Raw genomic sequence first — 53,539 nt, forward strand, 5'->3', positions numbered from 1 at the left:
CACATGCGCTCCTCTGCTGAGCGCATGTGCGGTCGCTTCGTCGTCGGAGCAGCCGGCGGCCTCCTAGCCGTTCAGGGCGCTGAGACTCCGACTCCATGCCTGTGTCGCGACCTGCACGGCGTCCCACGGGGAGCCGAGTGGCGGCGTGTACGAGAGGTCAAGGTCGCTCATCGCGTCAACCGTCATGCCGTGGTGCAGGGCGGTGGCGTAGGTGTCGACGCGTTTCGCGATCTCCGCGCCGCGGGTGCCGACGAGCTGCGCACCGAGCAACAGCCCGCTGTCGGTCGCTCCGGTGATGCGGATGCTGATCGGTGTCGCGCCCGGGTAGTAGGCCTTGTGGTCGTCCGCGATCGCCGTGGAGCTGTGCGGCGTCTATCCGGCCGCGACCGCTTCGTGGTCACGGAGCCCGGTGCGAGCGGCAACCAGGTCGAAGACCTTCACCACTTGGGTGCCGAGGCTGCCGGCGAAGCGGGTGTTGCCGCCGATCGCGTTCTCGCCAGCGACCCGGCCCTGCTTGTGCGACGTCGTGCCGAGCGGCAGATACGTGACGCCCAGCAGGCGGTGGTGGGTGACGATGCCGTCGCCCGCCGCCCAGACGTGCGGCAGGCCGGTGCGCATCTGCTCGTCGACGACCACCGCACCACCCGGCCCAGTTGCAGCGCCGGCCTCCGTGAGCAGGCTCGTGTTCGGCCGGACGCCGACGACGACGAGCACGAGCTCGGCGCTGCGCTCGAACGGCCGTCCGTCCTGCAGGCCGGTCACGGTGAGGCCAGCGCTCGTCCTGCTGAGGTGCTCGACGCGGGTGCCGGTGATGACGTTCACGCCGTGGCGGGTGAGTTCGTCGTGGACGAGGGAACCCAGTTCCGGGTCGAGGGTGGAGAGCACCTCGGGGCCGCGCTGCAGTTGGGTGACCTGGAGGCCGCGGACAGTGAGCGCTTCGGCCATCTCCAAGCCCACGTACCCGGCGCCGACGATGATCGCGGTGCCTGGCTGGTGGGTGTCGAGGTAGTGCTCGAGGGCGAAGGTGTCGCCCATCGAGTGCAGCAGGTGCACACCGTCTGCGGGGCCGAGCCGGTCGAGGCCGGTGATTCCGGCGGTGGAGGGTGAGGCTCCGGTGCCGACCATGAGTTCGTCGTAGGCGATCGTCGATTCCGTGCCGTGCTCGTCGCGGACGGTGAGGCACTGTCCGGCGACGTCGATCCCGGTTGCGAGGGTGTTCAGGCGCAGGGTCATGCCGGTGGCTTCGAGGTCGGCGTGGGTGCGGTGCGCGAGGGACTGCCAGGGCTGGACCTCGCGGGAGAAGTAGTAGGGGATGCCGCAGATGGAGAAGTTCGGGTAGGCGTCAGCGACGATCACCGTCACATCCACGGAGGGGTCGAGTTCGCGGGCGCGGAGAGCGGTGGAGATACCGGCGTCACTGCCGCCGATGACTGCGAGATGCATGAGGGTGCCTTTCAGAGCTGAGCTGCAGGTTGTGGAGCCACGGCCGCAGCGGTGCTGCGCGCGGGAGTCGGATAGAGCACGAGGACCAGGCCGAGCCCGAGGATCGCGCCGATGAGTTGCGCGGCGATGAACGGGCCGACCGAGGCCGGGGCGATCCCGGCGAAGGTGTCGGTGAACATGCGGGCGATCGTCACGGCCGGGTTCGCGAACGACGTCGAGCTCGTGAACCAGTACGCCGCCCCGATGTAACCACCGACCGCAGCCGCCGTCACCGCGCCCTTCCCGGAGCGTGCCAGGGCGAAGATCACCAGGATGAGTCCGGCGGTCGCTACGACTTCGGCGAGCAGGCTGCTGCCCGTCGCCCGATCGGTGGTGGAGAGGGCCGGCGCGGTGTCGAACATCGCGCCAGCGAGCACGGTGCCAGCGATTCCGCCGATGAGCTGCGCGGCCAGATACGGCGCGAGATCGCGCAGCGGCAGACCGTGTGGGGTGCTGCGGCTGACCCACCAGTCCACGAGCGAGACCACGGGATTGAAGTGTGCGCCGGAGACCGGGCCCAGGGTGAGGATCAGCACGGCGAGCCCGAGCGCGGTCGTCAGGCTGTTCTGCAGCAGCTGCAGCCCGACGTCATCCGGGGACAGTCGTTGCGCCATGATCCCGGAGCCGACGACGATCGCCACCAGGAGTCCGGTGCCGACGAACTCGGCAAGCATCCGACGCAGCAGATGCGGTCGGACCGGGATGGGAGCGGGATTCGATGGGTTCATGGCGGCATCATCTTGACTCACAAAGTTACTTCAGTCAATATTGAACCAATGAACGTCGAACGAACTGAAGTGGTCGAAGCGCGGGCGGCGAAGCACGCCGCGCTGAGCGATCCCACGCGCCTACAGATGATCGACCTGCTGACGTTGGGTGACCTGTCCCCGACGGAGATCCGGGTCGCACTCGGCACCCCGGGCAACCTGCTCACGCACCACCTGAACGTGCTCGAATCCGTCGGCATGATCACCCGCACGACGTCCGAAGGCGACAAGCGCCGCAGCTACGTCCACCTCACCCCTGGCGGGTTCGACGGCCTGATGCCCGGCGCTGCAGGCACGGCCAGCCGGGTCGTGTTCGTGTGCTCCGCGAACTCCGCCCGCTCACAACTCGCCGCCGCCCTCTGGGCGCGGCGGAGCACCATTCCCGTCGCCTCCGGCGGCACGCACCCCGCCGAGCGAATCGCGCCCGGCGCGATCGCCGCCGCCGAGCGCCACCAGCTCGCCCTCCCGTCGAGCGCGCCGAGCGCCCTGGACACGGTGCTGAGTGATGGGGACTTCGTCATCACGGTCTGCGACAACGCGCACGAGGAGATCGGCGTCACAGGCGATCTGCACTGGTCGATCCCCGACCCGGTGCGCGTCGGCACCGATGCCGCGTTCGACGCCGCCTACACCGAACTGGAGCGCCGCATCGCGGACCTCGCTCCCCGCCTGCTCGCCTCCTGACCAGAAAGCACCCAGCACCCTCATGACCACGACCAAGCCCGTCGTCCTGTTCATCTGCCAGCACAACGCCGGCCGCTCTCAACTCGGCGCAGCGCTCCTCGAACACCTCGCCGGAGACCGCTTCACCGCCACCTCAGCAGGCCTCGCTCCGTCGGATGCTGTGAACCCTGCGGTCGCCGCGACCGTCGCTGAGCTCGGCCTCGACATCACCGACCGATTGCCACGCGCGGTCACTGCCGCTGACCTGGATCAGGCCGACGTCGTGGTGCTCATGAAGCCCGGCCTGACCTTGCCTGCCACCCCGCGCGGCGAGGTGTTGGCCTGGTCGTTCCCGAACCCCGAGGCCTGGGATGTCGAAGCCGTGCGCCCGCTGCGGGAAGCCGTGGCCGAGCAGATCCGCACTGAGCTGCTCACCCGGTAGCTCCCGCAGCGAGCGGTCAGACGCTTGCTGGTGCGCGACCGATCTGCAGCACCTGCTCCGGCACCGCGCAGCACGAACCACCCAGCGACGCACCAGCGGCATCGAACAACCCCGCCCCGCCACACACGCCCGTGTCCGGGAGGACCAGCTCCACCCGCTCGGCCGCAGCCTGGTCGCCGGCGAGAGCGGCGACGACGGAGCGGACCTGCTCGTATCCGGTCATCGCGAGGAACGTCGGCGCCCGCCCGTAGGACTTCGCACCGACGATGTAGAAGTCCGGTTCCGGCTGCTCGAGATCCTTCGCACCGGTTGCGGCGACCGAGCCGCAGGAGTGCAGGTTCGGGTCGACCTCGGCCGCGATCCGCACTGGAGCCTGCAGCGTCGGATCCAGCTCGATCCGCAGCTCCGACAGGAACGACAGATCAGGCCGGAACCCGGTCAGCACGATCACCCGATCCGCGGCGGGCAGCTCACGGCCATCCTCCGACACCAACACGGTCTGGTCACCGTCACGCGCCACCCGCTCGACCCGGAAGCCCGTGACGAGGCTGATGAGGCCACCGTCGACGAGTTCCTTCGCCTTCAACCCGAGCGCGCCGCGGGCGGGCAGCTCGTCAGCGTCGCCGCCACCGAAGGTGTTCCCAACTGTGCCGCGGCGCAGCACCCAGGTGACCGTGGTGTCGGGATTGCGGCGCACGATCCGCGCGAGGGCGATGACCGCGGTGACCGCGGAGTGCCCGGTTCCCACGACGACGGTGTGCTTGCCCTCGAAGCCGGCCCGGTTCCGGAAGTCCGGGATCTGGTAGCCGAGCGTCTCGGACGCGGCCCGCTCCCCGAGCGCTGGCAGACCGTCCGCCCCGGCTGGGTTCGGCGTCGACCAGGTGCCCGAGGCATCGATGACCGCCCGCGCGTCGAGGCGGTATTCCGTCCCGTCCGCGGACTCCACGTGCACCGTGAACGGCTGCTCCGCACGCCCCGCGTCCACGAGCCGATCGCGACCACGACGAGACACTCCGACCACACGAGCATCGAACCGAACCCGCTCCCCCAGGACGTCCGCGAGCGGTGCGAGGTAGGAACTGATCCACTGCGCGCCGGTCGGGTATCCCGTCGTCGGCGCGGTCCAGCCGGTCGGCGCGAGCAACCGAGCGGACGCCGCGTCGACCAGCTCGGACCAATCGGAGAACAACCGCACATGACCCCACTCCGACACCGCCGCAGCAGCCGAAGACCCGGCCTCGAGCACCAGCACCGGAACGTCCCGCTCCACCAGGTGCGCTGCAGCAGCCAGACCTTGCGGGCCTGCACCGATCACGATCACGGGCAGCTCGTTCACCATCGTCAACTCCAATCGACAACCATCAATACGACGAGACTGATCGATACATCGACAGATGTCAATACGACGTGTCAGAATGTGTCCATGCCGATCGAACTGCCCCTCCTGGAAGCCGACGCCACAGCGTGCTGCACCCCCGTGACCGGCGGGGTGCTCGCGCTCGACGAAGCCGAACGGATCGCGCACACCTTCAAAGCGCTCGGTGACCCGACCCGTGTCCGGCTGCTGTCGCTGATCGCAGCGAGCGAGGGCGGTGAGGCGTGCATCTGCGACCTCACCGAGCCCGTCGGGCTCTCGCAGCCCACCGTGTCGCACCACATGAAGATCCTCGTCGACGCCGGGCTCGCAACCCGCGAACAGCGCGGCCGCTGGGCGTACTTCCGCGTCATTGCTGACGGGCTCGAACGCGCTTCCCAGGCGATCCGCCCGTGACCGACGCAGTAACGGTCCGTGAGCTCGACGCCGCCGACTGGGCTGCGGTCGAGACCATCTACCGCGAGGGCATCGCCACCGGCAACGCCACCTTCGAGGCCGACCCACCGAGCTGGGAACAGTTCGACGCAGGCAAGCTGACCATCGGCAGACTCGTCGCCGTTGATGATTTGGGTTCGGTCGTCGGGTGGGTCGCCGCATCGCCGGTCTCTGCGCGCGAGGCGTACCGCGGCGTGGTCGAGCACTCTGTGTACGTCGCCGCGGCAGCGGCAGGACGCGGCGTCGGAACACGGCTGCTCTCGGCATTCATCGCGGCCGCTGATGACGCCGGGATCTGGACAATCCAATCGAGCATCTTCCCCGAGAACATCCCGAGCCTGGTCCTGCACGAACGAGTCGGGTTCCGCACGATCGGGCATCGCGAGCGGATCGCCCGCATGAGTTATGGACCCTACGCCGGACGCTGGCGTGACACGGTACTCCTCGAGCGGCGGGCCCCTTCACCTCCGCTTGACGTGTGAGAACTCTCGTAACCTGGTGCCCCTCGGCCGAATAGTCGCCCGCTGCCGGGGAGGCCTCGACCTCACGGTTCCCCGCTTCTAAGCTGAGCGCATGTGCGGTCGCTTCGTCGTCACCGATTCCACGTCCACTCTCCTCGCGGACCTCGTGGCCGAGTTCGAGGCGCCTGCGCCCGACTACAACGTCGCGCCCACCACCGAGGTGACGGTGGTCCGCACCCGGCACGAGGAACGGACCGCGACCAGCGCCCGTTGGGGCTTCGTCCCCGGCTGGGCCAAGGACTTCGCGAAGCAGCGCCCGCAACCCATCAACGCGCGCATGGAGACGGTCGCGACCGCCTCCATGTTCCGCAAGGCCTTCGCCTCGGCACGGTGCATCGTCCCGGCCAGCGGGTACTACGAGTGGGTCGTCACCGAGACCGGCAAGCAGCCCCACTTCATCCACGACCCCGAGGCCGCGCTCGCGATGGCGGGCATCATCAGTGCCTGGCCCGACCCCAGCAAACCTGAGGGCGACCCGGACAAGTGGCGTCTGTCGATGGCGATCATCACGCGGGACGCGCACGTCTCACCGGGCGAGGTCCACGACCGCATGCCCGCCTGCCTCACCCCCGACGGCTACGACGACTGGCTCGGCGACCACCTCGACACCGACCAGCTGTTGCAGCTGCTCGACCGGGAGTCCTTCGCGGTCTCCCACGACCTGACCCACTACGAGGTGACGCGCGACGTGAACAACGTCCGTAACACGGGCCCGAACCTCATCGAGCCGCTCCCGGCCTGAGTGTCAGCTCAGGGCGGGTGTCGCGTCCGTTCGGGATCCGGCCTGCCGCTCGTCTGTCCCCTTGATCACCCAGTACACGACCGCGACGGCGAGGATACCGATGACCGGCGTCAGATAGGCCGCCCAGGGCGTGCCGAGCGGGGCGAAGCCCACCGAGAACGCGGCGACGTCCCAGATGCCGTGCAACGCCATCGCCCAGATGAGGGAGCCGGTCACCCGCCGCACGATGTAAAAGCAGGTGCCCGACATCGCGGCGAGGACCACTTGTCCGAGCGTGTTGAGGAATGGAGCGCCGAGTGCTGCATTGACCAGATGCATGGCTCCGAAGAGCAGGGAGGTCAGCAGCCACACCCACACTTCGGAAAGACGTGAGCGGAACGCCGTCAGCAGCAGACCGCGCGACATCAGCTCCTCACAGAACCCGACCGCCAGGCCCAGCGCGAGCAGGGAGAGGAGGAACGACGGGTCGAACCTCGACCAGTCGGTGTTGACCAAGTTCGCCACGGCGACGACCAGCATGAGCGCGGGGACGAAGATCGGCCACTTGTGGTGGGAGCGTCTCCGCTCGAACAGGGCAGGCCTCCACCACCCCAACAGCCAGGTGGTGATGGTCAGTAGCACCGCACCGACCGCCAGGTCGAGCACCGCCCCTCGCCACGTGAACTCTGCGGACGTCCCGATCTCGGTGTACGCCACCCCACTGAGCTTCGATACGACGAAGATGACGGCGACGTAACCGACGTAGATCGCCAGGCCAATCCAGACACGAGGGGTGACGCGCATAGGCTGTTGCCTTCCAATCGGCGGGGAATCGACGCTCCAATGTATCGGGCGCAAGTGCTCGAATCGATGATCGTCTCAGCGCTTCCGATAGCGGGCCGATCAGCGTGCGACGAGCTGAGACACGCGGCCTCGCGAGACGCCGAGGATCGCGGCGGAGTCCGTCACGGAGAATCCCGCTTCGCGAAGATGCCGAGCCGCTGCACGTGCGCGGGCTGCCGCCGCGGCGGACGCTGCCGTCGCTTCCTCGGTAGCGGAACGCGCGGCGACGACCTCGTCATAGAGGGCACCGATTTCAGGAATCACGGTCACCACCCACCCGCTGTGATCAACGCCGGGGTCGTCGGTGTCGAGATAGTCGCGGATCTGCTGCTCGGCCTTGTCGAGCGTTGCGACCTGGCTGACCGGCTCACCATCGAGGTGAAGTTCCCAACCGTGTTCCCACTTGTGCGCCATCGCTGTGATGTTCATCGCTTCGACTCGTCCTTCCTCGATGCCTCGATCGTCTGCAACACCTTCCGAACCAGACCCGGCGACACGTCCCTCGCCTGAGTGATGGTGACACGGAACGGGCCGTTCGACCAGTTCTCATGGTCGCCCTTCCCCTGTCGTGGCGCGAACCCCGCGTCCCGCAGCAGAGCGACTATCGCCTTGTACCTCATCGGCTTGACCATCACGGTAGTTTAGGGGGGCTATATCGTCAATGTCTATGCCCCCTAGACAACACGTGTCGGAGAGGTCGAATCAGGGCCATTGCCCAGGTCCCAGCTTCCTCACAGACGCTCGTCTAAGCTAGACGAGCGTCTGACTCAGACGATCGTCTAGCGGCCCGATCGACGGGCCCTCCACCTCGAAGGAGCGCTCGTGAGCGGTCTGCGCCAGTACGCGATGAACCAGGTCCGCGACGAGATCATCGACGCCGCCGGGCTCGAGTTCGGCCGGAACGGCTACGCCGGGACGTCGTTCTCCGGCATCGCGTCCGTCATGGGCAAGCCGAAATCGGTCATCGGGTACCACCTGTTCCCGTCGAAGCGGAGTCTTGCGCATGCGGTGATCGCCGAGCAGGACGAGCGGTGGCAGGCGGCGGACGCGCGGATCGGGGTGCCCTACGGCGCGCTCCGCTGGGTGACGATGATCCTCGCCTCCGCGCAGGAAGCGCAGCGATCCCCCATCGCGATGGGCGCCATCCGGCTCCTGCACGAACTGCCACGGATGGACGACCCGGTCTACACGGTGTTCGACTGGCGGGCGTACACCCGCACGAACCTCCGCATGGAGGCCGCAGCGCACGATCTCGACCTCCCCGACCTCGACGGCGTTGCAGACGTTCTGCTCGACGCCTGCTTCGGACTCGTCACCACGACGGTGGGCGACGACGATGCGGCCGAGCTCAGCGAGCGACTGATCACCCTGATCCGGCCGATCCTCGCGACCGTCGATCCCGCCGGCGCTGCAGCCACGACGGCCGCCGCGGCGGCCGCTCATGAGCTCGTCGCCGGGCCGGCCGAGCACTGAGCCTTCCCCCGAGCACCGCCCCCTCCCCCGAACCCGTCTCCGCAATCGGAAGGACGCCCATGTCCCAGATCGACGCCGTGCCGAACGGCACCACCCGCAGCACCACGGTCGCGGACCGGGTACACCTCGTGCAGGGTCCGTCCGTCAACTGGATCATCGTCGAGGGCGACCTCGGCCCGGTCCTCATCGACACCGGCTACCCCGGCGACGGCGCAGCCGTCACCGCGACCCTCGGCGCGCTCGGCTACGCGGTCGAGGACGTCCGGGCGATCCTCCTCACCCACGGTCACAGCGACCACATCGGCAACGCGACGTTCATCGCCGGGTTGGCGGAGTGTGACATCCTCGCGTCCCGCGACGAGATCCCCAACGTCCGCCGGGAGGTGCTCGAGCAGGTCGGACTCGCCGACGTCCAACCCCACCTCGAGCGTCCCGGGGTCGCCGACTGGGTCAGTCACGCGGTCGAGGCCGGCGGACTCGAGGTCGTCCCGCCGACGTCGGTCACCGCGATCGAGGACGTGCCCGAGCTCCGGGCGACCCTCGGGCTCGCGGTCCGCCCGCTCCCCCTCCCCGGCCACACGCGCGGGCACCTCGGATTCCTCCTCGTCGAGCACGGTGTCCTCGTCGCGGGCGACGCGCTCGTCACCGCTCACCCCACCAGCCCCCACGACGGCCCGCAGTTGCTCCCCGAGATGTTCCACGGCGACCTGCAGCGCGCCCGCCAGTCGTTGACCACGCTGGCCGGGCTCCCGGCCTCCGTCGTGCTGCCCGGACACGGCCCGGCGTTCTTCGGCTCGCCCGCGCAGGCGGCGGCGGAAGCCCTCGCCTTCGGGAGTGCGTTCTGAGCATCCGACCGCCCGTCGGACCCCTGCGATAGCGTTGGTCACGTCTCCGAACCCGGATCCCGAGCCACGAGGAAGTGACCATGAAGAACCCGTTCCGCCGCGACGGCAGCCCGAACGACGACAGCCCGAACCCCGAGCGGACCGACGTCCCAGAGCAGCCGAACCAGGGCCGCACCCTCGAACCGGCTCCCGAGGTACTGGCCGAGCTCGACGCGTTGAACGAGGCCTGCCGGGCGGCGCCGGACGACATCGACGCGCAGATCCGGCTCTGGCGGGCGGTCGCCGCACTCGACCGGTGGGTCTTCATCAACCGTGGTCCGGAGGACAACCCTCGGCCGTACGCGCTCGCAGCGCAACCGGGGAACCTGGTCGGCATCTACAGCAGCGGGACGCGAGCGCAGGAGGCCGCGTACGCGAACGGCCTGGTCCCGCCGGACGCCACGGTGTCGCTGCTCGCGGTCCCGATGCCTGCGGCGATCGACTGGGTCCGGTCCTTCGGCGAGCGCGGCGTCGTCGGCGTGACCATCGACTACCCGCGCCTCGGCGCCTGGTGCCCCCTGCAGAACCTGGCGGGGCTCAGGCCCACGGACACCCAGGGCTGACGCCGACGCCGAGGAGGACCACGATGCACGGCTCGGAGCTGCAGGACCGGGCGGCACGCCGCGCCGACGAACTCCCCGGTGCGGAGCTGACGCACCCGTTCGGCGAGGAGTGGGACGTCTACAAGGTCCGCGGCAAGGTCTTCATGCTGCAGACGGGGGCGACGGGCGAACCCATCGTCACCCTGAAAGCGCGCCCCGAGGACAGCCGCAGTCTGCGCGAGGCCTTCCCCGACATCATCCCCGGCTATCACATGAACAAACGGCACTGGATCTCGCTCAAGCCGGACGGCGAGCTCGAGCCGGCGTTCGTCGACGACCTCGTCACGGAGTCGTACCTGCTCGTCGTCGAGGGGCTGCCGAAACGGCTGCGCCCGGTCGATCCAGCGACGTTCGGACAGCGCCGCGACGGCTGAACACCGGGCCGGCAGCACTCAGACCGGGATGCGCCTGGCGCCGGTGCCGGTGTCGCCGAGTTCGTCGTCGGGGTTGAGGAGCGTGCACGCCTTCATCGAGAGGCAGCCGCAGCCGATGCAGCCGGTGAGCTCGCGTTCGAGTTGCTCGATCCCACGCCGACGCTGTTCGAGGACCTTCTGCCAGCGGCGGGAGGCCCGCTGCCAGTCCTCGTGACTCGGGGTGCTGGAGAGCGGCACGTCGGCGAACGCCTCCGCCACGTCTTCGAGCGGGATACCGAGGCGCTTCGCGACCGAGATGAGCGCGACGCGGCGCAGCATGTGCCGGGGGTATCGCCGCTGGTTGCCGGCGGTCCGCTCGGAACCGATGAGGCCGAGCCGCTCGTAGTAGTGCAGCGCCGACACCGCGACGCCGGTGCGACGACTCATCTCGCCGACACTGAGCAACTCGTCCGGACTGTGCACAGTGTCCCACCCTCGTTCCTCGCATCGACCTCAAGCCGCCTTCAGGTCCGACGCTCGTTTCGACGGTACACGAGCGGGTCAGGGCGGATGGGGAGCGCTCCCCATCCGCACGCTCGACCAATGCCGGCGGACACCTGTCGCCGATCAGTGTGCCGCTGGCAGGATGGTCGGAATCGCACATCGACCGGGGGGACGACATGACGCAGGACGAGGACTTCCTCGAGGTGATCGCGGCGGAGGTCGCGCAGGATCCGCAGAACGCCGCGCTCCGCGAGGACTTCGTGACCCTGCTGTTGCAGCACGACGTCGACCGCGCGGCGCAGGAGGTGACGACCTTCGAGCGACTCGGCGGCGACCCGGCGCGGGTCCGGCTGTTGCGCGCCCGCGTGATGGCGGCGCGACTCCGGGGGTCGGCGGCCGACACCACGACCGAGCCCGACCGCTCGGCGGTCCCCGCCCCGTCGGCAGCCGAAACCGCCACCATGCCGATCGACCAGCCCAGCCTCTGGGACGCGGAACGACCGGCCGTCACGCTCGCGGACGTGGCGGGACTCGCCGATGTGAAGCAACACCTCGACTCGACGTTCCTCGCGCCACTCCGGAACCCGGAGCTCGCCGCAGCGTTCGGGCAGAAGCCCGGCGGTTCACTGCTCATGTACGGCCCTCCCGGCTGCGGCAAGACATTCATCGCCAAGGCGATCGCCGGTGACCTCGGGGCGTCCTTCATCCACGTCACCCTCGCTGACCTGCTGAGCAAGTGGCTGGGCGACAGCGAGAAGGCGATCCAGAGTGTCTTCCACGATGCTCGCGCCGCCGCTCCGTGCGTCATCTTCTTCGACGAGTTCGACGCACTCGGTGGCCGCCGCACGTCCGGGGGCGGATCGCAGTCGATGCGCACGATCGTGACGCAGCTCCTCGAGGAGCTCGACGGGGTGGCGGACGAGAACGACGGCGTCTACTTCCTCGCCGCGACCAACCGCCCATGGGACATCGATCCGGCGCTGCGGCGCCCCGGCCGCATCGACAAGACGGTCCTCGTCCTGCCGCCGGACGCAGTCGCGCGCGCTGCGATCCTGCAGGGCGACCTCGAAGGCAAGCCGGCCGACGGTGTCGACGTCATCGCCGTGGCCGCAGCGACCGAGGGCTTCTCCGGGGCCGACATCGCGCAGGTGTCGCGGGTCGCACTGCAGCAGTCGCTCACGGCGTCGATGCAGGCGGGGGCGATCGTGCCGGTCACGACGCGGGCCTTGCTCGATGCCGCCGCCGGGCTCATCCCCTCGACGGCATCATGGTTCGACCAGGTCGCACCGGTGCTCGAATACGGCGTCGACGACGGCACCTTCGCCCAGCTCCGGGCGTACCGCGTGCAGCACGGGCTCCGATGAGCGACCCCGTCGGCGCCGAGCGCGAGGCCATCGAACACGACCGCGACCTCGCTTGGGAGCTCTACGACTTCCAGCCCGAACACCCGCGGATCCCCGAGCTGGCGATGAGCGTCCTCGCCCGGGCGCCGCAGTTCACCGGGATGATCATCCTGCTCTCCATGCACCGGCAGGCGTGCGGCGACGTCGATGAGGCCAGACGCCTCCTTCGGGAGTTGCTCGGCCGCCGCGACCGGCAGTTCCTCGGGGCGCTGCGTCGCCTGCGCGATCTCGAAGGGTCCGAGGGCGACTTCGCCGAGGCCATGCGACTCGGTGAACTCGTCCTCCGCGAGGACCCGGAGGCGGACTGGTTCGACCACATGGACCACGCGGCAGCCGTCGCGATGGCCGCCGATCCCCAGCGAGGGTGGGCGCTGATCGACGACGCGGTCGAGCTGGCCGGACGGACCGCCCCGGAGGCGTACGCCGGCGCGCTCGGACTCCGAGCCCTGCACTTCCTGTCGACGGGCACCCCACCTGGCCGGTTCCTCGTCGCCGCGCAGCAGGCGATCGAGGCGGACCCGAGCGAGACGACGCTCTCGACGGCACTGGCCTTCGCCTACCTGTACGACTACCGTCCGCAGGAGGCGCTGGAACTCCTGGCCAGGGTCCTTCGCGAGGACCCGATGGACGAGGTCGCCCAGGGCGGGATGGTCGTCGCGCGAGCGTTCCTCGATCCCATCGAGCGTGGCGTCGGGACGATGGACGACCTGCGCCGGGCTGGCATGGGCGAGGTCGCCTGGCGGATCCTCCGCGACAAGCTCTTCGAGGCCGGGCTCGCCGACGCATTGGCCGCTCTGGACCCGCTGCTCCCGGAGGAACTGGCGGCCTCGCTGCGCCCACCGCTCGACCTCGATGCCGCGAGCGCGAGCGGCGGTGACGACAAGGTGCTCGCCTGGCACGACGGGCAGCTCCCCGGCACCGGCGGGCGCTGGGGCGACGGCAGCCCGTTCCGTCTCATGAGCGGCGCCGAGATCGGCGAGATGGACGAGGCGATCGAACGGGACCCGGAAGCGTGGCCGCAGTGGGATGCCGAGCGCGACTACTACACGCAGCTCTTCACCGACGACGCGGGCGCCTACCTCATCGAGGGTTCCGGTGGACGGCTCGTCCGTCGATCCGCCGGACGTGACGACGAAGAGGTGGCCGCGAGCCTCACCGACTGGTTATGGGACCGAGTCGTCGCCTACGGAGGCGACGACCCGCGCCCGGGACGCTCTGCGACTGGATCGACACCGCCGGAATCGCCTGGCGGGCCCTCCGTTCAGCGACCCTGAGCCAGGTCGGCCGCCGGCCAGGACCAGACGACGTCGACGGCCGCCTGTTCCCTCACCGCGGACCGACGACGGGACGCTTCGCGCTTCGTCGTGGGCGTCGGAGGCCAGTTCCAGATCCAGTCCTTGGGCACCAGGTGGAAGGCCAGCGTCGCCTGCCCGCGCTCCTCGTCGACGACGAGGACGAGTGCCGCACCGCGATCGCGGACACGCCACACCACCACCCCGCGTGGTGTCGTCGCGTGCGCTCCGACTTCGGCGAGACGCCGCCCGTACGGGTCCTCATCCGGGTCGAGCACGGTCTCCCGGTGGATGTGGTCTCCACCGAAGAGGTGGATGCAGTCCTGCTGCAGTGCCGCGCAGACTTCGCGCAGCCGCTCGAGTCCTGATCGATCCGTCGCGCTGCAGGCGGCTACGGCCAGGGGGAAGATCACGAGCGCGCCACGGTCGATGGCCGGGACGCCAAGCAGCGGCCACAGTGAGGGGTGGGTCGCGGCTTCACGGGGTGCGAGGCCGACGATCGCGTCGAGGATCCGCAGACCGTCCGCGACGTGTTCGAGTTCCGGCGATGCGTCGGCTGGTCCGGTCATCCGCCCAGGCTACCGAGCCGTCGGGGTTCAGGAGTGTGCACGCTTTCATCGAGATGCAGCCGCAGGACCGTCCGACCCCGAGCACCCCGGTGACTACTCGGGCCCGACCGTGAACGGGGCATAGCCGGGAGCCAGCTCCGTGACGCGAAGGTCGGAGAACACCAGGCTGATGTCGTGTGCGTTCGACATCATGCGAAGCTCATGGAAGGGATTCCCACCGATGTCGACCAGGATCGTGCGACTCCGAGTCGGGCATCAGTTCGAACCCCGGGTAGAGGCCCTGCTCTCTGACACCCCAGACGTACCCGTCAAGGTCCGAGCCGAACTCGAGCAGTCGGTCGTCCAACGAACGCGCCCAGAGGTCCGGCGGAAGCACCGTCGACACGTCGGCCTGCACGCAGTTGACGAAGAGGTAGCGCAGGGACCTCATCGGAATGCCCGTACTCGGAGCGGCGACGATCTGGACGATCATCTCGTAGTCGCGCATGTACTCCGTGAAGCCGTGGAACACCCCCGCCTGGTCGAACGCGTCGTCGAAGGCCGCTTGCATCGCACTGATCTCCACGGCAGGCAGCGTATCGGAGTGCACCCTCGGGCCGTGTACGAGGCAGCGTGACCTGAGTGCCCTTCGACAAGCTCAGGGACCGGATCGTTCCGGGCACACCTCCCCCGGTCACTGAGCCTGTCGAAGTGCCCACGAAGGTGCCTCAACGTTGCGGGTGCACATCTTCCGGTCACTGAGCCTGTCGAAGTGCCCACGAGGAACCCTTCGACAGGCTCAGGGTCCGGTGCTGGTCAGAACGGTGCGGGATCCGGTTCGGTCCGGTGGCGTTTCCCGTCGGGTGTTGTCCACTCGAGCACCCCGCCCGGCCCGTGGTCGAGGTTCCATCCGGGGAGGTGCTTCATCCGGTGGTGATGTCGGCAGAGGCAGGCGAGGTTCCCGACATCCGTCGTCCCGCCGTCCTCCCAAGCAACCGAATGATCGAGGTCGCAAGCCCGGGCTCGTCTCCCGCAGCCCGGTGCGCGACAGCTGCCGTCCCGCAGGCGCACCGCCCGTTGCAGATCGGCCGGAACGCGGTATTGATTTCGCCCGACGGAGAGGACCGCGCCGGTTTCCGGCTGGACGAGGATCCGGGTGAAGCCGGGCGCGTTCACCGCGATGCGGGCTGCGGTCTCCGGGTCGATCGGGCCGTACCCGTCGAGCATGCCGGGTGCGTCGGAAACGCCGGCCATGGTGAGCGCGGGGACGGTGATCTGCACGGTCGGCCTGATGTGCTCCTGCACTTCGACCGGGTGCGGGAGCACCGGGCTCGACATGACGTCGTCAGGGGTCACACCGGTGAGGGCCAGGGCTGCGAGGGCGTCCGCCTGCAACTGAGCGCACGTCCGGGTGTCGCCAGCTGCGCGAGATTCCGAGGCCGCTGCTTCGACCCGCTCGATGATGCCCTGCGCGATGGGCGCCGTGGTGAACAGGTGCACCCACGCCATGCCGTCGGCTGCGGGCTCGAACTCGACCCGGCGGTCCGCCTCGGAGCGCCGGGCGCGCGCAGTGATGGACTCGGGGTGGAGCCGTTCGCGCAGGACGCGGGCGCGGTGCCGGAGGTACGAGGCGGTCGCGCTCTCGGCTACCGGCAGTACCTGTTCGAGGAACACCGCCCGACCCGCGGCCGGGACGTCGCACAGCTGGTCGGTGATCACCTGGGCGTGCCGGGCCGAGATGCGGCCGACCTCGAGCGACTCGAGCACGGCTGGTGCGTCGTTCACGAGGCGTTCGGCGTCGTTGGTCGCACGCTGGACCGTCCGTTCCGGTGTCCGGGTCGCCATCGCCAAAGCGGCGCAGGTCGACCGGCGGGAGAGGGCCTGTCGTTCGGCCGGCGGGAAGATCGCCGGGACCGTGGCGTCCGCGAAGGTGTCCGCATAGGCGGCGGAGCGGGCCAGGAGGCGCGCTTTCCGGGCGTCCAGGACGGCCTGCTGGCGGTGGAGCTCAGCCCACTGGTCCGAGAACTCCGCGAGCTGCGCGGCGTACTCGTCGCCGACGCGGATCGCGGCGGAGATGGTCTCGGTCATGGGACCAGTCCACCATGAACCACTGACATTCCAGATGATGAGTCGAAGCGGTTGTGGAAGTTGCTCGTGGGCCCTTCGACAAGCTCAGGGACCGGGAGAAGATCACCGGAGCGAGAGGTTTCTCGTGTGCCCTTCGACAAGCTCAGGGACCGGGAGAAGATCACCGGAACAGGAGGTCCCTCGTGGGCCCTTCGACAAGCTCAGGGACCGGAGGAGCGTACTCAGGGACCGGCGGAGGACCACCTGGAGTGGGAGGGGCCCTCGTGTGCCCTTCGACAAGCTCAGGGACCGGGAAAGGATCACCGGATTCGGGAGGTCCCTCGGCAGGGACCGGAAGAGGTTCGTCCCGGAGCGCGACGTTCCGTAGGCTTGACGGGTGAAGCTCATCGCCACCGTCCGCGACCGCGCGACCATCACCACCGAAGCCTCCGCACCCGACGTCGCCGCATTGCGCGCCGCCGTCCTCGCCTCCACCCCGCCCGGGCACGCCCTCGCCGGGCTGCACGGCGGCGGTCGGGTGAACGGCGACCTCGTGGGCACCGCGGTGTTCCGGCCGACAGCCACCCGCACCATCGAGGCCGAGGGTCGCGACTACCCGAGTGCCCGCAAGGCTTTGGAGGCGCTCGTGCCGGAGGAGCAGGTCGTCCTCTCAGTCCACGCCGTGGACCAGTAGGACTCGACGGCACGAGCGCCCCGCGCGCTCAGCAGCAGCGCGAGCCGGGCGTCCGGTCCTGCTCCGCGAAGCGCTCCCGCCAGAACGTGCGCTCGTCGGGGACCGCTGCGTCGGGATGGACGCGACGCTGGTGATCCACATAGGTGGCGTAGGCGGTGTCACCCATCAGCGAGGTGACGAACCACCGCAGCGCGGCCCAGCCCCGTCGTATGCCGGACATCAGTGCCCCGACCGCGCGGGTCGCTTGTCAGCATCCACGGTCGACCACTCCCGCTCGAGTGCCTTCTCCGCCTTCGTGGCGATGAGCCCCGACGGCGCATACCGGCGTGACGGCAGCGCCGGATCCTCCGAGCTCGGCCCACCACCCGAGCGGAACGACCGCACCGTGTGCAGGATCGCGAAGAAGATGACGATGATCGCGAGGGTCACGAACAGGATCGAGAGCACTCCCTGCACGGTGGTGTTCCGCACGACCGCCTCCATCGCCGCCCGCGTCGGTGCATTGCCGAAGCTGTCCTCGCCCGCGGCAAGCGCCTCACGGAACGCCGCGTTCTGCGCCCAGTAGCCGACGGCAGGCACCGGCGAGAAGATCTTAAACATCGACGCGGTGATCGTCACCACGGCGGTGAACGCCAGCGGGACGGCGACGATCCACAGCCAGCGGAAGTTCCCGCGTTTCGCCACGATCGCCATGCAGACGGCGAGCGCGATGGCGGCGAGCAACTGGTTCGCGATGCCGAACAGTGGGAAGAGGGTGTTGATGCCGCCGAGCGGATCGGTGACGCCCATGATGAGGATCGCTCCCCACGCCGCCACCATCACCGCGGTGCAGATCCACGCTCCGACCCGCCAGTCCGGATCGCGGAACTTGGGGATGATGTTGCCGAAGGTGTCCTGCAGCATGAAGCGCGCCACGCGCGTCCCGGCGTCGACGGCGGTGAGGATGAACAGCGCCTCGAACATGATCGCGAAGTGGTACCAGAACGACATGAGCGATGTGCCACCGATGAGTTGCTGCATGATGTGCGCGAGGCCGAGGGCGAGCGTCGGCGCCCCGCCGGTCCGGGAGACGATCGACTCCTCCCCCACGTTCGCCGCCGTCTGCGTGAGCACGTCGGGTGTGAGGTTCACCCCGGCGAGGCCGAGCGAGTTCACGAAGGCGACCGCCCCCTCGACGGTGCCGCCCGTGGCCGCTGCGGAGGAGTTCATCGCGAAGTAGATGCCGCGGTCGATCGACAGTGCCGCGACGAGGGCCATGATCGCGACGAACGACTCCATGAGCATGCCGCCGTATCCGATGAAGCGGGTCTGGCGCTCCTTCTCGATCAGCTTCGGCGTGGTGCCCGAGGCGATGAGCGCGTGGAAGCCGGAGAGGGCGCCGCACGCGATCGTGACGAAGAGGAACGGGAAGAGCGAGCCGCTCACGACCGGCCCGGCGTCACCACCGGCGAACTCGCTGAACGCCGGCACCGTGATCTCCGGGCGGACGAGGACGATCGCTCCCGCGAGCATGACGATCGTGCCGATCTTCATGAACGTGGAGAGGTAGTCACGTGGCGCGAGGAGCAGCCACACCGGCAGGATCGCGGCGACGAAGCCGTAGACGATGATCCCGACGGCGATGACCGTGCGGTCGAGGGTGAACGCCGCGGCGCCCCACTCGGTCTCGGCGACCCAGCCGCCGGCGACGATCGCGAACATGAGGAGGACGAAGCCGATGATCGAGATCTCGGTGATCTTGCCCGGCCGGATGAAGCGCAGGTACACGCCCATGAAGAGTGCGATCGGGATCGTCATGGAGACGCTGAAGACACCCCACGGGCTCTCGCCGAGCGCGTTGACGACCACGAGGGCGAGGATCGCGACGATGATGACCATGATCGCGAGCGTCGCGATGATCGCCGCAGTGCCGCCGATCACGCCGAGTTCGTCGCGCGCCATCTGGCCGAGGGAGCGGCCGCCGCGGCGCATCGAGAAGAAGAGGACGAGGTAGTCCTGCACGGCACCCGCCAGGATCACGCCGATGATGATCCAGATGGTGCCGGGCAGGTAGCCCATCTGGGCCGCGAGCACCGGGCCGACGAGGGGACCGGCACCGGCGATCGCCGCGAAGTGGTGGCCGTACAGCACCCGGCGGTCGGTGGGGACGAAGTCCTTGCCGTTGGCGAGGTACTCGGCCGGGGCCGCCCGCCGGTCGTCGGGGCGCAGCAGCTTGCGTTCGATGAGCTTCGAGTAGAAACGGTAGGCGATGAGGTAGGTGCAGACCGCCGCGAAGACGAACCAGATCGCATTGACCGTCTCGCCCCGGACGAGGGCGAGCATCGTCCAGGCGAGACCGCCGAGGAGGGCGATGGCGACCCACAGGATCACCTTCGCCGGGGTCCATCTCGGAGCGAGGTCGGCCTCGTCGACCGCCGTGGGCGGCAGCTCCGGATCCTGGACCAGGACGGGTTCGACCTCCCCGCCGCCCGCGGGCTGCAGCGCTCCGTCCCGCTTCGATCCTGCGCGTGCTCGGTCCTGTCGTCCGGCGTCGTTGCCCATGACGATTCCTCCCTCAACGGTGGTGTTCGTGCGTCGAGGCTAACAGCGTCGCGGCGGCGGGCGCTCGCGAGGTCGGGTCAGACGCGGAAGGTGGTGCCTCGGACGACCAGGTCGGGTGCGAGCTGGACCGATGAGACGCGGGCGTGCTCACCCGAGAGCCGACCGAGCAGGAGATCGAGCGCCGCGTACCCGGACTCCTCGAACGGCTGGCGGACCGTCGTGAGGTCGAGCGCGGAAGCCAGCGGTCCGTCGTCGTAGCCGACGAGCGAGCGTCCCACGGGCAGGTGCGCGCCGGTGACGCGGAACGCCCGGTGCGCGGCGGCGGCCAGCTCGTCGTGGTTGGCGACCACGGCGGTCGCTTCCGGGTCGGCCAGGAACGCCCGCTCGAGCGCGGCACCGACGGCTTCGACGAGGTCTGTCGCGGCGACGTCGGCCACGGCCTCGGAGACGGAGAGCAGGTGACCGAGGCCGCGCGCCCGCAGCATGCCGGCCGACACGTACTCCTCGGAGCGTTGCGGCTCGTGGAGGAACACCACGCGTTCGTGACCGAGCTCCGCGAGATGTCGCGCGATGAGTTCACCACCCCGTTCGTCGTCGATGAGGACGGAGGGCAGCCCGAGCCGCCGCTGCGCGCCGTCCGGGACGTCGACGAGGACGACGGGCGGGCCGGGGAGCGCCTTCGACTCCAACGCGGCCGGTGACAGCGGCACGCCCATCACCACGATGCCGTCGATCCCCGCTCGCATGGGCAGCGCGTCGAGGACGGGACTGTCGCTCCCCGCCGCCGAGGGGAGGTCGTGCACGACGATCTCGACCGAGTCCATCGCGGCGCGCTCCATGATCCCCGAGAGTCGCCGGTAATAGGAGGCGTAACTCGAGAACGGCGCAGCGACGGCGATCCGCTGAGCACCGCTCGCGGCGGCACCACCGCGGTAACCGAGCTCCGTCGCTGCGGCGATGACCGATCGTCGCGTCGCCTCGTTCACCCGCTGCGGGTGGTTGATGGCCAGGGAGACGGTCGAGATGCTCACGCCGGCACGCTTGGCCACCGCGTAGATCGTCGCCTTCTGCGTTCGCTCGTCCATGGCGCACCTCCTCCGACGATCCTAGCTCGTAAAAAGTTCTTTGATCGAAGTTCTTCGATAGCGGATACTCGAACCGGACACGGCATCGATGCCGGGATCGGAGGAACACCATGGCTCGGAGCAAGCCCACCGTCGACGCGTTCGTCACGGCCGTCACGGGGCGTCTGGCAGCGCTGCAGACGCCCGAGCCGAAGGATCCCGCCGGGCGGCGTGCACACGCAGCCGCCTTCGACCGGGTGTCCTCCGAGGCGCTCGGCACCGAGACCCTCGTGGCAGCGACCGAGGACCACACCGTCCGAGTGCCCGGCCACCCGGACGCACGGCTCCGCGTCTACTGGCCCGACCAGCAGCGACTCCCCGCCCTGGCCGACGGTGCGTCCGGTGGCCGGCCCGTCCTCGTGTACTTCTTCGGCGGTGGCTTCACGATCGCCGGGATCGACTGGATCGGTTGGGACGCCGGGTTCCGTCGCCGCGCCAGGGAGGCCGGTGTCATCATCGTCGCCGGCGAGTACTCCTTGGCCCCGGAGGTCCGGTACCCCGCACAGCCGGAGCAGTGCTGGTCCGTGTTCGAGTGGGCGGCCGAACACGCGCGTTCACTCGGCGGTGACCCCGACCGACTCGCGATCGGCGGTGCATCATCGGGCGGGAACCTCGCCGCCGCCGTGACCCTCATGAACCGGGACCGCGCCAAGCGGCCGATCCGGCTGCAGCTGCTCGAGGCTCCGGCGCTCGACCTGACGCGCGGACACCTCGACGCCCGGGGGATCACGCAGGTCCCGGGTGCCATCCTGCGTCGCCTCGCGCGCCAGCTCGTGCTCCAGTACCTGGGGCCGGACCGGGCGACGCAGCACGAACCGTACGCGTCGCCACTCCTCGCGACCGACCACCGGGATCTGCCACCGGCCGTCATCTACACGGCGGAGATGGACCCACTCCGCGGAGACGGCGAGGCCTACGCCCGCGTGCTGAGCGAGGCCGGCGTGCCGGTGAGCTGCGTCCGGTACATCGGGCAGACGCACACCTCCGGCGGGCTGACCGGTCATGTCCCGGCGGCAGACCACCTGCATCGCGACGTCATCACGACCCTGCGGACGCTGCACGAGGACCCGGTGAGCTACGGCGCGCCGCTCCGCGAGCCGGCGGAGGCCTCGCGGTGACGTCCGTGGAGGAGCTGCGGCTGGACCCGGGCATCCTCGCCTGGGCTGCGCGGATCGAGGAGCACGCGGAGCAGCTGCCGGCACTCCGCTCCTCGGACCTCGCCCTCCGTCGGCAGGCGGCGCGGCGGCTCTCCGACCTCCTGGCGGAGGAGTTCACCGAACCCGCACCACCGTCGGTCGAGATCACCACGAGCTGGATCGACGGACCGGCCGGCCGGCTCGAGCTCCGCCGGTACCGCCCGGACGGACTCCCGTCTCCGGCGCCGACCCAACTCGCGCTGCACGGCGGCGGCTTCACGTCCGGCACCGTCCACGAGCTCCTGAACGACCGACTGCTCGCAGCCAGGGCCTTCACCGCCGGGATCCAGGTCGTCGCGCTCGGATACCGGCTCGCACCCGAGCACCCCTATCCGGCCGCCGTCGACGACACCATCCACGCCCTGCGGGTCCTGACCTCCGAAGCAGGCCCGAGCCGTTTCGACGTCGACCCGGGCCGCCTGGGCATCGCCGGCAACTCGGCGGGTGGCGGGATCGCGGCGAGCGCCGTCCTCCACCTGCGTGACTCGGGTGACCTCCCCCTCGTCCATCAGGCGCTCGAGGTCCCCGCGGTGTCGCTGACCCCGTCGGGCGACTCCGCCACCCGGTACGCGCGCGGGTTCGGGCTGGACGACGCGGAGGCACTCGTGCCGCTCTACCTCGGCGGTCCGCGTGCGGCGGACGCCTACGCCTCCCCGCTCGAGGCCGACGACCTCTCGGACCTGCCGCCCACGCTGATCCAGGTCGCCGAGCACGACCCGCTCCGCGACGCGGGTCTGGCGTACGGACGGCGACTCGTGGAGGCGGGGGTCCCGTCGGTGACGTGGATCGGGCGCGGCCACGTCCATGCGTCAGGTGGTCTCACGGCCGTCATGGCGGGCGCGAGGGAGTGGCAGGCGGTCCAGGCCACTGCGCTCCGTGAGGCCTACGGGACGAACCCGCTCGTACCCGAACCGATCCAGCCGAGGAGACGATGATGTCAGCTCACACCCCACCCACCGGTCCGTCCACGGGGCCAGTCGAGCCGGAGCCGCGCATCGGTGACGCCGTCCCCGTCGCGGCGGTCGATCCGGACGCCGTCCCCGGGTCCCCGCAGGCGCGCGGCTTCCTGCCGCTGTTCGTCCTGGCCTGGTTCGGGGTCACGCTGGCGCTCGGCACCATCAGCGGGGCGTCGATCCCGAAGGCCCTCGCGTTCCTCGACGACGCGACGAAGGGGACGAACCTCTCGATCGTCGCGGCGGTCGGCGGCGTCGTCATCATGATCATCACGCCGCTGTTCGGCCGGCTGTCCGACCGTTCGCTCTCGCGATTCGGGATGCGGCGGCCGTGGATGCTCGGCGGAGCGGTCGTGGCGCTCGGCGGGGTCGCGATCCTGGCGACGGGCGACAGCCTCACGGTGACGATCCTGGGGTGGAGCATCGTGCAGCTCGGCTTCGGTGCGACGAACATGGCGGTGCACGCGCTGCTCGCCGATCAGATCCCGGCGCGGATCCGGGCGCGCGTCGCAGCCGCCGCCAGCGTCTCGGGCGGGCTCGCCCTGATCGTCGGCGCGCAGATCGTCGCCGCTCTCCCCAACGACGCGCGGTGGACCTGGTTCGTCGTGCCGGGCCTGATCGGCGGCGTCCTGAGCACCGCGCTCGTGTTCGGGCTCCGGGACATCGTGCGGACGGTCCCTGCTCCGCCGTTGCGCGTGGCCGACATCCTGTCCACGTACTGGCTGAACCCCGTGCGCTATCGCGACTTCTTCTGGGCGTGGGCCTGCCGCCTGCTCGTGACGATGTCGATCGTCTCGGTGTCGATCTACCTGTTGTTCTTCATCATCGACCAGTTGGGCATCCCGAAGGAGCAGGCGTCGGGTGTCCAGGCGAATGCGCTCATCATCTTCACGGTCGGGAACATCGTCATGACGGTCCTGTTCGGTTGGATCTCCGACCGGACCGGGCGACGCAAGCCGATCGTGCTCGTCTCCAGCCTCCTGAGCGCGGTCGGACTCGGGGTCGCGATCATCTCCCCCGACGTCACCGTGTTCCTCGTCGGCATCTTCATCGTCGGAGCGGCTCAAGGGGCCTACGTGTCCGTCGACATCGCCCTCATGACGGAGGTCTTGCCGTCGTTCGACGAGGCCGGCAAGGACCTCGGCATTGTCTCACTGTCGTACCAGCTCCCACAGCTGCTCGTACCGATCGTCGCCGTCCCCCTGCTCGCGCTCGGTGGCGGGGAGAACTATCACGCGCTGTATGTCGCGGCGATCGTGTTCGCCGTCCTGGGCGGACTCGCCGTGCTGCCGATCAGGTCCGTGCGATGAGACCGGCACTTGCACGGTCAACGGATTGCAGGGGTTGGTTCCGGGGTGGTTTCCAGGTGGAGTCCACCCGGGGCGCAGGACCCGGAGTGACACTGGACCATACCCGACCTCTGACCACCGGATCCCCATGACCCTGCCGTTCCCAGCTTCGCCCGACGACACCCTGCAGCGGCGACCGCTCCGCGAGGCGCTCGCCGACGCCGTGCTGCAGGACTTCATCGACGACCTCCCGGTCCCCCTGCGACCGACCGACCTCGCGACCCGGCTCCTCTACCCGCGCTGGCAGGTGTACTCCGACATCCACGAGGGCAGACTCGTCGCCGAACGGGTCCGGAACAACCAACGGTTGTTGAAGATCGATGTCGAGCGGAACCGGGCGTGGATCGCTCGCGGGCTCACCACCCGTCGGGCTCGCGCTGGGTCCGCCGTAGGCGAGGCGGGGCCCGAGTCGCCCGTCTCGGTCGTCATCGTGGATCCCGAGGCCCTCGCGCAGCTGAACACCCTCACGGCGACCGGCTTGAGCGTGCGGGAGGCGGTCGAGCTTGCACTCACCGCCCTCGGCTCGCGCGAAGCGGCCACCACCGCCACGGTGCCCGACATCGACTCGCGTGGCCGACAGGTGCGGGCGGGCTGACCGGTCCTAGCGGGCCGACCCGGCGGAGGCGCGTCAGATCGACGTGCGCATCGCGCGCTCGAACTGCGCCACGAACTGCGTGCCCGGGTCGGACCAGTCCGCGGCGGTGATGGACGCCGAGATCCGCTTCGCGTGCTCGACCGCGTCGGGCCGTTCGACGATGTCGACGAGGCGACGGGCGATGGCCGCTGGCGACAACGGGACGTACTCGATGTGCTCGCTGTCGAGCACCCCGGTCGTGTTCGGGCTGTCGTTGACGACGGGCACGACGCCGGAGGACATGATCTCGAGCGGCAACAACGACATGTCGGTCAGCGAGAGGACGAGACCCGCGGCACACCGGTTGTAGACCGCGTTGAGCTCCGAGATGTCCATCGCCGACCGGTTGACGAACGGGAACCCGGTCTCGTATCCCGACATGTCCCAGCCGACGAGGTTGATCGTGATGTCGGGCCGCAGTCGGTGGAACTCGGTCAGGGCGAGCTCGCCGATCTCCCAGCCGCGTCGAGGAGTCGGCGGGCGGGCGTAGAACAGGATCTCGGTGCGAGGCGCGTCGTTCACGTGCGAGTAGTGCTGCTTGTCGACCGAGTAGTCGAAGTGGTCGCAGCTCATCCCGTACTCGTCCGCGACCTTCTGCGCGAGCCACGGCCCGGCGGAGAAGCCGTGGAACCCGAACCGGTAGGTGTTCTCCGCGAGCACGTACTCGCTGCTGGCCGGGTAGAACCAGGGTTCGAAGTCCTGCACGAAGGAGAACCGCTTGGCCGGCCCCTCGTAGCGGAACGCGGGGTAGGCCGTCTGCCAATCGGAGGACACGACGACGTCCGCGCCCGGCGCGATGCCGGTCGTCGGGTCGTACCGGACGATGTCGGCCTGCAGCTCCGGGTACGCGCTACTCGCCGCCATCATCGCCCGGATCCCGGCGATGTCGACCGCGGGCTGGGCCGACGCCTGGTACAGGTAGATCGTGAGCCGGTGCCCGGCCCGCTCGAGGAACTCCATGAACCGGAAGGCGTTCTGGTGCCCGCCCGAGGTCCGGCTCGGCGGCGAGATCAACCACGCCACGTCGTACGGGCGCTCCGGGAACTCGGCGGCGTTGAAGTTCCGCGGCACCGTCCAGTCCGCGGCGATGGCGTCGCTCGGGTACAGGTCCGTCGGCTTGCGCCGCATCGGGTTGAACCGTCCGTCGGCGAAGTGCACGGCGCGCCAGAGCGTCGACCTGACGCCCTCGCCGCGGATGGCACGGAGCCCCTGCCCGATCATGCCCATATGGAGTCCCGTCCCGTCGATGCCGTCACCGCAGGTGCGGCGGGTGCTGCTGGTGTCACTGGTCCGAACGCTCGGACCGCCGTGATGACCCGGTCCACCTCGTCGTCCGTCATGGCGGGCCACAACGGGAGCCGGACGAGACGCTCGGCGAACCGGACCGCGTGCTGCGGCTCGGTGACCACTCTGCCGTAGCGCCGACCCGCAGCGCTCGAGTGCAGCGGCACGTAGTGGAAGGCGGCACCGACACCGTGCGCCTGGAGGTGACGCAAGAGCTCCTGCTGCACCTGCGCATCCGGAAGCAGGAGGAAGAACAGGTGCGCGGCGTGCACGCCACCGGGTGGGTCCATGAGTGTCGCGCCGCGATCGTGCGCCCACTCGGCGAGTTCGGCCGCGTAGCGGTCCCAGATGCGATGCCGATGCCCCTGGATCACGTCGAAATCGCGGAGCTGGGCGTCGAGGACGGCGGCGTTGAGCTCGCTCGGCAGGTAGCTCGACCCGAGGTCCGCCCAGCTGTACTTGTCGACCTGCCCGCGGAGGAACTGTGCGCGATCGGTCCCTTTTTCGCGCATGATCTCCGCGTGCAGCAGGACGGTCTCGTCGGAGATGAGCAGGGCACCGCCCTCGCCGCAGTGCACGTTCTTCGTGTCGTGGAAGCTCTGGGCCGCCATCGCTCCGACCGTGCCGAGGCGGACATCGTCGCCCGCGACCCCGAGGCCGTGCGCGTTGTCCTCGAGCAGGTGCAGCCCGTGCTCGGCCGTGAGCTGCTGGAACGCCGGCACGTCCACCGGGACACCGCCGTAGTGCATGATCGAGATCGCCCGCGTGCGGGGTCCGATGGCGTCGGCGACGTGCTGCGGGTCCAGGTTGCCCGTCGACGGGTCACTGTCGACGAAGACGGGCGTCGCTCCGGCGAGGACCACCGCGTTCGCCGCCGACGGGAAGGTGAAGGTCGGCAGGATGACCTCGTCGCCGGGACCGACGCCGATCAGTCGGGTCATCATCTCGAGCGCGTGGGTCCCCGAGGTGGTCAGCAGCACGTGCGGCGCGCCCGTGAGGTGCCTGAGGTGCTCGGAGGCCGAGGCGGTGAAGACACCGTCGCCGTGGACGTGGTCTCCGGCGAGGACGCGTTCGAGCTGCTCGAGCTCGCCGGCCGCGCGATAGGGCTTCGACAGCGGGATCCGCTGCTCCACACGCACTCGTATCATGACAGTTCTCGCATCGTGCTTCCCCCGGACGTTCGATCGACACCCTCGATGTCGATGCTCCGAGGAACGCTCACGTCACCGGGGCGCTTCAGTATCCGCCCGAGTCGGCACGACCCACATCCTGCTGCGGGCTATTCCACCCCCGCCACCTGGCGGGTTCAGCCTCCAGTCCGTCGCCGACCGCTTCCCAGGACTCGTAGGGTGAGACTCGAACTGAGGAGGACACCGTGATCGGAGTGGCCATCGTCGACGACGAGGCGTTGGTACGGTCCGGATTCGAACTCATCCTGGGTGCCGTCGAGGACATCGAGGTCGTCGCCTCGGTCGACGGGATCGACGCCGTGGAGGCGATCCGCTCGAGCCGTCCCGACGTCGTCCTCCTGGACGTCCGCATGCCCGGGCGCAACGGGCTCGACATCCTCGACGAGCTGCAGACCTGGGACGACCCGCCCGTCGTCGCGATCCTGACCACCTTCGACTCCGACGATTACATCGCACGCGCCCTCCGCAGTGGCGCTGCGGGGTTCCTCGTGAAGGACACGGACCCGGAGCAGCTCCCCATGCTGCTCCGATCCCTCTCCGCGGGCGGCATCGTGCTCTCCCCGCAGGTGTCCCGGACGCTCGTCGGCGGGTTCGCCCGAACGGCCGACCGCGAGGCGGCGAAGCGACTGTCCGGGCTGACCGGCCGCGAACAGGACGTGCTCGCGGCGCTCCGAACCGGCGCGTCCAACACCGAGATCGGCGAGGCGCTGCACCTCAGCCGCGCGACCGTGAAGGACCACGTGAGTGCGATCCTCGGCAAACTCGAGGTGACGACCCGACTCGAAGCCGCCATCGTCGCCGAGCGTGCCGGGGTCCGCGGTGATGAGGCGGCCTCCCGGTGAAGGGACACTCCCGGCTCTGGCTGGTCCTGCTCGAACTCGCCCTCATCGCAGCGGCGACGGTGGAGAGCCTGGCGACGCTCGAGTGGGCCGCGCCGTGGGAGTCCGGTCTGGCGATCGCCGCTGCGGTCGGCCTGGTCTTCCGGCGGCGCTGGCCGTGGCTGTCGCTCCTCCTCGCCGTGCCGGCCTTCACCCTCAACCTCGCCACCCTGGCCGGCCTGGCATCGCTCTTCTCCGTCGCGGTGCGGGAACGGCGACGCTGGCGGCTCGTCACGACGGGCGCCGTCGTGTTCGTCCTCGCCGCGGTGCCGTGGTGGGGGTGGACGTCGCCCAATTACACAATCCTGTCCATCGTGTACGCCGCGCTCTACGCGGCGGCACCGATCGCCTTCGGCCTGCTCGTGCGCACCCGCCGCGAGCTGTTCGACCGCATCCGCGACCTCGAACAGATCCGACGCAGCGAGCGGGCGCGCATCGCCTCCGACGTCCTGGTCGAGGAGCGCACGCGCATCGCCCGGGAGATGCACGACGTCGTCTCCCACCAGGTCAGTCTGATCGCCGTCCAGGCCGGTGCGATCCAGGTGCAGACCGAGGAACCCGGGACGAAGCGGATGGCGGTGACGATCCGGTCACTCGCGTCGCGCACGCTCGACGAGCTGCGCGACATGGTGACGCTGCTGCGTGCGGAGACCGGACATGCGCCGCTGGCCCCGCAACCGACGGTCGACGACCTCGACCGGTTGATCGCGGACAGCGGCATCGCCGTCACCTCCGCCATCGAGCTACCGGACGGACTCCCCGCACCCGTGCAGCGTGCGATCTACCGGACGGTGCAGGAGGGGCTGACGAACGCGCGCAAGCATGCACCAGGGGCCGCGGTCGACGTCCGCGCCGAAGCCTCCGCCGACGAGGTCACCGTGGTCATCCGGAACGCCCGCCCCGCACGCGCGTCGGACAGCTCGTGGTCGTCCGCGGGCCACGGCCTCGTCGGCTTGAGCGAACGCGCCGAACTCCTGAACGGGTCCCTCCTCACCGAGGACGCCCCGACCCGGTTCACCCTGACGTTCCGCGCGCCCTACTGACGCTCAGCCGTCCGTGCCGGACCGGCGGTGGTCAGTCGAGAGCACCGACATCAGGATCGAGTCGACCCATGCGCCGTCCCAGTGGAGCGTGTGACGCTGACGCCCTTCGACGACGAACCCGGCTTTGACGTAGGACCGTTCCGCCCTCGGATTGAACGAGTAGACGTCCAGGACGACTCGGTGCAGGCCGAGCACGGAGAACGCGTGGTCGAGGACCGCTGTCGTGGCCTCCGTCCCGAACCCCTGTCCGGTCCGCCCGGGAGTCAGCGCGATCCTGAAGTTCATCGACGCGTTGTCCTCGTCGAGCTCGTTGAGCACCACCTCGCCGAGGTACTCCCCCGAATCGATCGCGGTGACGGCCCAGTCGGCCCGGTCGTCCTGTCCGCCGATGGTCGCGAGGTGCCGCTCGATCAGATCGCGCGGGATCGGGCCGCGCGTGCCCGTGAGACGCAGCGTCTCCGGGTCGGCCAGGCCGCGCAGCGTCGGTTCGAGGTGCGCGGAGCCGAGCGGGACCAGCCGGAGCCTCGGCGTCACGAGGGTGTCGAGCTCCGCGAGCTTCGAGGTGTCGACGGTCGGGACGGTCATGCGCGTTCCTCCGCGACCGCCTGATCGCCGAAGAGCGGTGTCTGGAAACGACGCTCGAAGCGCACGATGCAGCCGGTGCCCCGCACGAGCTCGTAGGCCTCGATGCACTCCGGATCCGTCGCCGCGGCGATGCGGTACTGCTCGTAGGCGGCGAGCGACGGGAAGCTGAACAGCGCGAACGCCTCGTCGTTGTCGCCCTCCGCTGGGAGGAAGTAGCCGTGGTGGTCGCCACCGAGCCGGTTCACGAGGCGGATCCAGCGCCGCCCGTACTCGGTGAAGGTGTCGAGCTGCTCGGGGTCGATCTGGTAGCGGAGGTGGATGGTGATCATGGGTCCAGTCTGGCCGGTCACCCGGTGGCGACGAACACCTTCCCGTCCGTGGACACGGTCACCGGTTCCGGACCCGGCGAGACGAACACCGCGGCACCGCGCTCCAGCACCACCGTGTCCGGGCCCTGTTCCACGCGCGCGGTACCGGCGGTCACGATGATGACGGCCGCGCCGCCGCGAGCGAGGTCGCTCGCCGTCCCCCGGTCGACCTGGACGAGTTGGAAGTCGTCGACCGGCACCGGGTAGACGACCCCGCCACCGACACGCGCCACCGGCTCCACGAACGGGACCGGCATCGGAGCGATCTCGAGGACGGCGAGCAGTTCCGGCACGTCGACGTGTTTCGGCGTCAGCCCGCCACGCAGCACGTTGTCGCTCGACGCCATGACCTCGACCCCGAATCCGGAGAGGTAGGCGTGGATGTTCCCCGCGGGCAGGAACAACGCCTCGCCTTCCCGCAGCGTCACGAGGTTGAGGAGCGCCGCGACGACGATGCCGGGGTCCCCCGGATACTCCTCGGCGAGCTGCAGGATGAGTTCCCGCTCGGCCGTCCAGCGCGATCGACCGTCGGTGTCCGGGGCCGCTCCACCGTCGGTGCCGACACCGGCGGCTGCGACGAGGGCGGCGACCACGCCAGGTGTGCGTCGTTCGAGCACGGCTTGCACCGTCGGCTCCAGCCCGGCGTCGAGCAGCCGCGCCGCCAGCTCGTCCAGCGCCCGCCGGTCCGGGCCGACGATGCGTCCGGCGAGATGCCCCAGCAGCGCGTGCGACTCCTCGACCGCACGGAAGCCGCAGAGGGCACGGAACCCGTCCCGCAGGGCGACGATGATCTCCGGCTTGTGCCACGCGTCCTTGTAGTTCCGATGCGGTGCGTCGAGCGGTACGCCGCGTCGGTTTTCATCCGCGAACCCCGCTCTGGCCCGGTCGGGCGTGGGGTGGACCTGGAGGGAGAGCGGCCTCGCGGCGGCCAACAGCTTCACCAGGAACGGCATCCTGGAACGCCCGCCGAGAGCCGCGTCGGGGTCCGACACGATCCACTCGTTGAGACTCTCCGGAAGACCGCCATCCCGATCGACGAACTCGGTCAGGCTGCCGGAGTGTGCACCGAGCCAGAGCTCAGCCTGAGGCGAACCGTCGGCGGGTATCCCCAGCAGCTCCGGGATGGCCGTCGTCGACCCCCAGGCGTACCGCTTGGGGTCGCTGGTGATGCGGTGCAGCGCCATCAGAGGGCACGCCGTCGACCGCGGACCAGCAGCAGGCCACCCATCGCGAGCAGCGTGAGCGCGCCGACGATCCAGGGTGTGGCCTCCCAGCCGGTGCGGGCGAGGTCGTCCGTCTGCGCCCCAGGGTCGGTGCCGCCCGACCCTCCAGGCTGTCCCGTGCCTGGCTGTCCCGTGCCCGGCTGTCCCGTGCCCGGCTGTCCCGTGCCCGGTTCCGGCTCCAGCGCCGCAACCGTCGTGACGACGTCGTCGACCAGCAGGGTGCCGGCTCCTTCACCACCGAGGTAGAACCCGATCTGGGTGACGGAGGTCGGGTCGAACGTCGCCTCGCCAGCCCAGGCCGGCGGGGCGAAGGCGGAGAACGGGATCTCGATCAGCTGCCAGCCCTCGCCCTCGATGGGCGCGACCGTCTCCCAGTACGTCCCACGCGTGACGAACTGGACGGTGACGTCGTCGCCCGGTGTCCCCTGCACCCAGAGCTGGAGCCCGGTGTAGCCCCACCAGTCCTGCGGCGTCTGGAAGGTGCGGACGACGCCGGCATAGCCGGGACCGGCGAGGTCGTACGCGGCCGACATCGCGTTCGTGGCGGTGTCGGGGTTCGGCGTGAGCGTCGGTGTCACGGCACCGCCCCCGGTGTTCCGCACGTAGGCGGCCTGCAACGCGGCGTCATCGGCGTACGACTCGAAGTCCTCGACGACGAGCGGTTCGCTCGGCAGCGCCTTCATGAGGAAGTCCGCCGCTCCCGTACTCGAGGCGGTCGTCCCGGCTCCGTTGACCGCGGTGACCGACCACCAGTACATCTGTCCCGGTGTGAGGGAGACCGTCGGGGTGACCGAGGGGGTTCCGACGCCGTCGACGACCACGACCGGGTTTCCGAGGTCGGCCTGCGCGGCGAGCGTGAAGCGGTAGTAGGCCGCGCCGGCCGCCGACTCCCAGGTGAAGGTCGGCGTCGCGGTCACATCGACGGTGCCGGGCGCCGGTGAGACGGATGCGAACGCCGCCGGCGGCCCGCTCGGAGCGTCCACCGCCGACCAGATGGTGGCCCGCGACACGGTCGCGCCGGCGGCGAGGGTCACCCGGAGGTATGGCCCCGTCAGATCGCGTGCGTTCACCGTGGCGCCGGGTCCGACCTCGGACGCGGCGGTCACCCAGGCTGAACCGTCAGCGCTGGACTCGACCACGAACGATCCGGAGACGATGAACGACGCCGCCGAGAGTCGGTCCTGCTTCCAGGTGACGCTGGCTCCATCGGAGGCGGCGACCACGCTCGTCCCGTCCGCGCGTGGCGCGATCGTCGCACCGTCGTGTGCCTCGGTGAGCAGCCAGGACTCGAGCGGGTCGACGAGCACGCGGGTGTCGATCTCGGTCATGACCGGGTCCGACGACGCTGCGTCGGCCCCGGCCCCGTCGATCGCGACGACGCGGTAGACCGCTCCCGTCGGCGAGGCGAAGTCCGTCGCGGACCCGGCGTCGGCCCGGAGCGCGCCGGTATCGACCGCGGTCCACGAGGTCCCGTCGAGCGAGCGTTCGAGCCGATACGAGACCGCACCGCCGGCCCCGCGCCACCGGACGGTGTTGATGCCGTCCGCGCGGTCGACCGCCGTGATGAGCGGTGTCCCGACGGCGGGAGCAGCCGGCACGGCACCGATCGCGGCGGCATAGGCGGCGATCGCGGAGACCCGGGCGCGCTCGGCGTCGGTCGCACCGGGTGCATGGATCGTGAACCCGTCGTCGTGCGGGACGAGCCCACCACGGTCGTCGTTGCCGAACAGCGACCAGAACAGCATGCCGGTCACGTTCGGGTCGGCGACGAGCGGTTCGAGCAGCGCCGGGCTCGCAGCCGTGGAGGCGTACTCGCCGGCCAGGTAGACCTTGCCCGCGGCGGTGACGGTGGCCGCGTCCGCGGACACGCGTGCGGCGGTGGGCGGGTAGTAGTGCACGTCGACGATGTCGAGCCCCGGCGCCGAGAGCGTGTCCGGGTCGATGTCGAATCGGCGACCGGCCGCGACGAGCTGCTGCGGGGCGCGTTCCTTGATGAACGCGACCTGCCGGTCGATCCACGGGGCGGTCATCCCCTCCAACTCGTTCCCGAGCTCCCACGCCATGATCGTCGGGTCCTCGGTGTACCGGACGCCGGTGAGCGCGTTCGTCCGCTGGAGGATCGCGTCGACGTAGGCCTGGTAGGCGGCGATCGGCCGCTCGTCGGCGTAGAAGTCGGCCGACGTCAGCCCGTACGGGGTCGTGAAGTCGCGATGCCCGCCGTGGTAGTACTCCCACTCGTCGGTGAGCGGGAGCACCAGCCGGATGCCGAGCTTGCCGGCGTACGCGATGGCGAAGTCGATCGTCGCGAACGCCTCCTCGTTCAGCTGCCCGAGGGCCGGCATGATGGCCAGGGGGTTCGCGCCGTCTTGGCCCGTCGAGGTCATCATGTGCGTCCGGACGACGGTCGAACCCATCCGGGCCGCCGCGTCGAGGGTGTCGGCGATGCGGAAGGCCGTCGGGTAGTCGACCCCGCCCACGTTCTCGTCGAGACCGAGCCAGTAGACGTTCGGGCCGCTGAAGCGGAAGGTCTCGCCGTCGAGCACGAGGCGGGAGCCGTCTCGCTCGACGAACGAGGTGTTGAGCGAGGTCCAGTCGGCCGGGGCGGCGGCTGCCGGCGACGCGAGCGCCGGGAGCAGTGCGGCGGTGACGGCCGCCGCGAGCATGCCGGCGGCGAGACGGCCGCTCGAGTTGCGGTGCGGTGGGCGGGGGTCGGGGGTGCGATTCATCGTGCCAGGCTCCTTCGTCTGGGATGGTGCATCGGGTCGAGCGGTGGGAGGCCGAGTGCCTCCGGTCGGTGGATGAGTGCTGCGGCGCCGAGGATCGGACCTGCGCCGTCGAGCGCGGAACCGGTGACGACCACGCCGGCCGCGTAGTCGAGGACGATGGCGTCCTGCACGGCGGCACGGACGAGGTCGAGGTAGTCGGTGCTGACGGCGGTGAACCCACCGCCGACGGCGACCGCTTCGAGGTCGAGGAGGGTCGCGGCGCTCGCGATCGCCTGGCCGACCGCGGAGGCCGAACGGACGACGGCGGACCGTGCGATGGGATCCCCTGCCGCGGCATCGACGGCGAGCGCCTCGCCGGTGTGCCCGTCCCAGCCGCGGGCCCGCGCCCAGGCGACGCTCCGTGGTCCGGACGCGATGCGCTCGAGCGTCGCGTCGTCGGCGGACTCTCCAGGTACGCGCGAGGCGATCTGCACCTGACCGATGTGGCCGGCGTTGCCGCTCCGGCCGGCGATCAACCGCCCGTGCAGGATGATCCCGCCGCCGACACCGGTCGAGACGATCATCGCCATCGAGTTCTCGGTGCCGCGGGTCGCTCCGAGCCAGTGCTCCGCGAGCGCGATGCAGGTCCCGTCGAGACGGACCACCACCGGGGCGTCCGGTAACAGCCGCGCGACGTGTGTCCGGAGGTCGAAGCCGTGCAGTCGCGGGAGGTTCTTCGGGCTCACAGTGCCGCGGCCGAGGTCGACGGGACCCGCGGAACCGATGCCGACGCCGACGAGCGCGGAACCGTCCGGCAGGTGTGCGACCGAAGCGAGGACGACCCGGTCGACGGCGTCCTCCAGTGCACGGCGCCCGGCCTCGGGCCCGGTCGCCGCGCGATGCGCGCTGCCCTCGACCACGACGCCTTCGGCCGTGACGAGCGCCGCCTCCACCTTGGTGCCACCGAGGTCGACCGCGAGCGCGATCGACCTCGACGGGTCCTGCCTCCCGGTCAGGTCCGCCAGGGTCACCGCGCCCAGTCCTCGACCAGTTGGTTCGCGGTGCGCACGACCCGGGTCGACAGGAGCTCGTCCTCGTCGAGTTCCACCTCGGTCCGCACGTGGAACGTCACGCGCTCTCCCGGCAGGAGGGTCACGAGCTGGTCGTCGACGACGGCGACCGGGTCCAGCTTGTCGACGAGCAGCGTGAGGTCGCGGAGGAACGACTCGGCCGTGATGGTCACGGCGTAGCCGTCCTCCTCGCGGGCGACCTCGGCACTGAACCGCGGGGCGGGGATCGTCGAATCACGTGCCTCGGTGAAGGACCAGAAGCCGCGTTCCGCCCCGAGCGTGGCGACGAGCACCTCGTCGGGCGCCGAGCCCGCGACCGCGACCGCTTCCGGGATGTCGACGAGCGTCGAGGAGCGTCGGTCCAGGTCGACCGGGACGCGCACTGCGGCGAGTTCGGTCCCGTCGAAGCGCACCCGTCGGATGACGAGGTCGTCGGCCCAGGCGTCGGGCCCGTCGTTGAGGACGGCGACCACGAGGGACTCCCCACGCGGCTGGACGGTCACGAGCCGGTCGGCGTAGACGTGCCGCAGGGCGTAGAGCAGCGGCTTCGCGCGCTCGTCGCCGTCGACGGCCGCCCAGGAGGTGACGGGCCAGCAGTCGTTCAGCTGCCAGACGATCGATCCCATGCAGCGTGGGCTCCACGCCCGGAAGTGCTCGATCGCGACGGTCACCGCGTTCGCCTGGTTGAGCGACATCGCCCAGTGCCAGTCCTCGGTGTCGTCCGGCAGCGGCAGGTGCGCGACGAGTCCGTCGGTCAGCTTGTCGTTCCCGTCCGTCGCCTTCTGGTGGTGGATCATGCCGGGCGACTCGGGCGTGAGCGGGGAGTCCGAGATCGCCCGGTCGATCGTCGACCACGTCGCCGGGCCCTGCCAACCGAACTCGGCCACGAAGCGCGGCGAGACGTCGCGGTAGGCGGGGTAGTCGACGCGGTTCCACAGCTCCCAGAGGTGCACGGATCCGTGGTCCGGATCGTTGGCCGGGATGTCCGGCGTGCCCGACCAGGGGCTGCCCGCGGTGTAGTTGCCGGCCGGGTCGAGCTCGGCGACGAGCCGCGGCAGCAGATCGAGGTAGTAGCCCATGCCCCAGGTACGGCCCTGGACGCGCTTCTCCCAGCCCCACTCCTCGAAGCCCCAGATGTTCTCGTTGTTGCCGTTCCAGAGCACGAGACTCGCGTGCGGCATGATGCGCGTGATGTTGTCGCGCGCCTCCGCCTCGACCTCGCTCCACAGCGGCTCCTCCTCGGCATAGGCCGCGCAGGCGAAGAGGAAGTCCTGCCAGACCATGATCCCGCGCTCGTCGCAGAGCTCGTAGAAGTCGTCGGACTCGTAGTAGCCGCCGCCCCAGATACGGAGCAGGTTGAGGTTGGCGAACTCGGCCTGGTCCATCCGGCGGGCGAGCCGCGCGCGGTCGACGCGGGTCACGAAGGCGTCGTCGGGGATCCAGTTGGCGCCGCGCACCCAGACGGCCTCACCGTTCACGACGAAACGGAACGAGGTGCCCTCCGCGTCTGGTTCGAGTTCGACGGCGACGGTCCGGAACCCGATCCGCTTCGACCACTCGCCGAGGCGTGCCTCGTCCTGCCCGAGCACGACGTCGAGGTCGTACAGCGGCTGCTCGCCGTACCCGCGGGGCCACCACAGTTCGGCATCCGCGACGGTGAGCTCGACCACGGCGGTATCGGCACCGGCCGCAAGGACGACATCAGTGCTCGCATCGGCGACCGTCGCTGTGAGCGCGAGGGGCGCGTCACCGTCGCCGGCTCGTTCCACGTCGACGTGCACGGCCACCCGGCCCTCGCCGCCGTCGACGGTCACGACCGGACGCACCGAGGCGAGCCGGGCCGTCGACCAGGACTGCAGACTCACGGGCTTCCAGAGTCCCGACGAGGCGGCGTCGAGTCCCCAGTCCCAGCCGAAGTTGCAGGCGGCCTTGCGGATGGCGTTGAACGGGTGGGAGTAGGTGTGGGGGCGGTAGCCGATCTCGAGGCTGGCCAGGTCCGCCGCGGCGACGGGAGAGGCGAAGTGGACGACGAGTTCGTTCTCGCCCTCGCGCAGGACGGCACCGACGTCGATGCGGTACGTGCGGTGCTGGTTCCGCGTGGTCGCGACGACCGAGCCGTTCACGGTCACCGTCGCCACGGTGTCGAGTCCCTCGAACACGAGGTCGTGCCGCTCGTGGCCGTCCGGCTCCCACGTGAAGGTGGTGCGGTACTCCCAGTCCGTCGATCCGATCCACGTCACGAGGTGCTCGTTGCGGTCGAGGAAGGGGTCGGGGATGAGCCCGGCGTCGAGGAGGTCCGTGTGCACGAGGCCGGGCACCGTCGCGGGGACGCTCGTCCCGACGAAGGCCTCGGGGATCGCGCCGCCGACCGCACGCAGACTCCACCCCTCGTGCAGGAGGCGGGTGGTCAGGGGACGGACGGTGGCGGTGTCGATGATGCTCACTTGGTTGCTCCAGAGGTCAGGCCGTTGTAGATGTATCGCTGTAGGAAGAGGAAGGCGACGAGCGTCGGGATGATCACGAGGATCGTCCCGGCCGCGATGATCTGCCACTGGGCGCCGAACGGTCCCATGAACCGGAACAGCGAGGTGGAGATCACCCCCAGGTCCTGCGACGGCATGTACAGGAAGGGGATGTAGAACTCGTTGTAGATGGCGATGCCCTTGATGATGACCACCGTCGCAACGGCGGGCTTCAGCAGCGGGAGGATGATGCGCCAGTAGATCGTGAAGCGGTTCGCGCCGTCCAGCATCGCCGCCTCGTCGAGGGAGACGGGGATCGACTGCATGAACTGCAGGAAGATGTAGATCGCGACGATGTCGGTCCCCATGAAGAGGAGGATCGCGGCGCCACGGGTGTTGAACAGCTCGAGCGCGGACACCACCTGGAACGTGGCCACCTGGGTCGTGACCGACGGCACGAGCGTCGCGAGCAGGAACAGGCCCATGACGAGCTTCCGGCCGCGGAACCGGAACCGGTCGAGTGCGTAGGCCGACATGGTGCCGATCAGGATCGTCCCGGCGACGGACACGAGCAGGATGATCGCGGTGTTCAGGAAGCCCGTGACCATGCCGCCCTGATCGAACGCGACGACGAAGTTGTCGAAATTGAACCAGTTCGACGGCGGGGTGAGCGGGCCGGTCGTCCGCTGCTCGCGGTCGGTCTTGAACGCGAGCATGAAGATCGTGGCGAGGGGGACGACGGCGAAGAGGCTCGCGATGATGAGCGAGGCGTACTTGATCGTCGTCGCGGTGAGGGCGGCGGCGCCCTGCGGACGCTTCGGCCCGCGCCGCGTCCGTCGCAGTGCGCGTCGGGGCTCGGGTGTGGCAGCGGAGACCGGTCGGTCGGCGGTGGCGGTCACGATTCGCCTCCCTGCTCGTCGGGGAAGACCCGGCGTTGGACGAAGGTGATGATCAGGACGATCAGCAGCAGGACGACGGCCATCGCGGACGCCAAGCCCACCTTCGAGAACTTGAACGCCGTGTTCACGGTCTGGATCACGAAGGTCTCGGAGCCGTTGGCACCGCCGGTCATGACGTACGGCATCTCGAAGGCGGACAGTGCTCCGGCGATGGCCAAGATGAACGAGAGGCCGAGGATGCGCCGGATGCTCGGCAGGATGATGAAGCGGAACTTGTGCCACGAGTTGGCACCGTCGAGGTCCGCGGCCTCGTACTGCTCGGATGGGACCGACTGGATCGCACCCAGGAACAGGACGAAGTTGAGGCCCATGTACCGCCAGACGGACGTGGCGGCGAGGGACGCGTTCACGAAGGACGGATCACCCAGCCACTGCGGGGTGTCCTGCACGCCGACCGCCGCGAGCAGGGCGTCGAGGGTGCCGCCTGGACGGAGGAAGTAGAGGAAGACCAGCCCGATCGCGACCCCGTTGATGAGGTAGGGGAAGAAGATGACGCCCTTGAAGAGGTTCTTGAAGCGGGTGCGGAAGCTCAGCAGCGTGGCGAGGTACAGCGCCAGGACGAGCTGGGCGACGGCCCCGACGAGGTAGTACAGGCTCACGAAGAAGACCTGGAAGATCTCCGGCTTCGTGAAGATCTGCACGAAGTTGTCGATGCCGACGAACTCCTGCTCAGGTTCGAGTCCGTCCCACGAGGTGAGGCTGTACCAGAACATGTTCGCGACCGGCACGTACGTGAGCACGATCAGGAAGGCGAGCGGCACGACGAGGAACAGCCAGGGGGTGACGCGGGAGCCGGTGGACTTCGGGGGCCTGCCCGGCCGCAGCGTGCGCGCCCGGCGTGGATGGTTCGTCACCACCGCTCGGGTGGCAGGTGACGCTCCCTGGACTGTGACCATGCTGGTTGCCTTCTTCGCTGCGCGGGGTGGAGGACACCCGGGCCCGCCGTGGGGACGGGCCCGGGTGTCGATCGGATGGGTGCTACTCGGCGACGTCGGCGCGGGCGGCTGCCCAGCGCTCGTTGAGGTCGGCGAAGGCGCTCTCCTTGTCGCCGTCGGCTGCGCCGCGGGCGACGTCGATGAGCTTCTGGCGGTAGGTGTTGCCGAAGAGGTCGATCTCAGCGGCATTCGCGATGTCGTTGATCACGGCCTCCTTGCCCACCGGGTCCGGAGCGAGCTCCAGGTAGGTGACGCCGAGGTCGGAGAAGTCGGCCAGCGTGTCGGGTGCCGGGTCGCTGATGACGGGGCTGATGGCACCCTGGCTGGCGGCGAACCCGGACTCGTTCGTGAACCAGTCGATCCAGGCCTTCGCGGTCGCCTTGTTCTTCGAGTACTTGCTGACCGCCAGGAACTTGTCGGAGGCGGTGACGGAGGTGAACCCCTCGTCGGTCTTCCACGGCATCGGCCAGAAGCCGATCACGTCGCGGGACTCGCCGGCCTTCTCGGCGGCGTCCTGCATCTGCGAGACGGCCCATGAGCCGAGCACCATCGAGCTGATCTCACCGGAGGCGAGGAGGTTCTTCGACTCCTCCCAGTTGGTGGTGGTGGGGTCCGGCTCGCTCAGGCCGGCGGCGACGGTGTCGAAGAGGAGACCGTCGATGTTGTACTGGTCGTTGCCCTCGGTCCAGGGACTGTCGGTGGCGATCATCTCCGTGCGGACCTTCGGGCCCTGCACCGCGCCGAGGTTGCCTTCGAGCGTCGCGAGCGGCCAGCCGTCCTTGTAGTTCGTGTAATACGGGATCGAGCCGTTCGCCTTGATCTTCTCGAGTGCGGCGAGGTACTCCTCCTCGGTGGCGGGCGGCTCGGTGATCCCGGCCTTCGTCCACACGTCGCGGTTGAAGACGTAGCCCATGGCGGAGCCGAAGGTCGACACGCCATAGGCCGTGCCGTCGAAGGAGGCCTCGTTCGCGAAGCGGTAGGTCTTGGACTGCTCCTCGGTGCTGCCGAGCGGCTCGAAGAAGTTCGCGTACTGGTCCTTCGTGACGTTCGACGAGGGGATGAGGAGCACGTCGCCGTAGTCCTTCGAGTTGAGGCGGATCTTGGCATCGCCCTCGTAGTCGGTCAGAGCCTCGAACTTGACGGTGGTGCCGGGGTACTGCTTCTCGAACTCGGTCGCGTAGTCCTTGAAGGTGGTGTCGACGAGGTCGGTGCGGTTCGTGAGGACGGTGATCTCGCCGCTCGGGTCGCCGTCGTCGTTGGCGGCTCCGCCGGAGCAGCCGCTGAGGACGAGTGCCGCGGCCGCAGCCGTTGCGGCGAGGCCGATGATCGGTCTCCGGGACATGGGAACTCCTTCGTTCGGGGGGCGAAGGGCCGGGTCGCCTCGTCGCTCGCTGTCCAGCATCGTCTGCCGCCCAGCACTCGTCAAGAGTAAACATTATTAATTTATATAACAAATCGATCACAGGAAATCCGCCCGCCGGTCACCCTCGAAGCCTCAGGCGACGGGGACGGGACCCGAGGTGGAGCGCTCGATGACCACGGCGTGCGGCGCTTCCCGGGTGGCGCCTGGACGACCCGCCAACAGCTCGAGCAGCTCCTCGCCCGCCATCTCGCCGATGCGTTGCACGTCGTGGCTCAGCGCCGACATCGGCGGGTCCGACAGCTGGCACTGCGCCGAATCGTCCCAGGCCACGATCGAGAGGTCGTCGGGGACGCGCAACCCCGCCTCCTGCACCGCCTGCAGCCCGCCGAGCGCCATCACGTCGCTGTCGAAGACGACCGCCGTCGGCCTGGGGTCGCGCGCGAGCAACGCCTGCATGGCCTGGAGGCCGGACGCCCGGGAGTAGTCGCCGCCGATCGACACCGTCTCCACGTCGGGCCGGTCGGAGGCGAGGGTGAACGCCTCCATCCGGGACAGCGTGTGGGTGAGTTCGCGCGGACCCGTGACGTGTGCGAGCCGTCGGTGCCCGAGCGAGACGAGGTGGTCGACGGCCTCGTGCATCGTGACCGCGTCGTTGGTCCAGACCGCCGGGAGACCCTGCGCGGTCGTCGGTGCGCCGATCACGATCGCCGGGATCCCGGACCGCTCGACGAAGGCCACCCGCTCGTCGTCGTCGATGAGGTCCACCAGGATGACGGCGCTCACCGTGCCGTCCTGCTGCCAGCGTCCGAGCTGCAGCAGCTCCTCCTCCCGCGTCGGCAGGACTCGGAGCAACACGGACAGACCGTGCGGGCGGACGACACGATCGATGCCGGCGATGAGCTCGTGGTAGAACGGCTCCGCGCCGTAGATCTCCGAGGCCCGGAACAGCGTGAGGCCGATCGGCCGGGGCTGCGCGATAGTCTGTTCGGCGTCGAGACCCATCGGGACGCGGCCTTTCGTGAGGAGTGGTCGTGTGGCCCTCACACTACGCGCTCGAACATCGTCGGGAGGGACAGTTGGCCAGACGAGAGTCCGTGCAGTCGGGCCCCGGGAGCCAGGCGCTCATCGTCGACCTCATCCGCTCCGCGGGCACGATCAGCCGCACCGAGCTCACGGAGGCGACCGGCCTCACCCAGCCTTCGATCTCCAACATCGTGCGTCGGCTCATCGAGGACGGACTCGTCCGCGAGACCGGACGGGCGGCACCCCGAGGCGGCAAGCCACGGACCCTCCTCGAGATCAACGCGAGCGCCAAGTACGGCGTCGGGATCCAGCTCGGGTTCGAGTCGATCACGCTCGTCGCAACCGACGTCCGTGGTGGTGTGGTCGGCCGGCAGCTCGTCGACGGGGCGGGTTCGGCCACCCCGGAGCAGGTGACCGACCGACTCGTCACGCTCTATCGTGACTTCGTCGCCGGCGTCGGCCTCGCAGCCCCGTCGATCGCGGGCGTCGCCGTCGTCGCTCCCGGCCCGATCGCCCAACTCGGCGGCGTGCTGCTCGGACCGCCGACGCTCGTCCGGTGGGACGACTTCCCACTGCAGCAGGCGTTGCAGGACAGCCTCGACGTGCCGGTGGTCGTCGACAACGACGCCGCCGCAGCGGCCGTCGGCGAGTTCTGGAGCCGCCAGGTGTCGCGCACGGAGTCCTTCGCCTGCGTCTACATGGGCACCGGGATCGGGGCGGGCATGGTGTTGGGTGGCGCGCTCTACCGCGGGGCGAGCTCGAACGCCGGGGAACTCGGCCACATCAGCATCGAGGTCGACGGTGTCCCCTGCCACTGCGGCAACCGCGGGTGCTTGGAGCGCTACGCCGCACCGGCAGCCGTGATGGCGGCGGCAGCGGCTGCACGGGACCGACTCGGCGACCTGGGCCTCGGTTTCGCACCGGACACACTCAGTCGCGACTTCGACCAGCTCGCCCGAGCCGCCGTCAGCGGCCATGACGTGGCGCTCGACCTCATCCGGTTCTCCGCCGACCGCGTCGCTGCCGCCACGGTGACGCTCGCGAACCTGCTCGACCTCGATCGACTCGTCCTCGCCGGCCCCGGGATGGCGGTCGCCGGTTCGCTCTATGCGCGTGCGATCCGCGAACGCCTCGACCAACGGTTCTTCGCCCGACGGGCCCACCCGATCATGGTCGAGCTCTCCGCCAACCCGCGCGATGCGGCCGCGATCGGCGCCGCATCACTCGTCCTGCAGGGCACCATCGCACCAGGACACGGGCCGGCACTCACCCGCTGACAGCGCGTCGATACATCGCCGGCGGAACGACTCCCGCCCGCTTCGGGGAACCCTGCCGGCGCCGTGCGCTTACGCTGGATGGGAACCGACACAGCCCTGGGAGGTCGCGCGATGAGCCGGGAACACGACGCCGCTGCGGCGAACGGTCTGGCGATCGCCCTCCGCGCGCCCGTGCCCTCGGACCGGCTCCAGGCCGCACTCGCGGCGGGCACCAGCCCGAAGACCACCTACATCGAGGTCCTCGTCGACCGCTGCGCCGTCGAGCCCGACTTCTTCGTGCGCGACATGCTCACCTGGGCGCTCGTGCGGCACGACCCCGAGGTGACCGTCCCTCGCTTGATGGAGGAACTCGGGTCGGTCTTCCCACAGGCACGCAGCCAGGCGCTGCACACCCTCTCCAAGACCGGAGACCCACGCACCTGGTCGGCCATCACCCTGGCGCTGCTGGAGGACGAGGAGGATCAGGTCGCCCGAGCCGCCTGGCGCACCGCCGCAGGGGTCGTCCCGGAGCGGGAGGCGTCGGCGCTCGCCGAGCTGCTGGCGAAGCAGTTCGGCCGGGGCGACCGCGAGGTGCAGCTCAGCCTCACCCGCGCGTTCGCCACGATCGGCGAGCCCTCGATCGAACCCGTCGAACAGACGGCCGCATCCGAGACGTTTGAGCGAGAGGCCCGTGCACACGCTCGCGCGACCGCCCGGATCCTCCACGACCCCGAACTCGACTTCGACGAGGCGATGCAGGAGGCCCAGCACGCGCTCCGCCACGGTGACTGAGCCATCATCCCGGTCATTGAGCCTGTCGAAATGCCCTTCGACAAGCTCAGGGACCGGAGGGGGGGCCGGGCCTGACTCAGCTGAGCCGGGCCGTGCGGAGCGTCGCGGTCGCGCTGTGCGCCGCCATGCCCTCCGAATCGGAGATGACCTGCACCGCGTCGGCGAGCTCGGGTGTCGCCGCCTCGGCGATCCGCTGGTAGGTGAGCGGCTTCAGGAACCGCGACACCGAGAGCCCGGCACTGTGCTTGGCGCCACCGGCGGTCGGGAGCACGTGGTTCGTGCCGGCCATGCCCTTGTCCGAGTAGGCGACGGTGCTCCACGCGCCGAGGAAGATCGATCCGTAGTTGAGCAACCGCTCGTGGTACCAGACGTCGTCGGCCGTGATGACCTCGAGGTGTTCCGGGGCGAGGTCGTCCATGAGCGCCGCGGCGGTCTCGCGGTCGTCGGCCACGGTCACGGAGCCGTAGTCTCGCCAGGCGGGCCCGCAGATCGACTCGGTGGAGAGCGTCGGGAGTTGGCGTTCGACCTCGGCGATGACCGCGCGGCCGAGCTCCTCCGACGTCGTCACGAGCGCGGCCGGTGAGTTCGGTCCGTGCTCGGCCTGGCCGAGCAGGTCCGCGGCCACCAGGATCGGGTCCGCGGTCTCGTCCGCGAGTACGGCCACCTCGGACGGACCGGCGAGGAGATCGATCGCGACCGTGCCGAACAGCTGCCGCTTGGCCTCGGCGACGAAGGCGTTGCCCGCACCGACGAGCATGTCGATCGGCAGCTCGCCGAGCAGACCGTAGGCCATGGCGGCGAGCGCCTGGACACCGCCGAGGACGAAGACGCGGTCGACACCGGAGACGTGCGCGGCGTAGACGACGGCGTCGTTCGCGCCGCCGTCGGGCTGCGGCGGGGTGCAGGCGATGACCGTCGGCACACCGGCCTGCTTGGCGACGCCGACCGTCATGAACGCGCTCGCGGTGAGCGGGAAGCGTCCGGCCGGAAGGTAGGCGCCGACGCGGGAGACGGGCACGTACTTCACGCCCGTGACGAGTCCGGGGACGAGCTCGGTCTCGAAGTCCTGCAGGTGGGAGCGCTGCTCCCGGGCGAAGGCCCGGGTGCGCTCGCCGCCGAGGTCGATGGCTGCGCGGAGGTCCGCGGGGAGGCGGTCGCCGCTGGTCGCGATCTGCTCGCGCGTGAGCTCGACGTCGCCGCCCTCGTACCGGTCGAGCCGTCGCGCGGCGTCGAGCACGGCGTCCATGCCGCGCCGCTCGATGTCGAGGAGCATCGCGGAGACGGTCTCGATGACGGCCGGGTCGCGCTGCGCCGGTGGGGCGTCGACGAGCGGGGTCTTGAGGTGACGGAAGGAGCCGTCGAGGGACTGGAGCACGGGAGGGCTGAATCGCATGCTGCGAGCGTACGAACGCGGCGCGGGGGCGACAACGGGGGACGTGCCTGCGCGAGCCATCGGGTCACCCGATACGCCGGTCCGCGGGCGACGCTCAGCGTCTCGGGGTGGTAGCGATCACCTGGTCGGGCTCCGCCGCCGCGAGCAGGGTGTGCTCGGCGAGTTCGGCGATCCGCGCGGTGGCCGGCGACAGGTAAGCGCCCTCGCGCTGGACGAGCGCGATCGTGTCGTAGAGCGGCTCGGCGAAGGGGGTGAGCGCCAACTGCTCCGGGAATCCGCCGGTGCGGGCGACCGTGCCGGAGACGATCGTGTCCGCGGCCCCTGTCGCGGCGAGGCTCAGGGCGGTCTCCACGTGCTCGACCTCGACGGCCGGTTCGATCGACCGCCCTTGCAGGCGAGCGCGCTCCAGCAGTTGGAGCCGCGTGGGGTCCCTCCACCCGGCGTAGGCGTCGTAGAGCACGAGCTTGGCGTCGGCGAACTCGTCGATCCCGACCGGGCCCGCCGCGGGATCCCTGGTGGTGGAGGCGTAGAAGACCTCGTCGCGGAAGAGGGGCCGGATGGCGAGGCCCGCGACGGGCACCGGGAGGACGACGAGCCCGGCCTCGATCTCGCCGCTCGCCACGGAGTCCGCGACGAGTGCCGAGTTCAACCCCACGAGTCGCACGCGCACGTTGGGGTAGCGCTGGTGGAAGCGCTGCACCAGGTCGGACAGCTCGTAGTAGGCGGCGTTGCGCAGGACGCCGAAGGTGCACACGCCGCCGTCGAGGGAGGTGATCGCCGAGAGCGCGTCGAGTCCACCGTCGATCGCGGCGACCGCGCGTCTGGCGTGCTCGCGCAGCTCCTCGGCGGCCGCCGTCGGGACGAGCCGACGCGCGCCGCGGGCGAACAACTGCAGGCCGATCTCGCGCTCGAGGCGGCTGACGAGCTCCGACACGGAGGCCTGACTGCTGTCGAGCTCGGCGGCTGCGGCGGTGAAGGAGCCGCTCTCGTAGGCGGCGAGGAAGGCGCGGAGTTGCGCGAGGGTCATGCGGTCAGCCTAGCGAGGAGCGTTCTCCCGTCACTGCGCCGTACAGCTCGGGGCGCCGGTCGGCGAGGACGTCGTTGCGCGGACCGATCCGGGTCGCGCCCCGGTCGATGCGGACGGTCGCGTCCACCCGCCCGCGCTCGTCCTTCCGCCCGACGGGCCAGCCGTCGGCCGGGATGATCGTGGTGCCCTCGGTCCAGGGGTTGCCGGCCTCGGTGCCGGTGCGGTCGCAGCACACGATCGGGATCGCGGACGCGCGCGCCGCCGCCATCGCCTGGACGACCTCGGGTGCCCGCTCGCCCTCCGGCCGCTCGACCAGGGGCCAGTTCGTCGGGACGACGAGGAGGTCCGCTCCCCGGAGCGCCAGACTCCGCGGCACCTCGGGGAACTCGAGGTCGTAACAGACGAGGACGCCGAGCCGGCCGAGCGGCGTCTCGACCACCGGCTGGGTCTCGCGACCCGCCACGAACACGGACTGCTCCTCGTCCCACAGGTGCACCTTCCGGTAGACCCCGAGCACACCCGAGGCGCCGAGGACCAGGGCGCTGTTGCGGATCTCCTCGCCGTCCAGCTCGCAGAACCCGACGACCACCACGGCGTCCTCGGGGAGCAGCGACGCCCACTCGGTGAACACCGACGCGTCGCTCGGGAGCGCGACGGCGCGGGCCGCCTCCGGGCTGCCCAGGTAGTAGCCGCTCGTCGCGAGCTCGGGCAGCACGAGGAGCTGCACCCCGTCGGCGACGGCGTCCCGCATGGCCGCCTCGATCGTGCGCAGGTTGCCGTCGAGGTCGCCGAGGACGGGGGCGAGTTCCTGGGCGCGGACCCGGATGCTCCGAGCGTCGGGCTCGCTGTGGTCGGTTGCCCCCGTGGGGTCGGTGCTGGTCATCCAGCGATCATACGAAGCCCTCGCGGACGGGACCATCGTGTTCCCCGATGGTTGGGATCGGGGCATGGCCGATTGTGCCCGTCCGTGGCCTGCGGATACCGTCGTCGGCACGAGCGAGTCCCCGACCCGAGGCAGACCCCCGCTGCCCGTCGCCCTCCTCGACCGCCCGAGCCCTGGAGGCCAGCCATGGCGACACCCGCCGCCCCCACGTCCACGCCCGGTTCCGCCGCCGGAGCGGGTGACGCCCAGCCGTCCCTCGTCGAATCCCGCTCCATCGACTGGATCCCGCTCGATGAGCGCCACGGTCGCCCGCGCTCGCTGTTCTCGCTCTGGTTCATGTCGAACGCGCAGGTGACGACCCTGGCGACCGGCATGCTCGGCGCCGCGCTCGGAGCGAACCTCGCGACGTCCCTCCTCGCGATCGTCCTCGGCGTGGCCGTCGGCACCGTGTTCACGGCCTTCCACTCCGCACAGGGGCCGCAGCTGGGACTCCCGCAGATGATCCAGTCGCGCGCGCAGTTCGGCTACCGCGGCGTCGTCCTCATCTGCGCGATCGTCGTCTTCAGCCTCGTCGGCTTCAATATGTTCAACCAGATGCTCGGCGCGGACGTCCTCACCATGACGACCGGTGTCGACGCCGGTGCGGGTTGGTACGTGCTCATCAGCGGCGTCGCCGTCCTCCTCGCGATCTTCGGCTACTCCTGGATCCACCGGACGCAGTCGTGGCTCACCGCACTGTTCCTCATCACCTTCGGGCTGTTCACCGTCGTCGTCCCCTTCGTCGTGCCGCTGCCGGCCGACGCGCTGTCGCTCGCGAACTTCAGCTGGGTCGCATTCCTCGTGCAGTTCGGCGGCGCCGCGGCCTACGCGCTCGGTTGGGCACCGTACGTGTCCGACTACTCGCGCTACCTCCCGCCGCAGACGAACCCGGGGCGCGCCCTCGCCTACACCTACGGCGGCGTGTTCGTCGGCGCCGTGTGGCTCATGGGGCTCGGTGCCTTCGTCGCGAGCGCGTTCCAGGGCGCCGACCCGCTCGAAGGTGTCCGAGACGCCGCCGACGCGATCCTGCCGGGTTCCGGGACCTGGCTGCTCGTGGCCGCGCTGCCCGGGCTCATCAGCGTCATCACGGTCAACATCTACGCAGCGTCGATCGAGACGATCACGATCATCGACTCCATCCGACCGGTCCGACCGACACGCACCCTGCGGGTCGTCACCTGCCTCGCGATCGCCACGGCCGCCGTCATCGGCTCGTTGCTCAGCACCGGCGAGTTCCTCGCGAACTTCAGCAGCTTCCTCGTCGTCCTGCTCTACGTCCTCGTGCCGTGGACCTCGATCAACCTCGTCGACTACTACCTCGTGCGGAAGGGCCACTACGTGGTCCGCGACATCTTCACCCCGAACGGCGTCTACGGCGCCTGGGGCTGGCGCGGCCTCCTCGCCTACGCGATCGGCATCGTCGCGATGATCCCGTTCGTGGTCACGGTGTGGTTCACCGGTCCGATCGCGCAGGCGCTCGGCGGTGCCGACCTCGCCCTGTTCATCGGTCTCGCCGCCTCCGCGATCGCCTATGTGCTCCTCTCCCGGTCGCTCGACCTGGACCGCGAGCGGGCCGCGGCGGAACGCGACGTCACCGAGACGGGCCACCAGGCGGTCGCCTTCACGTCTCGACGTCGCTGAGTTCTCGGCGACGCTGACCACCGGCTGACGCTCAGCAGCGCGACGCCACACGATTACACTCGACGACGTGATCGGATCGGACGGGGCAAGCGGAACAGACGCCGTCGAACCGGACACCCGCATCCCGGATCCCGCGCCCCGGCACACACCGCTGTGGACCGTCCTCTCCGCCTGGCTCCTGCGTGTCGAGCGGTGGTTGCAATCGCGCGGCGGCTCCCGCCTCCGTGGCAGGCTGTGGCAGCTCTGGGGGTCCATCGCCGTCGGCGGGATCCTCCTCCTCGTCGGTCCGGTCATCAACCCGCCCCTCACCCTCGACGACCTCACCGACGAGGCATCCGACGTCACCGACACCTGGATCGCCCGTTCCTTCGCGGCCGACTACCGCGTGACCACCGATGAGGACGGCCGGCTCGTCACCGACGTCGAGGAGCGCATCGACGCGTTCTTCCCGAAGGACCTCGACGACCGGACCATCGAGCGGGTGCTCGCGACCGAGTATCAGGGTCACGCCCTCGACCCGTCGGCGATCACGGTGACGTTGGACGGCGTGAAGCAGGACGTGACCCGGGAGCGGGCAGCGGTCTTCCTCCGGCTCGTCGTCGACCCCGGCGAGCAGCTCACGGGGGACCACGAACTCGTCATCCGATACCGACTCTCCGATCTCGCCTACGTCAACACCGACCCGGCCACCGGGCAGCCCGTCGACCTCCTCCGCTGGGACGTCTTCGGGCCCGACCTGCAGCAGGCCGTGGCGAAGCTCGACGTGCGGGTGACCATCCCGCAGGACCTCGACGACCGCCTCGTCCGGCAGCCGTACGGCTCCCTCGCCTGGACCCTCATCGGTGCCGGGCAGTGGCTCAGCCCGGAGGCCGACTCGCCTCCCGGCGAGGTCGCCTACGCGTTCACGAGCGACGACGCGGCCCCACCGCACGCGCAGGCGCGGTTCACCATGCCGTTCGAAGCGGGCTCGATCACGATGCCCCCGCAGTCCTGGATCTTCTGGGTCCAGACCTTCGGGCCCGTCCTGCCGATGCTCGTCCTCGCGGCGACGCTCCTGCTGTCGTTCGCGGCCCGTGCGGTCGCGTGGGGTGATGCCCGCGGACGTCCGTGGTACCTCGCGCAGTCGGAACCGCCGGACGGCATCTCGCCCCGCACCGCGGCGCATCTCCTCCGGTCACCCGCCACGATGGAGCTCGCCGAACGTCTCAAGGACGCCGCGATCAGCGGCACGAAGCAGCAGGCCAAGCGACAGGCGCGCCTGATCGCGGCGGCGGGTGCCGCCAAGCGGGCGGGCCGTCTGGGCGACCGACCCCGCGCGCTGCTCCGATACCTCACCGGGCCGGAACGCGCCGGACAGATCCGAGCGGGTCTCCGCCGCGTCCCGAAGGGCTTCGTCCGCGACTGGTTCATCGCCGCACCGATCGCGCTGACGCTTCTCCAGTGGGGCATCGTCCGGCAGCTCTCCCATCAGACCGTGCTCGCGGTGGTGTGGTGGCCGCTCGCCTTCGTCGCCCTCTCGACCGTCTTCGCCGTCATCGTGCTCGCAATCGCCCTGACCGCCCGGCCGCTGACCCGCAAGGGTGCGCTCGTGAAGCAGCACCTGCTCGGCATCCGGGTGTTCGCCGAGCGGACGCAGCTGCTCGACCGCGCCACCCTGCGCGATCGCCTCCTGCCCTATGCCGTGCTCGGCGCTCCACCTCGGGCGACCGGCCGGCGGGTGGCGGCCCTGATCGCGCCGGAGATCACGATGCCGGCGGCCGCGGCCGATCGTGCCTCGCGCGCCGACGGGTCGACAGCGGGCTTCCTGACCGGTCCGCGCATCGCCGTCCGGGTGCTCGCCGTGCTGCTCGTCGTCGGCGCGATCGTCGCTGTGAACGTCCTCCCGGCACCGTCGCTGGAGTCCGAGACACCCCGTTCCTACACGGGCGACATCCCCGGATCGACCCTCACGACGATCGCGACAGCCGACCTCGATGCGGAGCTCACGCGGACCGACGGCGACGGTGCACGACTGCGCGTGACCGAACGGCTCGGTGTGGACTTCTCCGACGAGGGCTCGGTGCCCGCACAGGTGGTGCGCGAATGGCCGGCCGTGATCGACGGCCAGGACCTGGGCCTCACGGTCGACCGGGTGACGGTCGATGGCGATGACGCGCCCTTCACGACGGAACGCGAGGACGGTCGGCTGCTGGTCCGCACGACCTTCGCCGACGTGCGCACCGGCCTGCACGACGTCGTGATCCAGACGACCGCCACGAGGCCGGCCGTCTCCGCGTCCGTCGATGGACGGGAGGTCGACCGGGTCAGCTGGGTCGGGTTCCTCGACGGCTGGACGAGCGGCGTCGCCTGGGACGAGGACGTCGCGCAGGGACCGTTCCGGCTCAGCTTCACCGCCGACGACGAACTCCTCGACGACGCCGTCGATGCCGGGTGGACCCCCACCGAGGCAGGGACTTGGCGACCGGCGGCGTCCGAGGGCGGGTCGGGCCGCTCGACGGCGACGCTCGATCTCGCGCCGGACGACGACGGCCGGTGGTCACTCGACGTCCGTGGCGACGACCTCGGTGTGGTCCTCGACCTCCCGGCCGGGACGGTCGCCGGTACCGACGCCGGCGCCGCGGCCTGGGCCCAGACGGCGGCGCTGGCACCGGGGCTCCTCACGGTGGTCCTCGCCGGCATCGCGGTCCTCGGTTCCGTGATCGGCGCACTCGGGTCGGCCCGGCGCCGGGCCCCGAAACCGGGTCTCCTCCGCGACGCGGTGCGCTGGCTGACCCCGTCGGCCCTCGCCGCCGCGGTGATCCTGGGCGTCTGGACCCTGAACGGTGTCGCGGGCGACGACCCGTTCGGCGACCTCGTCCTCGGCGGGGTGATCGCCGGCGTCGTGGCGGTCATCGCCTGGTACAGCGTCGTGATGTGGGCCAGGCCGCGCGCTTGACCGCCACGACCCGCGCGACACGGCGGGTCAGGCCCTGTCAGGTCAGGTAGCGTCGCGACCGCTCATCGAGCAGGTCCGAGAACGGCCTCCGATACCTCGCCGGCCGATGCGCCCTTCAGCTCGACCAGGATGATGTGCGTCGGGGTCGTGCCGGTGTTCTCACCGGAGTGCCGCTGCGCGGGCAGCCAGACCGCGTTGCCGGCGTGGAGCTCCGTGTCGAACACCCGCTCGCCCGAGTGCAGTCGGCGGTGGAAGTCGGTCAGCGTGATCATGACGCTGTTCGGATGTCGGTGGGGCACGGTCTGCGTGCCCGGCGTGTCCTGGTAGTCCAGGACACGCACGAAGTCGTTCTCCCACAGGGTCGTGTAGTTGTCGGGATTGCTCACCGTCGGATCGTCGTTGATCATGGCTGAACGGTACGCCGCTCCGGCGCGCTGCGACACCGGTTTTTCGAGCGGGTAGCATCGTCGGATGTCGACCACGCGACCGCCCGAGATCCTCCGCCTCACGGCCTTCGCCGCCGAACCCGGTGGCGGCAATCCCGCGGGTGTCGTCCTCGACGCCTCGGTGCTCACCGACGCCGAGATGCAGGCGATCGCCACCGAGGTCGCGTATCCGGAGACGGCGTTCGTCGTCGACCCGGGTATCGATGGTGACGACCGCCACCTGCGCATGCGCTACTTCTCCCCCGGTGCCGAGGTGCCGTTCTGTGGGCACGCGACCATCGCCACCGCCGTCGCCCTGGCTGAGCGCCGTGGTGTCGGACGCTTCACGCTGGAGACGAACGTCGGACCCCTCGTCGTCGAGACCGCATCCGACGCCGACACGAACGGCGACGCCAGCTCGATCACCGCGTCGTTCACGAGCGTCGAACCCACCGTGCGCGATCTCGACGCCGGGGTCGCCGATCGTCTGCTGTCACTGCTCGGGCTCGAACGCTCCGACCTAGACGAGCAGTGGCCGCTCCGCGAGTCGTTCGCCGGCAACCGACACCCGGTCGTCGCCGTCCGCGAGCAGGAGGTCTTCGACGGGTTCACCTTCGACCCGACCGCCCTGCGCACGCTGATGGACGAGCAGGGTTGGGCTGGGACGGTGACGGTCGTACACGATCACGGGATCGACGCGGACGGCCACCTGCTCGTCGAGGCCCGCAACCTCTTCCCGGTCGGAGACATCACCGAGGATCCGGCGACCGGTTCCGCAGCCGCCTCCTTCGGTGGCTACCTGCGGGCGCTCGGCCTCCTCACCCCACCGGCTCGGATCCTCATCCGCCAGGGCCACCACGTCGGCGCGCCCAGTCTGCTGACGGTCGATGTCCCGGTCACCGGCGGCATCACCGTGACGGGGACGGCGCAGCCGATCGCGGGCCGCGAAGAGTCGACGCGCTAGCATCGAGCCAGTCGCGGTCGGGCGGCCACCCGCTGGAGGGGATGGACATGTTCACAGGCACCAGGTCGAACCGGGGGCGCACCGCAGTCCTCGGTGTCATCGGCGCAGCAGTGCTCGGGTTCGCCCTCGCGGGATGCGCATCCGGAGCCGAGGGCGGCGCCGACGCCTCGACCACAGCGCCTGCCGCCGAGTCGGGCGACGCTGTCGGTGTCGTCGGGGTCTGGGGAGGC

53 protein-coding genes and 1 pseudogene are annotated in these 53,539 nt (G+C 70.0%); 24 read left to right on the forward strand and 30 right to left on the reverse strand.

Features of this window, described 5'->3' with window-relative positions; all coding sequences use genetic code 11:
* Positions 1 to 63: 63 nt before the first annotated feature.
* Together IFU11_RS16950 and IFU11_RS16955 are read right to left on the reverse strand one after the other, a co-directional pair.
* Positions 64 to 1,443: pseudogene (locus IFU11_RS16950) on the reverse strand (FAD-dependent oxidoreductase).
* Positions 1,444 to 1,454: 11 nt separating this feature from the next.
* Complete coding sequence (locus tag IFU11_RS16955; RefSeq protein WP_244631887.1) at positions 1,455 to 2,210, reverse strand: aquaporin; 756 nt, start codon at positions 2,208 to 2,210, stop codon at positions 1,455 to 1,457.
* 48 nt (positions 2,211 to 2,258) lie between these two features.
* On the opposite strand from IFU11_RS16955, the gene IFU11_RS16960 reads away from it, so the two are divergent.
* A complete protein-coding gene (locus IFU11_RS16960; RefSeq protein ID WP_192019709.1) occupies positions 2,259 to 2,933 on the forward strand; it encodes an arsenate reductase/protein-tyrosine-phosphatase family protein in 675 nt (224 codons plus the stop codon).
* 22 nt (positions 2,934 to 2,955) lie between these two features.
* Complete coding sequence (locus IFU11_RS16965) at positions 2,956 to 3,354, forward strand: arsenate-mycothiol transferase ArsC (protein WP_124768363.1); 399 nt, start codon at positions 2,956 to 2,958, stop codon at positions 3,352 to 3,354.
* Positions 3,355 to 3,370: 16 nt separating this feature from the next.
* On the opposite strand, the gene IFU11_RS16970 is transcribed toward IFU11_RS16965, so the two are convergent.
* Positions 3,371 to 4,693 (reverse strand): NAD(P)-binding domain-containing protein, encoded by a 1,323-nt coding sequence (locus IFU11_RS16970; RefSeq protein WP_192019710.1) that lies wholly within the window; start codon positions 4,691 to 4,693, stop codon positions 3,371 to 3,373.
* A gap of 84 nt (positions 4,694 to 4,777) precedes the next feature.
* Between IFU11_RS16970 and IFU11_RS16975 the strand changes: the two genes are divergently transcribed.
* From IFU11_RS16975 to IFU11_RS16985, 3 genes are all read left to right on the forward strand, one after another.
* On the forward strand, positions 4,778 to 5,125 hold the full coding sequence (locus IFU11_RS16975; protein ID WP_192019711.1) for an ArsR/SmtB family transcription factor: 348 nt from the start codon (positions 4,778 to 4,780) through the stop codon (positions 5,123 to 5,125).
* The gene (locus IFU11_RS16980) at positions 5,122 to 5,646 is read left to right on the forward strand and encodes a GNAT family N-acetyltransferase (protein ID WP_192019712.1); all 525 of its coding nucleotides are present in this window, start codon (positions 5,122 to 5,124) and stop codon (positions 5,644 to 5,646) included. The genes IFU11_RS16975 and IFU11_RS16980 overlap by 4 nt, the downstream gene beginning before the upstream one ends.
* A 91-nt stretch (positions 5,647 to 5,737) precedes the next feature.
* Positions 5,738 to 6,427, forward strand: a complete 690-nt coding sequence (locus tag IFU11_RS16985; RefSeq protein WP_192019713.1) for an SOS response-associated peptidase — start codon at positions 5,738 to 5,740, stop codon at positions 6,425 to 6,427.
* A gap of 3 nt (positions 6,428 to 6,430) precedes the next feature.
* Here the strand turns inward: IFU11_RS16985 and IFU11_RS16990 are convergent, their stop codons facing one another.
* From IFU11_RS16990 to IFU11_RS17000, 3 genes are all read right to left on the reverse strand, one after another.
* Positions 6,431 to 7,210, reverse strand: a complete 780-nt coding sequence (locus IFU11_RS16990) for a CPBP family intramembrane glutamic endopeptidase (protein ID WP_199862355.1) — start codon at positions 7,208 to 7,210, stop codon at positions 6,431 to 6,433.
* A gap of 99 nt (positions 7,211 to 7,309) precedes the next feature.
* The gene (locus IFU11_RS16995; protein WP_192019714.1) at positions 7,310 to 7,678 is read right to left on the reverse strand and encodes an antitoxin HicB; all 369 of its coding nucleotides are present in this window, start codon (positions 7,676 to 7,678) and stop codon (positions 7,310 to 7,312) included.
* Positions 7,675 to 7,881: a type II toxin-antitoxin system HicA family toxin gene (locus IFU11_RS17000; RefSeq protein WP_124768358.1), complete on the reverse strand. Its 207-nt coding sequence runs from the start codon at positions 7,879 to 7,881 to the stop codon at positions 7,675 to 7,677. The genes IFU11_RS16995 and IFU11_RS17000 overlap by 4 nt, the downstream gene beginning before the upstream one ends.
* A 190-nt stretch (positions 7,882 to 8,071) precedes the next feature.
* Here IFU11_RS17000 and IFU11_RS17005 point away from each other — a divergent pair, with 190 nt between their 5' ends.
* From IFU11_RS17005 to IFU11_RS17020, 4 genes are all read left to right on the forward strand, one after another.
* Positions 8,072 to 8,722, forward strand: a complete 651-nt coding sequence (locus IFU11_RS17005; RefSeq protein ID WP_137242599.1) for a TetR/AcrR family transcriptional regulator — start codon at positions 8,072 to 8,074, stop codon at positions 8,720 to 8,722.
* 59 nt (positions 8,723 to 8,781) lie between these two features.
* A complete protein-coding gene (locus IFU11_RS17010) occupies positions 8,782 to 9,567 on the forward strand; it encodes an MBL fold metallo-hydrolase (RefSeq protein WP_192019715.1) in 786 nt (261 codons plus the stop codon).
* An 80-nt stretch (positions 9,568 to 9,647) separates the two neighbouring features.
* Positions 9,648 to 10,169: a hypothetical protein gene (locus IFU11_RS17015; RefSeq protein WP_199862356.1), complete on the forward strand. Its 522-nt coding sequence runs from the start codon at positions 9,648 to 9,650 to the stop codon at positions 10,167 to 10,169.
* A gap of 23 nt (positions 10,170 to 10,192) precedes the next feature.
* Positions 10,193 to 10,582: an MmcQ/YjbR family DNA-binding protein gene (locus tag IFU11_RS17020; protein WP_192019716.1), complete on the forward strand. Its 390-nt coding sequence runs from the start codon at positions 10,193 to 10,195 to the stop codon at positions 10,580 to 10,582.
* Between the two features lie 18 nt (positions 10,583 to 10,600).
* Here the strand turns inward: IFU11_RS17020 and soxR are convergent, their stop codons facing one another.
* Positions 10,601 to 11,044 (reverse strand): redox-sensitive transcriptional activator SoxR, encoded by a 444-nt coding sequence (gene soxR, locus IFU11_RS17025; protein WP_255377972.1) that lies wholly within the window; start codon positions 11,042 to 11,044, stop codon positions 10,601 to 10,603.
* A gap of 197 nt (positions 11,045 to 11,241) precedes the next feature.
* On the opposite strand from soxR, the gene IFU11_RS17030 reads away from it, so the two are divergent.
* Together IFU11_RS17030 and IFU11_RS17035 are read left to right on the forward strand one after the other, a co-directional pair.
* Entirely contained in the window at positions 11,242 to 12,429 is a 1,188-nt protein-coding gene (locus tag IFU11_RS17030) for an ATP-binding protein (protein WP_192019717.1), read from the forward strand.
* Positions 12,426 to 13,742: a tetratricopeptide repeat protein gene (locus tag IFU11_RS17035; protein WP_192019718.1), complete on the forward strand. Its 1,317-nt coding sequence runs from the start codon at positions 12,426 to 12,428 to the stop codon at positions 13,740 to 13,742. The genes IFU11_RS17030 and IFU11_RS17035 overlap by 4 nt, the downstream gene beginning before the upstream one ends.
* Here the strand turns inward: IFU11_RS17035 and IFU11_RS17040 are convergent.
* The 4 genes from IFU11_RS17040 to IFU11_RS17050 all read right to left on the reverse strand — a co-directional run bounded on the left by IFU11_RS17040 (position 13,730) and on the right by IFU11_RS17050 (position 16,396).
* Positions 13,730 to 14,329 (reverse strand): hypothetical protein, encoded by a 600-nt coding sequence (locus IFU11_RS17040; protein WP_192019719.1) that lies wholly within the window; start codon positions 14,327 to 14,329, stop codon positions 13,730 to 13,732. The two genes, IFU11_RS17035 and IFU11_RS17040, sit on opposite strands and share 13 nt — an antisense overlap.
* A gap of 93 nt (positions 14,330 to 14,422) precedes the next feature.
* On the reverse strand, positions 14,423 to 14,521 hold the full coding sequence (locus tag IFU11_RS20895) for a YxiG-like protein (RefSeq protein WP_441004833.1): 99 nt from the start codon (positions 14,519 to 14,521) through the stop codon (positions 14,423 to 14,425).
* A 7-nt stretch (positions 14,522 to 14,528) separates the two neighbouring features.
* Positions 14,529 to 14,894 (reverse strand): YxiG-like protein, encoded by a 366-nt coding sequence (locus IFU11_RS17045; RefSeq protein WP_199862357.1) that lies wholly within the window; start codon positions 14,892 to 14,894, stop codon positions 14,529 to 14,531.
* A 230-nt stretch (positions 14,895 to 15,124) separates the two neighbouring features.
* Entirely contained in the window at positions 15,125 to 16,396 is a 1,272-nt protein-coding gene (locus IFU11_RS17050; protein WP_192019720.1) for an HNH endonuclease signature motif containing protein, read from the reverse strand.
* A 376-nt stretch (positions 16,397 to 16,772) separates the two neighbouring features.
* Between IFU11_RS17050 and IFU11_RS17055 the strand changes: the two genes are divergently transcribed.
* Positions 16,773 to 17,069, forward strand: coding sequence for a hypothetical protein (locus IFU11_RS17055; protein ID WP_079704698.1), 297 nt, complete (start codon positions 16,773 to 16,775; stop codon positions 17,067 to 17,069).
* A 28-nt stretch (positions 17,070 to 17,097) separates the two neighbouring features.
* Here IFU11_RS17055 and IFU11_RS17060 read toward each other — a convergent pair whose 3' ends face one another.
* The 3 genes from IFU11_RS17060 to IFU11_RS17070 all read right to left on the reverse strand — a co-directional run bounded on the left by IFU11_RS17060 (position 17,098) and on the right by IFU11_RS17070 (position 20,695).
* The gene (locus tag IFU11_RS17060) at positions 17,098 to 17,289 is read right to left on the reverse strand and encodes a YbdD/YjiX family protein (RefSeq protein ID WP_191940211.1); all 192 of its coding nucleotides are present in this window, start codon (positions 17,287 to 17,289) and stop codon (positions 17,098 to 17,100) included.
* Complete coding sequence (locus tag IFU11_RS17065) at positions 17,289 to 19,610, reverse strand: carbon starvation CstA family protein (protein WP_192019721.1); 2,322 nt, start codon at positions 19,608 to 19,610, stop codon at positions 17,289 to 17,291. The genes IFU11_RS17060 and IFU11_RS17065 overlap by 1 nt, the downstream gene beginning before the upstream one ends.
* A gap of 77 nt (positions 19,611 to 19,687) precedes the next feature.
* Complete coding sequence (locus tag IFU11_RS17070; RefSeq protein ID WP_192019722.1) at positions 19,688 to 20,695, reverse strand: LacI family DNA-binding transcriptional regulator; 1,008 nt, start codon at positions 20,693 to 20,695, stop codon at positions 19,688 to 19,690.
* Between the two features lie 110 nt (positions 20,696 to 20,805).
* Here IFU11_RS17070 and IFU11_RS17075 point away from each other — a divergent pair, with 110 nt between their 5' ends.
* The 4 genes from IFU11_RS17075 to IFU11_RS17090 all read left to right on the forward strand — a co-directional run bounded on the left by IFU11_RS17075 (position 20,806) and on the right by IFU11_RS17090 (position 24,827).
* The gene (locus IFU11_RS17075) at positions 20,806 to 21,852 is read left to right on the forward strand and encodes an alpha/beta hydrolase (RefSeq protein WP_079704695.1); all 1,047 of its coding nucleotides are present in this window, start codon (positions 20,806 to 20,808) and stop codon (positions 21,850 to 21,852) included.
* Entirely contained in the window at positions 21,849 to 22,865 is a 1,017-nt protein-coding gene (locus tag IFU11_RS17080; protein WP_192019723.1) for an alpha/beta hydrolase, read from the forward strand. The genes IFU11_RS17075 and IFU11_RS17080 overlap by 4 nt, the downstream gene beginning before the upstream one ends.
* Positions 22,865 to 24,193, forward strand: a complete 1,329-nt coding sequence (locus IFU11_RS17085) for an MFS transporter (RefSeq protein ID WP_192019724.1) — start codon at positions 22,865 to 22,867, stop codon at positions 24,191 to 24,193. The genes IFU11_RS17080 and IFU11_RS17085 overlap by 1 nt, the downstream gene beginning before the upstream one ends.
* 127 nt (positions 24,194 to 24,320) lie before the next feature.
* The gene (locus IFU11_RS17090) at positions 24,321 to 24,827 is read left to right on the forward strand and encodes a hypothetical protein (RefSeq protein ID WP_192019725.1); all 507 of its coding nucleotides are present in this window, start codon (positions 24,321 to 24,323) and stop codon (positions 24,825 to 24,827) included.
* Positions 24,828 to 24,860: 33 nt separating this feature from the next.
* Here the strand turns inward: IFU11_RS17090 and IFU11_RS17095 are convergent, their stop codons facing one another.
* Together IFU11_RS17095 and rffA are read right to left on the reverse strand one after the other, a co-directional pair.
* Positions 24,861 to 26,087: a rhamnosyltransferase WsaF family glycosyltransferase gene (locus IFU11_RS17095; RefSeq protein ID WP_192019726.1), complete on the reverse strand. Its 1,227-nt coding sequence runs from the start codon at positions 26,085 to 26,087 to the stop codon at positions 24,861 to 24,863.
* The gene (gene rffA, locus IFU11_RS17100) at positions 26,084 to 27,283 is read right to left on the reverse strand and encodes a dTDP-4-amino-4,6-dideoxygalactose transaminase (protein ID WP_371742815.1); all 1,200 of its coding nucleotides are present in this window, start codon (positions 27,281 to 27,283) and stop codon (positions 26,084 to 26,086) included. Before rffA ends, IFU11_RS17095 begins: the two co-directional genes overlap by 4 nt.
* A gap of 242 nt (positions 27,284 to 27,525) precedes the next feature.
* Here rffA and IFU11_RS17105 point away from each other — a divergent pair, with 242 nt between their 5' ends.
* Positions 27,526 to 28,182, forward strand: coding sequence for a response regulator (locus IFU11_RS17105; RefSeq protein WP_192019728.1), 657 nt, complete (start codon positions 27,526 to 27,528; stop codon positions 28,180 to 28,182).
* The gene (locus IFU11_RS20860; protein WP_192019729.1) at positions 28,179 to 29,261 is read left to right on the forward strand and encodes a sensor histidine kinase; all 1,083 of its coding nucleotides are present in this window, start codon (positions 28,179 to 28,181) and stop codon (positions 29,259 to 29,261) included. Before IFU11_RS17105 ends, IFU11_RS20860 begins: the two co-directional genes overlap by 4 nt.
* Before the next feature lie 3 nt (positions 29,262 to 29,264).
* Here IFU11_RS20860 and IFU11_RS17115 read toward each other — a convergent pair whose 3' ends face one another.
* The 10 genes from IFU11_RS17115 to IFU11_RS17160 all read right to left on the reverse strand — a co-directional run bounded on the left by IFU11_RS17115 (position 29,265) and on the right by IFU11_RS17160 (position 41,933).
* Entirely contained in the window at positions 29,265 to 29,846 is a 582-nt protein-coding gene (locus IFU11_RS17115) for a GNAT family N-acetyltransferase (RefSeq protein WP_192019730.1), read from the reverse strand.
* Positions 29,843 to 30,175, reverse strand: coding sequence for an NIPSNAP family protein (locus IFU11_RS17120; RefSeq protein ID WP_191940199.1), 333 nt, complete (start codon positions 30,173 to 30,175; stop codon positions 29,843 to 29,845). Before IFU11_RS17120 ends, IFU11_RS17115 begins: the two co-directional genes overlap by 4 nt.
* Before the next feature lie 17 nt (positions 30,176 to 30,192).
* The gene (gene manA / locus IFU11_RS17125) at positions 30,193 to 31,398 is read right to left on the reverse strand and encodes a mannose-6-phosphate isomerase, class I (RefSeq protein ID WP_191940198.1); all 1,206 of its coding nucleotides are present in this window, start codon (positions 31,396 to 31,398) and stop codon (positions 30,193 to 30,195) included.
* A complete protein-coding gene (locus IFU11_RS17130) occupies positions 31,398 to 34,163 on the reverse strand; it encodes a CIA30 family protein (RefSeq protein WP_192019731.1) in 2,766 nt (921 codons plus the stop codon). Before IFU11_RS17130 ends, manA begins: the two co-directional genes overlap by 1 nt.
* Positions 34,160 to 35,173 (reverse strand): ROK family protein, encoded by a 1,014-nt coding sequence (locus tag IFU11_RS17135; RefSeq protein ID WP_371742816.1) that lies wholly within the window; start codon positions 35,171 to 35,173, stop codon positions 34,160 to 34,162. The genes IFU11_RS17130 and IFU11_RS17135 overlap by 4 nt, the downstream gene beginning before the upstream one ends.
* The gene (locus IFU11_RS17140) at positions 35,170 to 37,656 is read right to left on the reverse strand and encodes a glycoside hydrolase family 2 protein (protein ID WP_371742817.1); all 2,487 of its coding nucleotides are present in this window, start codon (positions 37,654 to 37,656) and stop codon (positions 35,170 to 35,172) included. Before IFU11_RS17140 ends, IFU11_RS17135 begins: the two co-directional genes overlap by 4 nt.
* Positions 37,653 to 38,573 (reverse strand): carbohydrate ABC transporter permease, encoded by a 921-nt coding sequence (locus IFU11_RS17145; RefSeq protein WP_236555343.1) that lies wholly within the window; start codon positions 38,571 to 38,573, stop codon positions 37,653 to 37,655. The genes IFU11_RS17140 and IFU11_RS17145 overlap by 4 nt, the downstream gene beginning before the upstream one ends.
* Positions 38,570 to 39,529, reverse strand: a complete 960-nt coding sequence (locus IFU11_RS17150) for a carbohydrate ABC transporter permease (RefSeq protein WP_192019732.1) — start codon at positions 39,527 to 39,529, stop codon at positions 38,570 to 38,572. Before IFU11_RS17150 ends, IFU11_RS17145 begins: the two co-directional genes overlap by 4 nt.
* Before the next feature lie 82 nt (positions 39,530 to 39,611).
* Positions 39,612 to 40,910, reverse strand: a complete 1,299-nt coding sequence (locus IFU11_RS17155) for an ABC transporter substrate-binding protein (protein WP_192019733.1) — start codon at positions 40,908 to 40,910, stop codon at positions 39,612 to 39,614.
* 153 nt (positions 40,911 to 41,063) lie between these two features.
* Positions 41,064 to 41,933, reverse strand: a complete 870-nt coding sequence (locus IFU11_RS17160; protein WP_192019734.1) for a LacI family DNA-binding transcriptional regulator — start codon at positions 41,931 to 41,933, stop codon at positions 41,064 to 41,066.
* Between the two features lie 29 nt (positions 41,934 to 41,962).
* Here IFU11_RS17160 and IFU11_RS17165 point away from each other — a divergent pair, with 29 nt between their 5' ends.
* Positions 41,963 to 43,231: an ROK family transcriptional regulator gene (locus IFU11_RS17165; protein WP_199862358.1), complete on the forward strand. Its 1,269-nt coding sequence runs from the start codon at positions 41,963 to 41,965 to the stop codon at positions 43,229 to 43,231.
* A gap of 111 nt (positions 43,232 to 43,342) precedes the next feature.
* Positions 43,343 to 44,002, forward strand: coding sequence for a HEAT repeat domain-containing protein (locus tag IFU11_RS17170; RefSeq protein WP_199862359.1), 660 nt, complete (start codon positions 43,343 to 43,345; stop codon positions 44,000 to 44,002).
* A gap of 76 nt (positions 44,003 to 44,078) precedes the next feature.
* Here IFU11_RS17170 and hisD read toward each other — a convergent pair whose 3' ends face one another.
* The 3 genes from hisD to IFU11_RS17185 form a co-directional block, all read right to left on the reverse strand.
* Positions 44,079 to 45,395 carry a histidinol dehydrogenase gene (gene hisD, locus IFU11_RS17175; protein WP_192019735.1) on the reverse strand — a complete coding sequence of 439 codons (1,317 nt, stop codon included), beginning with the start codon at positions 45,393 to 45,395 and terminating at the stop codon, positions 44,079 to 44,081.
* 94 nt (positions 45,396 to 45,489) lie between these two features.
* Complete coding sequence (locus tag IFU11_RS17180; protein ID WP_192019736.1) at positions 45,490 to 46,422, reverse strand: LysR family transcriptional regulator; 933 nt, start codon at positions 46,420 to 46,422, stop codon at positions 45,490 to 45,492.
* Between the two features lie 4 nt (positions 46,423 to 46,426).
* Positions 46,427 to 47,305, reverse strand: coding sequence for a nitrilase-related carbon-nitrogen hydrolase (locus IFU11_RS17185; RefSeq protein ID WP_192019737.1), 879 nt, complete (start codon positions 47,303 to 47,305; stop codon positions 46,427 to 46,429).
* Positions 47,306 to 47,491: 186 nt separating this feature from the next.
* Between IFU11_RS17185 and IFU11_RS17190 the strand changes: the two genes are divergently transcribed.
* Positions 47,492 to 48,985 (forward strand): purine-cytosine permease family protein, encoded by a 1,494-nt coding sequence (locus tag IFU11_RS17190; RefSeq protein ID WP_192019738.1) that lies wholly within the window; start codon positions 47,492 to 47,494, stop codon positions 48,983 to 48,985.
* 67 nt (positions 48,986 to 49,052) lie between these two features.
* On the forward strand, positions 49,053 to 51,920 hold the full coding sequence (locus IFU11_RS17195; protein ID WP_192019739.1) for a hypothetical protein: 2,868 nt from the start codon (positions 49,053 to 49,055) through the stop codon (positions 51,918 to 51,920).
* Between the two features lie 62 nt (positions 51,921 to 51,982).
* Here the strand turns inward: IFU11_RS17195 and IFU11_RS17200 are convergent, their stop codons facing one another.
* On the reverse strand, positions 51,983 to 52,327 hold the full coding sequence (locus IFU11_RS17200) for a cupin domain-containing protein (RefSeq protein WP_086472808.1): 345 nt from the start codon (positions 52,325 to 52,327) through the stop codon (positions 51,983 to 51,985).
* Positions 52,328 to 52,391: 64 nt separating this feature from the next.
* Here IFU11_RS17200 and IFU11_RS17205 point away from each other — a divergent pair, with 64 nt between their 5' ends.
* Positions 52,392 to 53,309 carry a PhzF family phenazine biosynthesis protein gene (locus IFU11_RS17205; protein WP_192019740.1) on the forward strand — a complete coding sequence of 306 codons (918 nt, stop codon included), beginning with the start codon at positions 52,392 to 52,394 and terminating at the stop codon, positions 53,307 to 53,309.
* 47 nt (positions 53,310 to 53,356) lie between these two features.
* The coding region (locus tag IFU11_RS17210; RefSeq protein WP_371742819.1) for a hypothetical protein at positions 53,357 to 53,539 on the forward strand (183 nt) is incomplete at its 3' end.

Origin of the sequence: Plantibacter sp. CFBP 8804 (assembly GCF_014841225.1) — a bacterium.
Lineage (GTDB): Bacteria > Actinomycetota > Actinomycetes > Actinomycetales > Microbacteriaceae > Plantibacter > Plantibacter auratus.

What these genes read in the sequence shown, in the direction of transcription:
- IFU11_RS16955 (WP_244631887.1), bottom strand. Translation starts at nt 2,210, where the DNA reads ATGAACCCATCGAATCCCGCTCCCATCCCGGTCCGACCGCATCTGCTG.
- IFU11_RS16960 (WP_192019709.1), top strand. Translation starts at nt 2,259, where the DNA reads ATGAACGTCGAACGAACTGAAGTGGTCGAAGCGCGGGCGGCGAAGCAC.
- IFU11_RS16965 (WP_124768363.1), top strand. Translation starts at nt 2,956, where the DNA reads ATGACCACGACCAAGCCCGTCGTCCTGTTCATCTGCCAGCACAACGCC.
- IFU11_RS16970 (WP_192019710.1), bottom strand. Translation starts at nt 4,693, where the DNA reads ATGGTGAACGAGCTGCCCGTGATCGTGATCGGTGCAGGCCCGCAAGGT.
- IFU11_RS16975 (WP_192019711.1), top strand. Translation starts at nt 4,778, where the DNA reads ATGCCGATCGAACTGCCCCTCCTGGAAGCCGACGCCACAGCGTGCTGC.
- IFU11_RS16985 (WP_192019713.1), top strand. Translation starts at nt 5,738, where the DNA reads ATGTGCGGTCGCTTCGTCGTCACCGATTCCACGTCCACTCTCCTCGCG.
- IFU11_RS16990 (WP_199862355.1), bottom strand. Translation starts at nt 7,210, where the DNA reads ATGCGCGTCACCCCTCGTGTCTGGATTGGCCTGGCGATCTACGTCGGT.
- IFU11_RS16995 (WP_192019714.1), bottom strand. Translation starts at nt 7,678, where the DNA reads ATGAACATCACAGCGATGGCGCACAAGTGGGAACACGGTTGGGAACTT.
- IFU11_RS17000 (WP_124768358.1), bottom strand. Translation starts at nt 7,881, where the DNA reads ATGGTCAAGCCGATGAGGTACAAGGCGATAGTCGCTCTGCTGCGGGAC.
- IFU11_RS17010 (WP_192019715.1), top strand. Translation starts at nt 8,782, where the DNA reads ATGTCCCAGATCGACGCCGTGCCGAACGGCACCACCCGCAGCACCACG.
- IFU11_RS17015 (WP_199862356.1), top strand. Translation starts at nt 9,648, where the DNA reads ATGAAGAACCCGTTCCGCCGCGACGGCAGCCCGAACGACGACAGCCCG.
- IFU11_RS17020 (WP_192019716.1), top strand. Translation starts at nt 10,193, where the DNA reads ATGCACGGCTCGGAGCTGCAGGACCGGGCGGCACGCCGCGCCGACGAA.
- IFU11_RS17030 (WP_192019717.1), top strand. Translation starts at nt 11,242, where the DNA reads ATGACGCAGGACGAGGACTTCCTCGAGGTGATCGCGGCGGAGGTCGCG.
- IFU11_RS17035 (WP_192019718.1), top strand. Translation starts at nt 12,426, where the DNA reads ATGAGCGACCCCGTCGGCGCCGAGCGCGAGGCCATCGAACACGACCGC.
- IFU11_RS17040 (WP_192019719.1), bottom strand. Translation starts at nt 14,329, where the DNA reads ATGACCGGACCAGCCGACGCATCGCCGGAACTCGAACACGTCGCGGAC.
- IFU11_RS20895 (WP_441004833.1), bottom strand. Translation starts at nt 14,521, where the DNA reads ATGATGTCGAACGCACACGACATCAGCCTGGTGTTCTCCGACCTTCGC.
- IFU11_RS17050 (WP_192019720.1), bottom strand. Translation starts at nt 16,396, where the DNA reads ATGACCGAGACCATCTCCGCCGCGATCCGCGTCGGCGACGAGTACGCC.
- IFU11_RS17060 (WP_191940211.1), bottom strand. Translation starts at nt 17,289, where the DNA reads ATGTCCGGCATACGACGGGGCTGGGCCGCGCTGCGGTGGTTCGTCACC.
- IFU11_RS17065 (WP_192019721.1), bottom strand. Translation starts at nt 19,610, where the DNA reads ATGGGCAACGACGCCGGACGACAGGACCGAGCACGCGCAGGATCGAAG.
- IFU11_RS17070 (WP_192019722.1), bottom strand. Translation starts at nt 20,695, where the DNA reads ATGGACGAGCGAACGCAGAAGGCGACGATCTACGCGGTGGCCAAGCGT.
- IFU11_RS17075 (WP_079704695.1), top strand. Translation starts at nt 20,806, where the DNA reads ATGGCTCGGAGCAAGCCCACCGTCGACGCGTTCGTCACGGCCGTCACG.
- IFU11_RS17085 (WP_192019724.1), top strand. Translation starts at nt 22,865, where the DNA reads ATGTCAGCTCACACCCCACCCACCGGTCCGTCCACGGGGCCAGTCGAG.
- IFU11_RS17090 (WP_192019725.1), top strand. Translation starts at nt 24,321, where the DNA reads ATGACCCTGCCGTTCCCAGCTTCGCCCGACGACACCCTGCAGCGGCGA.
- IFU11_RS17095 (WP_192019726.1), bottom strand. Translation starts at nt 26,087, where the DNA reads ATGATCGGGCAGGGGCTCCGTGCCATCCGCGGCGAGGGCGTCAGGTCG.
- IFU11_RS17115 (WP_192019730.1), bottom strand. Translation starts at nt 29,846, where the DNA reads ATGACCGTCCCGACCGTCGACACCTCGAAGCTCGCGGAGCTCGACACC.
- IFU11_RS17120 (WP_191940199.1), bottom strand. Translation starts at nt 30,175, where the DNA reads ATGATCACCATCCACCTCCGCTACCAGATCGACCCCGAGCAGCTCGAC.
- manA (WP_191940198.1), bottom strand. Translation starts at nt 31,398, where the DNA reads ATGGCGCTGCACCGCATCACCAGCGACCCCAAGCGGTACGCCTGGGGG.
- IFU11_RS17130 (WP_192019731.1), bottom strand. Translation starts at nt 34,163, where the DNA reads ATGAATCGCACCCCCGACCCCCGCCCACCGCACCGCAACTCGAGCGGC.
- IFU11_RS17150 (WP_192019732.1), bottom strand. Translation starts at nt 39,529, where the DNA reads ATGGTCACAGTCCAGGGAGCGTCACCTGCCACCCGAGCGGTGGTGACG.
- IFU11_RS17155 (WP_192019733.1), bottom strand. Translation starts at nt 40,910, where the DNA reads ATGTCCCGGAGACCGATCATCGGCCTCGCCGCAACGGCTGCGGCCGCG.
- IFU11_RS17160 (WP_192019734.1), bottom strand. Translation starts at nt 41,933, where the DNA reads ATGGGTCTCGACGCCGAACAGACTATCGCGCAGCCCCGGCCGATCGGC.
- IFU11_RS17170 (WP_199862359.1), top strand. Translation starts at nt 43,343, where the DNA reads ATGAGCCGGGAACACGACGCCGCTGCGGCGAACGGTCTGGCGATCGCC.
- hisD (WP_192019735.1), bottom strand. Translation starts at nt 45,395, where the DNA reads ATGCGATTCAGCCCTCCCGTGCTCCAGTCCCTCGACGGCTCCTTCCGT.
- IFU11_RS17180 (WP_192019736.1), bottom strand. Translation starts at nt 46,422, where the DNA reads ATGACCCTCGCGCAACTCCGCGCCTTCCTCGCCGCCTACGAGAGCGGC.
- IFU11_RS17185 (WP_192019737.1), bottom strand. Translation starts at nt 47,305, where the DNA reads ATGACCAGCACCGACCCCACGGGGGCAACCGACCACAGCGAGCCCGAC.
- IFU11_RS17190 (WP_192019738.1), top strand. Translation starts at nt 47,492, where the DNA reads ATGGCGACACCCGCCGCCCCCACGTCCACGCCCGGTTCCGCCGCCGGA.
- IFU11_RS17200 (WP_086472808.1), bottom strand. Translation starts at nt 52,327, where the DNA reads ATGATCAACGACGATCCGACGGTGAGCAATCCCGACAACTACACGACC.
- IFU11_RS17205 (WP_192019740.1), top strand. Translation starts at nt 52,392, where the DNA reads ATGTCGACCACGCGACCGCCCGAGATCCTCCGCCTCACGGCCTTCGCC.